Raw genomic sequence first — 57671 nt, 5'->3', positions numbered from 1 at the left:
TGGCGGATTCGAGCACGATCGTCGTCGTCTCGGACGTTACCTCCGAATTGGCGCCGCCCATGACGCCGGCCAAAGCGATCGGCTTTGCGCCATCGGCAATGACGAGCATTTGCGGCGACAACGTCCGTTCGGCGTCGTCGAGCGTGACGAGCTTCTCGCCTTCGCGGGCGAGCCGGACTTCGATGCGGCCGCCTTCCAGCCGATCGGCGTCGAACGCGTGCAGAGGCTGTCCGTATTCGAGCATGACGTAATTCGTCACGTCCACGATATTGTTGATCGGGCGCACGCCGGCGGCCATCAGCCTGCTCTGCAGCCAGAGCGGGGACGTACCGACTTTCACCCCGGATATGATTCTGGCCGAATAACGGCTGCATTGCTCGACGGCGCTAATATCGACGCGCAGCCGCTCCGCCGTTTTGGATTGCGACGGGTGCAGGCCGACTTCGTCGGTCGGCAGCAGCACGTCGCGGCCCAGGATGGCTGCGATCTCGTAAGCTACGCCGATCATGCTCAAGCAATCCGAACGATTCGGGGTCAAGTCGAGCTCCATGACCTCATCGCCTATACCGAGCACGTCGAGAATCGATGCGCCGATTTTCGCGTCCTCGGGCAGCTCGAGAATGCCCTCCTGCTGTTCTTTCGGCAGAAGCTTCTCGTTCAAGCCGAGCTCCTTCGCGGAACATATCATGCCCATCGACTCGACGCCGCGCAGCTTCGCCCGTTTGATTTGCAGACCGCCCGGCAGCTCGGCTCCCACAAGCGCTACCGGCACCTTCTGCCCGGCCGCCACGTTTTTCGCGCCGCAAACGATTTGCAGCTCTTCGCCTTGGCCCGCATCCACGGTACAAACGCTCAACTTGTCCGCGTCCGGATGCTTCTCCCGCGTTTTGACGAAGCCCACGACTACGCTCGTCACGCCTTTGTTCCGATTTTCCACGGTATCCACTTCGATGCCGCTGCGGGTCAGCTTCTCCGCCAGATCGGAGGCGGTATACCCTTTCAGGTCCACGTATTCCGACAACCATTGATAAGAGACCTTCACGTCCCGTTCACTTCCTTTCCTTTGATTAAATATGCGCGAACTGCTTCAAGAAACGAACGTCGTTCGTATAGAAATGGCGAATGTCGTCGATGCCGTACTTCAGCATGGCAATCCGTTCGACCCCCATCCCGAAGGCAAAGCCGCTATACTCGGCAGGGTCGTAACCGGACATTTCCAGCACGCGGGGATGCACCATGCCGGAGCCGAGAATTTCCAGCCATCCGGTATGCTTGCACGTCCGGCAGCCGCGTCCGCCGCACATCATACAGGAGACGTCGACCTCCGCGCTGGGCTCGGTGAAAGGGAAGAAGCTAGGACGCATGCGGATGCGCGCCTGCTTGCCGAACATTTCCTGCACGAACTGGAGCAGCGTTCCTTTCAGATCGCTCATGCGGATATGACGGTCGATAACGAGCCCCTCGATTTGCGTAAACACGTGCGAATGGGTCGCGTCGTCGTCGTCCCGGCGGTATACCCGGCCCGGGCAAATGATTTTGACCGGCACTTCGCCTTGCTTTTTCTCCATCGTCCGAACCTGCACCGGCGACGTATGCGTCCGCATCAGAAGCTCCTCGGTAATATAGAACGAATCCTGCATGTCCCGCGCCGGATGGTTTTTCGGCAAATTCAACGCTTCGAAGTTGTAGTAGTCCTTCTCCACTTCCGGTCCTTCGGCGATCGTATAACCCATGCCGATGAAAATATCTTCGATTTCCTGAATGACTTTGTTCAGCGGATGGACGGCTCCATGGGGGGCCGGGCGTCCGGGCAGCGTCACGTCGATCGTCTCCGCCTTGAGCCGGTTCTCCGTCTCGGCCTGCGCGTATCCGGCCTGCTTCGCCTCGATCACTTCTTCGATGGCGGCCCGCACGTCATTGGCGACTTGGCCTATGACCGGACGCTCTTCGGCGCTCAAGGCGCCCATGCCGCGCAATATTTCGGTAAGCGGTCCTTTTTTGCCCAAATATTTGACTCTCAGGTCGTTCAGCTGCTGGGCGTTCTCCACCCGTTCCAGCTCTTGCAGCGCCTCGTCCTTCAGCGCGAGCAATCGTTCTTGCATTTGGATTCCTCCTTTAATATATCCCCAAAAAGTGAAGAAGAGGTCCGGGGGTTATTCCTGATACTTTTCGGGGATCCCCGATGTTAGCCCCAAAAATCGAACGCAAAAAGGCACATCCATCCCTGGTAAGGGACGAATGTGCCGCGGTACCACCCTTGTTAAGACGTCCTGCCGCCAGCCGCGTCATCGCAAACGGATGAACGCGTCGATCCGCATTAGATAGGCGGACTTCGCAACAGCGAACGACGTCTTCGCTTTAACCGAGTTAACGGCTCGGACCGGTTCCCCCTACTTGCCGATTGGCGACAGGCGGGCTTGAGCCGGCTGCCGACGTTCGATCGGTTTCAAAGGACTGCTCGGGAGCGAACTTCGGCAGCCGGTTCCATTAGGAGCGCTCTCAATCTTCGGCGCTCCCTCCCTGTAAGGAGGCGCTGCGTACTCTTCTCCGTCGTCGCATTTCAATATTTAACACGTATTATATGCAATTTGGCGAAAAGTTGCAAGGACGGGCGCCGCGCCATGGCAATTGTGCGATCGCAGGGCAAGCATCGCCGTTTGGCTTAACGCTCATATGGGCGTCATGCAGCCGTTAATTAGCGCCTTCTGCAGGAAATAACGTTCAAATCGGTTATTGCTTAGGCTGGCTTGGTCCACCGAAGAGTAGCGGTAAGACAGAAATAAGGTTGAAACCGGCACTAAAGTCGGCCCGAAGTGGGGATACGACGCGGATAGTGCTGAAACCAACCTTATTTGTCGCACGGACGGATGAAATCCGGCTCGCCAAAGGAAATAAGGTTCAGATAGCATAGTCCGTGCTCATGTCCGCCCGTTCAGCAATTCGTTTTGGCGTCAAGCTCCCGACTATCCCTTCCCGGAACGCCCATATTTATCTTTACGCACGAACCGTTATCACCTAATATGAAGCTTGGCGGATTCGAAAGCGCGTACGACGCGGCGCGGCCCGCCGCGAGGGATACCCGAACAAACCGATGGATGCCATCCGGCACCGGAGTGGAGCGAACGACATGGGGAATAAATCTTTTTGGTATGTGGCCGGGCTTGTCATAGTCGCGGCGATTTGGGGTGCGAATTTCGGGATATCCCGGCTGGCGATGGATACGTTCGACCCCGCGCTTTTCACGTTTTTGCGTTTCGGACTGGCCGTGCCGTTCTTTTTCATCCTGTTGAAAATACGGGAAGGGAGCGTCGGCGTCTCGTTCAAAGCGGCGTTGCAGCTTATGGCGATCGGACTGTTCGGCATCACGGGCTTGGAAATAGCGGTCATGTATTCGATCAAGTATACGACGCTCGCCAACGCTTCGCTGTTGAATGTGGCCCCTTGGCCCATATTCGCAGCGCTGTTCGCCCCGTTGTTTTTTCGCGAAGCGATATCCAAAAGGCTGATAGCGGGCGGGATCGCCGCCATGGCCGGCGTCTCGATGGTCATTGTCGGCGGCGGCGAGGGCATCGATTTCTCGTCCCGGAATATGCTCGGCAATGTGCTTGCCTTTGCGGTCAGCATCATCGGAGCTCTGTTCAATCTCGCCTGCATGCCGCTGATGAAGCGGTATTCCGCTCTTAGGGTGAGCGCCTGGTTTATTTTGTTCGGCAGCTTGTTCCTGTTCCCGCTTACGCTCGGTTCGTGGGGAAAGGTCGATTGGACCGGCTTGACTGCGGCAAACGGGCTTGCGGTTGCTTATAATGTGGTCCTGTGCACGGTCGTCGCCTTTATCGTCTGGAATGTGTGCATGTACCGGATCGGCGCGGCCCGTTCCAATTTTTTCAGATACGTCGTTCCCGCCGCGGCGGTGGCGGCCGGTTATATGTTGTTCGACGAGCAGATCACGCTGTGGCAAGTCGTCGGTGCATTGTGCATGGCGGCAGGCTTGATCTGGATCACTCTCGAAAAGAAGCCGCACGTCTCTTGACGGAAAAGAAAAATGCCCGGTCGCTCATACGGACGCCCGGGCATTTTCATTCTGTTTAAAGAGCCTTGCGACTGTTCCTCGTCCGCTACTCGTTCATCCGCTTCAATACGTCGAAGGTAACATAGTAGCCTTGCGATGCTTCGTTTCTTTGCCGGATTACATATAGTCTTACAACGTGGTTCCCTTCCGGGAGGACGCCGGTATCGAACAGTTCCTGCTGCGCGATCGAAGTCGGGCTGTAGCCATCGACGGTAGTTCGGTATACGCCGTCCACGTAAATGTCGGCCTTTCCGTAATTGCTGCCGAGAGAGGCGTACAGCTTGGCACGGGATCCGTAGAACGGGATATCCGCATAAGCCCCGATCGCATTCGCCCGTCTCACCGTTCCGAGAAAGTAATTGCCGCCCGCAAGCTCCGTCCACGCACCCGAATACCCGACAGCGCTGTCGGTGTCGTCTATATCGTCAGGACTGACGATACGGATAACAGCCGAGCCTGCGGAAAGATTCCCCTCCGTGTCCGTCGCATATACGATATAAGTCCCGCTGGCAAAGCCGGAAGTATCCAGCATGCCGTATACGCCCGCGGTTACCGTGACGGATGACCCGTTAGCTGCGGCGGCGACCGTCTCGATCGCGAATCGGTTAGCCGGCGTAGCCGCAGGAACGAGAAAAAGCGTCCCATTCTTCGTACTCGTCGCCGTCACAGGCGCTCCTACCGATACGGGTCCGGCCGTTACATCGCTCAAGCCGGGGGACAGCTGATCCTCGCGAAGAACCTTCAGCACGTCATAGGTCGCATAGAAGCCTTGCGACGCGTCATTTCTCTGGCGAATAACTTTGACGCGAACCGTATGATTTCCCTCCGGAAGCAAACCGGTATCGAACATCATCTGCTGCGCCTGCGTCGAGGCGCTGTAATAGTCGATCGTGGACCGGTACACGCCATCGACATATATGTCCGCTTTGCCGTAGTTGCTCGCCATCGTCGCATACAGCTTCGCCTGTTTGCCATAGAACGGAATGTCCGCATAAGCGCCGCTTTCGTTGGACCTCTTCATGGTGCCGAGAAAGTAACCGCCGCCCGCAAGCTCGGTCCATGCGCCCGATACGGTCACGGCATATTCGGTATCGTCCACGACGGTTGCAAAGTCCGTTTCCGACAGCAACAGCACTTTAATTCCGGGAGAGATGTTGCCCGCTGTATCAACCGCATACAACGAGTAGATGCCTTCCGTCAGTCCTTCCGTATCCAGTCCCGCCGCGACACCGGCCTGCGCGGCCGCCATCGTTCCCCCGGGAGCGGTCCAGCCGCTCCCATAAGCCGCTTCGAATACGGTGCCGGTCATATAAGTCATGCCAGGCATCAGGTAAAGCGCCCCGTCCCGCGAGCTTGTCGCCTGGAGCGTATCTCCGATCCGGAGCGCTCTCGCAGACAGACCGGACAAAACCGGCGCCGTCAGAGGCGGTATGACCGCATATTCCATCGCGCCCGCATCCGGAGCCGTATCGCGCGCTCGGCCCTCGATATCGTCCGCAATCGATGGAAAAGCGCCGACCGCCGCATCGATCGCCGGACTATTTTCACTCAGCCTGTACAGACGGTCTGCGCCTTGAACGAGCAACGGATCCGTCACGTTGATTTCCGCAGAAGTTTTGCTTGCGCCAAGGATGGCCGACTGGTCCGCATACATGACATTTCCTTCCCAAGCTACTCCCGGTGTCGCTGCAGCCTCCTGAACGAGCCGCTTGGAGCTTCCGCTCGCAACAACCACATTATTGGCGATGACCGAATCTTCGGGAAGCTGCCGCCCCGTCTGATTCCCGTCCAAGGAAATCCACAAGCCTCTCGTATTGCCCACGAACGTATTGAAGGCGACCAGCGCCCGCTTCACCTGGTCATACGAGCCGTCCGAAGCGCCGCTGCCGACGACCAGCGCGGAACGGCTGCTGCTTCCGGCCAAATTCTCGAAATAGTTATTGAACACTTTGTGGTCCTCGCCATGGAGGCGGATGCCCCCGGTGTTCGTTTTCCCATTGCCGAGAAAATAGTTTCCGTAAGCCGAATTCCCGTTGCCCCGCCGAAATACGACGCTGCCGGCCGTTTCTGCGATGACGTTATGCCGGATCGTATTGCCTCCGCTTTTGACGGATACCATCTCCGCCTCTTCCCCGTCGCAGTTCTCGAACAGATTGTACTCCAGCGTCGCATAGGCATACGACCAATTGTTATGCGATCCGTTGCCGATCTTGACCGCTTCTCCGCCGTTGACGCCTATGACCCTCATATTCCGGAATCGGTTATGGTCGATCCGGTTGTAGACCGAGGAAGTGACGGAGCCTTTGATCGTGACGAACTGGCCGGGCTGGATTTTGTTCTCGAACAAATTATGGTCGACCCGATTGTAGCCGCCTTGATCGCCTTCGATAAGCAGCCATTCGACCGTGTTCGCCGCTTCGATCGACTCGTTCAACGAAAATACGCTGTTCGTGACGCGGCAATTGACGGTATGCAGCAAATAGACCGCTTTATTTCCCGCATTTCCGTTCGTTTGAAACTTCAAGCCGTCGATCGTCACATAACTCGAGCTTTCAATGAGAATCCACAAATCTCCGGAAATGACCGCTTTGCCTTTGTTTTGCGCCATGATCCGAATCGGCTCTGTTGCCGTTCCATGCTTGTTCAGCATATGAATGCGCTCATTCGCGGCGTAGGTTCCGTCCGCCAGAACAATCGTATCCCCAGCCGTCGCCTGAGCGATTGCATCGGCCAACTGTGCGGCGCTGCTAACATGAACGATCGTTTCCGCACGCGCTACGCTGCTCCATGGATAAGGCAGTACCGTTCCGAGAAGGATCAGAACAATTACGCCTTGGAATATTCGGCTTACCGTTGCTTTCAGGTTGGACATCGGCATACTCCTCTCGTCTATCGATCGCGTCCCAGTAACGGAATTGCTAGATCCGCAGACCGTGGCCGTATCGATACGTTTCGCTTACGTCGACCGGAAGCTTGCCCGTCGGACTATACTGCCCGAATACGGCCCGCAGCGAGCTGTCGATCGCCTCATTCGTACCGCCGTACATGCACAATCCGTTGCGCAGCGCATCCAATTCCCGAAGCACGTACGGGCTGCCGAACAACAGAACGATCATATCGGGCGCGATGCCCATAAGCTCCCGGATAAAGCCGATCTGCTCGCCTTGCAAGGTTCCGCTGCCGATCCGGTAGGACGATACCGTCGTAAACAGGCCAAGCAATACGGCATCATAGCCGCCGCGCCGAAGCGCTTCGCGCAACTCCCGCTTCTGCTCTTCGCCGGGACATTCGCACACGTCGTCGTGCAGCCGCGCCCGCACGCCGCGCCGGACCGCAGCAGCGCTTTATTTTTGCGCCTTCAGCTTCTCCTCTTCGGCCTGAATATTTTTAACGACCGTCTCTTCCGCCGTTCTCAAGAGCGAGTTAATGTCTCCGGCTCCGGTCAAATAGCCGTTGAACGCATTAAGCAGTCCGGTTCTCGCCAAATTATGGTGACGGGTAAACATGGAGGCGGCCAATTCCGCAGGATTCAGGGCAAATACAGCGCTTACATTCTTTCCTCCATAGAACGTGCTTTTCGCGGCAAAAGCTTTCGTTACTTTCTCGCTCTTCACGACAGGCTTCATCCGGGCTTGCTCGGACATCGTCAGCTGAAATTCCTCCGAGGCAAAGTAGGCGAGCGCCTGGAAAGCTTCTTCCTGATGCTTGCTGGTCGAGGTGACGAAGCCGAAGTAAGCGTACGGCATCGGACCCGTATTCGGAGCGTCGGCAAACGTCGGGTAAGGCGTCAAATCCCAATTCGCCACGGCCTCCAGACTGGACGGCGCACGCAGATTGGAGGACAGGAACATCGCCAGCGTCAAATCTTTGTTGAAGCGGGCCAATGTTTTCGCCGCGGTGGCGTCGGAGGCCGTCTTGATCTCGGAGCCGGGAAAATCGTAAAACCGTTTAAACGACTGCAGGTACGCTTTCCAACGGTCGTCGGTATTGAACGCCGGCTTCAGACCGGAAGCGTCGAGCAAAGGCAGCGATCTTTGGTTCATATGGATGAGCACCGCCGTATCGGGCAGAAACCCGTAATATTGCACGCCTCCTTCCTGCCGGGTCAGCTTCTGCGACAAGGCGTATACTTCGTCCCAGGTCAGCTGCTTGGACGGATAAGGCACCCCGAACTTGTCGAACAAGTCTTTGTTGTAGTAGATCGGAGCGCCCCCGGCGTACAACGGCAGCCCGTAGAGCTTGCCGTCTGACACCGTTTTGGCCAGCTTCTCGTAAGCCGGCTGCAGTTGGGACAGGTCGTATTTGGTTTTCACGGCCAAAGGCGTGACGTCCAGCTGCAAGTTGTACTGGGTCAGCTGCGTATTGGCATCCCCGTTCGAACCGACGAGAATATCGGGGATGTTATTGCTCGCTACCATCTGATCCAGCTTCTCGGTTGCCGGCACGACTTTGATCGTAATATGCGGGTGCTTGGCCTTGAGCGGCTTGAAGAAAAACTCCTCGAACTCCTCCGGGCTGAAAATTCCGCTTATATTGTACAGCTTCAGCTCCACCGGCGTTTTCGGCTCGTCCTTCTGCACTGGCGGCTCCTCCGCTTTGTTCGTCGTCCCCATTGCGCAGCCTGCAAGAAGAACCATAGCCGCGACCAGCCCATAAGTCGCAAACCTTTTGCTCCGAACTTCCATATTCATGCCCCCTGATTGATTATATGAAATCGCTTACAATCATCGATTAGTCGGACTCGCCCAGCCGCATGTAGTATCGAACGGATGGAACGACCTTGTCGAATCCCGCTTTCTCGTAAGCCCTGCGAGCCGGGATATGAGCCTCGTCCCCGCCCGTCACGACCGCAGCTACCGTCATTCCCCGCTCCTTCATCTTCTCCAGAACGAAACGGTACATGGCCGATGCAATTCCCCTGCCCTGGTAAGCCGGGTCCACCGCATTGTCCCAAATCACCCCGCACTTCTGCTCCGTATCTACACGATAGCCGATAAAGGCCGCGACGTCTCCCCCGATTTCCACCACGTATACGGATACTCCGTTTCCATTGCGGCAAGAGCTGAGGATGGAACGCTTCTTGCGCTCCTGCCAGCCCTCATGGACCGTATGAAAAATGTCGGGACCCATCGCCTGCAAATATCCATTATATACAGGTGTCCATGCGGCGACCGTTATCGCCATCACCCGCTCCAAATCGTTCTCGGTCCATTCCCTGATCCGCATAAGCACTCCCCCGTCGTTGTTTGCTATAACCGGAACGCCGCATCCGGGCGAGTCGCCCGGAGGACCGTACGCATACCGGCTCTCCGACGCCCTGCAGCCCTGCGGCAATCCGCGCTTCATTCGGCATACTCCCGAAACCCGAAGGAAGCATGCTCGACACGGCCTTTCTGGAAAACGACAGCTATGTTGCCGGGATCCCGCAGCAATTCGATGCGCTCCGACGGATCGCCCGCCAGGCAGACGATATCCGCCTGCTTGCCAGCCTCCAGCGATCCGACGCGATGATCGATCGCGTACGCCCTCGCCGTATGCAGCGTGCCGACGGCTATCGCCGCAAGCGGAGTCAACCCGCATTCGACTAGTTCGGCGAGCTCGACCGCAGTCGATTCTCCGAGCTTCCAGATCGCCCCGGGACCCGGACCGTGGCTGCCCAAAGCGATAGGAACGCCTTTCGCGATGGCGCTGCGCACGCCTGCACGGTGAACATCGTGGGAAGCTTCTTTTTTGTCCAGCACCCCCGCCCGGAACGCCGCCATATTAAGCCGGCTCGTAATTCTTAATGTAGGAATATACCACGTACCCCGCTCGGCCATTTTCGCGACAGCGGCATCGTCCATAAAGCAGCCGTGCATAATCCGGTCCGCTCCGGCTTCGATGGCCCGATCGAGCCCGGGCTGACTATGGGCGTGGATGTTCACCTTCAATCCCCAGGCATGCGCTTCGTCGACGAGCGCATTCAGCTCTTCGGCGGTATAGCTCAGCGTATGGACGCCTTCGCCGTCCGCCGTGTCGACGAACCCGCCCGTCGCCGCTGTCTTGATGAAATCGGCTCCCGCCTCGGCCGTCTCGCGCACGGCCCGGCGAATCTCCCATGGTCCGTCGGCGGTACGCCCGCGATTGTGTCCGTTCGTCGCGTTCACGACATGGCCGACGAGAAGGCGCGAGCAGCCTCGCAAAATTCCTTTCTCCACCGCATCCCGCAGACCGGCGGCCGGCGGTTTACCCGGCGAGATGCCATTGAACGTCGCAATCGTCGTTACACCGTACCGAAGATACGCCTGCAGCGCCTGTACGGTGCCCAACGCACCGGAGAAGCCGGAATCCCCGTCGATCAAGCCCGGCATGACCGTCAGCTTCGACGCGTCGATGACGATCGCGTCGTCGTGCGCGGGCAATCCGCCTCCGGCTCCGACATACCGAATGACTCCTTCGCGGATCAGCACCGCCGCATTGTTAAGCGGCTCTCTCCCCGTGCCGTCGATTACTTTGCCGGCATGAATGACATAGTCCGGACGCCGCCTGCTCATAACGGCTTGATCTCGTCCTCGTCGCGAATGGAGAAATAATCGCGGTATGCGTTGCCGGCATACTCCACCTTCCCTTTCAGGAACACGAGCGAGACGCGGTTCTGATCCTGCAGTTGCTCGATATCTTCAAGAGGATTGCCCTGCACGCACAGTATATCCGCCTGCTTGCCCGCTTCCAGGGAACCGACGCGATGATCGATGCGGTACGCCTTCGCCGTCTGCAGCGTGCTGGCGCAAATCGCTTGCAGCGGGGTCATGCCGCAGTTGACCAATTCAGCCACCTCGAATACGGAATTTTCTCCGTACAGCCACGTGTAGCGGGTACCGGGACCGTCCGAGCCCATCGCCACCTTCCCGCCCAGCTTGACGGCCAGCTTTACCCCCTCGCGATGAACGTCCGTGCACGCCTCCATCTCCGCGCGCATCCATGGACGATCTACCCAAGCGGCGATGTTCCGCGGATGGGTCACTTTCAAAGTCGGGATGTACCAGATTCCTTTCTCGACCATTTTCTCGACTGCCGCCGCATCGATCTGACAACCGTGATAGATGATGTCCGCTCCCGCCTTGATGGCCCGATCCAGACCCGGCTGCGTATGCACGTGCACCCCGACGATTTTGCCCCAGGCGTGCGTCTCATCTACTAAAGCGTTCATTTCCTCCTGGGTGTAGTTCGGCGAGCTCATCGATTCATTCTCGTACCAGAAGCCTCCGGACGCCGCCGTCTTAATAAACTCCGCGCCCTGCTCCAGCATCTCGCGGACCGCCTTGCGAACTTCCCACGGACCGTCGGCGAGCCGCCCCTTGTTATGGCCGTGCGTGCAATTGACCGCATGCCCGACGACAAGCTGCGCGCATCCGCGCAATTCGCCTCTTTCGATCATATCGCGCGTCGGCAGCGTCGGATTTCCTTGTCTGTTGCCGTGAAACGAAATAGCCGTCGTAATGCCGTACTGCACATAACAGCGCAGTTTCTTGACAGCGCCCAACGAACCGCTGATGCCGTTATGTCCGTCGATCAAGCCCGGCATCACGGTCAGATCGGGCGCGTCGATGATTTGTACGCCCTCCGGCGCCGGAGCCCGCTCTTTGGGGCCGACATATACAATCTTTCCTTCGCTGATCAGAACCGATGCTTTCTCCATGGGAGCTTTCCCTGTGCCGTCGATTACTCTTGCCGCGTGAATCAAATAAGTTGGCGCTTTTGCCATTTGTTTCCCCTCCGTTTATAGGTTCGTTATCTGAAGCAACTGCCGTCGCCCGCCTGGGAAGACGCCGGTTGCGATCATTTGCGGTACGCGCCGCGGACCGGTTCGCGAAAGTACTGCGGCTCTGATTATTGCAGACGTCCGCGGAAAGTACCTCCCACGTATTCGAGCCGGCCGTGGCGGAACACGAGCGCCACCCGCTCCTGCTCCCGCAGCAGCTCGATCCGTTGCAGCGGATTGCCGCGAATGCAGAGCACGTCGGCCTGCTTGCCCGGGGACAGCGACCCTAGCCGGCCGTCCAGACGGAAGGCGCGGGCGGTTTGCAGCGTGCCCGCGGAGATCGCCTGCAGCGGCGACAGCCCGCAGCGTACAAGCTCGGCCAGCTCGAAGGCGGTCGTCTCTCCGCTGTGCGGCCAAACGCTTTTCAAGCCCGGACCATGGCTGCCCAGCGCTATTCCGACGCCATTCCGTATCGCCCGGCGAACGGCTGCGCGATGCGCGGGCTGAGCTTCCGACATGCTTGCATATACGGAAGGCTCGTCGGAGAAGCCGGATACGTTGCGCGCGCTCGTGACGCGCAGCGTAGGCATATACGTCGCGCCCCGCCGGGCCATGCGATCGATGGCCGCCGGATCCGCGAAGCAGCCGTGAACGATCAGATCGGCCCCGGCTTCGATCGAGCGGTCCAGACCGGGCTGCGTATGCGCATGGATGACGACGGGAAGCCCCCAACTGTGCGCTTCGTCTGCGAGCGCCTCCAGCTCCTCCCGGGTATAGGTCCGGTGCCGGACATCCGTGAAGCTTCCCGTAGCGGCGGCTTTGATAAAATCCGCTCCCGCCTCGGCAGCCCTGTGAACCGCGCGCCGGATCTCCCAAGGACCATCCGCCGTCTCTCCGCGCTGGAAGGCGTTCGAGCCGTTCACGATATAGCCGACGACGAGGCTCGCACATCCCGGCAGTTCCCCTCTGCGGATAGCTTCACGAAGCGGAATGGCCGGGGCTCTGCCCGCCGCATTGCCGAGAAAGGTGGCAACCGTCGTTACTCCGTGTTCCAGGTAACCTTTAAGCGCAGACACCGAGCTCATCTCGCCCGTCAGTCCGTTGTGCCCGTCGATCAAGCCGGGAAGCGCAGTCATCTCCTCCGCGTCCATGACGACCGCATCCCCGGCGGGCGGCGCCTCCCGCCGGGGACCCGCATAGCGGATGCGGCCCTGCTCGATCAGAATGGAGGCGTCGGCTATCTCCGCCCTTCCGGTACCGTCTATGAGCCGTCCTACTTGGAGCAGATAGGACGTCATCCCCCGACTCATGGGTCGCATCTCCAGTTAAGCGCCATTTCGCTTACCGTGGCGTCGCCCATATGCCGCAGCGCGGACATCAGCTCCCGAACCCGCCGTTCGGATTCCGGATAATGCTTATGAATGCGGACCGCGACGGCCGCAAGCTCGTCAGACGTACATGCGTCCATATCGAGCAGCCAGTCCCCGATGCCGTAATCGTGGAGCATTTCTTTCTTGCGGCCGGATTCGGACAGAGGATGATGGATGACCGGAGTTCCGGCAGTCAGAGCAAGCAAGGCCGAGTGAAGCTCCATGCTGACGAGCATGCGCATCCTCCTATACATGGAACGGGCTTGCCCGGCATTCCAGAAATCGTCCATGTAGACGCAGTGCTCCCGGATTTCCTCGGACAGGATGCCCCATAACGCTTCCCGCGACATGTTGATCGAAGCCGTGGTCTCGTGACAGATCAGCACCTTCATGCCGGTCTCCGCTATCCATCGTTCCAAAAACTCTTTATTCTTGCGCATATGTCCGGCAATCCGTCCGGCACTTACCGAGCTTGTCAGCGGATCGCCGGAGCCCGGCGCCGGGTCGGGGATGCGCAGCATCAGACCGATGAAGCCTTTATCCTTCAATCCGTGCGCCTCCATGAAGCTCTCCGCCCAAGGCTCGTCATCGCCTTCGAAGTACAGGCAATTGTCGGGCCGCACTCCGGAGCTCCGGTTCAATAGGCCATGCTGCTGCAAATGCCGCAGAGAATCGGAATCCCGGCAGTACAGGAATCGGGCATCTCCGAACAACGGCCTGTATAGAAGCGGAATCGGCCAATCCAGCGCTTCGAACGACAAGGGACTGAATCCGTACGGCACATTGGCCGCGCGGGCTATGAGCATCGGCATCATCATCGGAAGTATGGCTTTCCATAGATTGCGTACTCCGAGGCGACCGTAGCTGAGCGACGTTGAGGAGTTGTATACCGCGAAGCCGGCATCGGCGATCGCCATCGCAATCTCCGGCTTGTTCCGCCGCAATTCTTCCAACAGTTCCAAAGGCAATCGCTCAAGCAGATCATGGGCGATATAGGCGCTTTCCCGCTCGCCAAGACGGCCCTTCTCAAAATTTTCCAGTGCGAGCCTTCCCCATCGCTGTACAAAAGACCGCCAGGCGTCGCATCCCGCTTCGTTGTCTTGAAGCATCCGGCGAAATACGTTCGGATGAACCGTGCTGTTCGGCGAAAACTGCCGCAAATACGTCCCGACTTGAGGATAATCGCGATGCGACTCGACCTGATAGGCCATAACGTGTACGGGCACTCCGGGCTTTTGCCGATGAACGGTGCTCAGAAGTCCGGGCATAATGCTCGTATCTCCGACATGGTGAAAGCTCCAGGCATACGCCGCGAACAAATGCTTCTCCATCCACATGCTCCTTATATCAATATCCGGCTATGGCGCTTGCGCATCGACAGCCCGAAGATAACGGCCGCCGCCAAGCTGCATGCGCCCAATGCCGCGAAGACGGTGCCATACCCGAAATATTCGGCGCCCGCGCCGCCCAGCAAAGCGCCGATGATCCGTCCCGCCCCGTTCAGGACGATAAAGTTCATCATTTGGCCGCTCACCTTCAGCTCGGCGCGGATATGCTCATGCACATAACGAGCGATGCACATATAGACGAGGATAAACGTTCCCCCGTGAAGCAGAGAAAGGAACAACAGCGTGTAAGGATTGAGCCAGCATGCGTACAGCAGCCAGCGCAGGGCATGGAGCATGCCGGCAATCAGGAGCAGCCGGTTCATACCGAGCCGCGCGTGCAGCTTGTCGAAATAGATCGTGACCGGAAGCTGGCTTAACGAGCCCGCCGTAATCGTCAATCCGAGCCATTCCATGGAAATCCCTTGTCTGACGGTGTATATCGCATGAAATGAAATGTAGAAGCCGAGCGCCGTACCGAGCACGAGTACGTAAGCGTACAGGCGGCGCAAGGACCGACTGCGCAGCACCTCCCAGAACGGGATGATCCGTCTGTCGCGCTGGCGGCCTTCCACCTCAGTCAGGCGAGTGCAGCATAACCAGGCTGCGACCGTCAGCAAGCTGTACAAAAGAAACATGGCGGTCGTACTGCGGGCAATCAGACTGCCGGCCACCACCGACATAACCGCGAATCCGAACACTCCCCCCGTCCGAACGACAGAGAACCGGAACCGGTGTCTGGCGGCCAATTCCAGCGTTATAGCGTCGCTGAGCGGATTGATAGCCGATTGAAACGAAAAGAATAGGCACAGGACGATGGCCAGCAGCCAGAACCGGCTTCCCGACAGCGGAATCAACCAAACCGCAGCAGCGGTCGCCAATAGGCATATGTACAAAATCCGATTTTTCACCTTCGCCCTGTCGCCGATGGTGCCCCATAGCGGAGTAGCAGCGACTCCGACCAAAGAGGACAGCGCCGTCAACATACCGATTCCTGCAGCCCCGATGCCCAACTCCGCATAAAACAAAGGCAAATACGAGATGAACGCGGCCGTCGCCATAAAAATCAGCGCATAATAGGCCGAAGTGAAGCAGAGCGGCTTATCGGCTTTTGTACCCCAATCTTTTATCCGCTCATACAAGCGAGAGCAGCCCCCCTCAAAAACATATTTAAAGCAAAAGTTGAACCCCCGTATTATATTGCTTTGTTTTGATTTTTTTCAGTTGTAGTATATCCCCGTTCGTCAAACGGTGTCAATGGTTTTTTTCGAGCGGGATTGAGAGGTTTCGGACTAAAATCAAGTGATTTTATTACGAATATCACGCCTTCAAGCTCGCACACCCACATTTCGCGCAATGTTTCAATCATGCTCTTTAAAATCAAAACAAAGTAGAATGAGGTATATTACTGTTTTCGAATTTGTTGCATGTCGACAAGCCAACTAAAGTACGGTAAAATGAGAAAAACGTCTGAATCGTTAATAAAGCACTCTGCTTTAAAACGATGCCGCTATTTTGCCGCATCCGCATTCATCGTCATGGAGGTTCTTCTCGTTGATTACCAAACAAAAACGCACGGTATCCCGCAGCAAGCTCGAGCAGATGATCGATACGTTACGCAAAGAAATCGTGTCGGGCCTTCGGAAATCGGGCGACTTCCTGCCTTCCGAGCTGGCTTTGTGCGAACACTACAATCTAAGCAACTTCACGGTACGCAAGGGACTCGATGTGCTGGTTGCCGAGGGGCTGATCGAGAAAGTGCCCCGCATCGGCACCAGAGTCGCCGCTTCCGCCGGGACCGAGACGGCTACGATCCGTTTGGGCTATTATCCGACGGTAAGAAACACGATGCATTTGCCCGAGCTGGTCGAACAATTTGCCCGAAGCCATCCGGGCATTCAGGTGCAGCCCGTGGAGATGCGGCTGCCTTACTCTCTAGATAAGCACGAAGTCGAGCTGCTTACGGAGAGCTACGATATTATGATGTTGAATCTGCCTCATTTCGAACGATTGATGAAAGGGGCCGGCGAAGGCGGGGAAGGTGGCATATTGGAGCCCATCGAGCCGGTTGAAGAGGTTTTTCCATTTTTGCACGCTCCGTTCGCGCATGGTGGGAAGCAGTACGCGCAGCCGGTCGTTTATTCTCCGGTCATCCTGTGCTACAACAAGGACCATTTCCGCGAGCTGAACGTGGCGGAGCCCGACAGCGGCTGGACCTGGCATGACATCAAGGAAGCCGCCATCCGTCTGTCGCAAGGCAAGGACCGGCTCGGTCTCTATTTCCATGTGACCTCGGACAATCGGTGGCCGCTGTTTCTGGTGCAAAACGGAGTTTCCTTCGAACGGAACGAACAGGGGCGCTACCATTTCCGCGACCCGAAATTCATCGAAAGCATGCGGGGCATGATGGAAATTATCGGGGATCAAAGCTTCTTCCCGTCCTTTCTGGCCGACGATGAACGGGACGAATGCCGGCTGCTGTTGAATCAAAAAGTATCGATGGTGCTTACCACCTATGATCGTCTGCACCTGCTGAGCGATTCGCCCTTTGCCTACGACATCGCTCCGATTCCTTATCTGAAGGAGCCGCGAACGCTGCTCCACGTCATATCGCTCGGCATCAGCGCGAAGTCGAGGCACAAGGAGGCCGCACAGGCTTTTATCCGCCATATGCTTTCCTATGAGGCGCAGCGCAGCATCCGCAACCATACGCTGCGCATCCCCGCGCTGAAGCAAGCTGCGACGGACGAACCGGCGGAGGAGGGACTTTTCCCCGGACGTCCTCCGCATTATGCGATGCATCGGGATATTATCCCTACCTACCGCTACTACACGGATTTGAACATGCCGTATGACGACATGGCCGTAGTCTGCAACGAAATGAAGTTTTACTGGTCCCGAATGGACGATCTGGAGACCGTCCTGCAGCGGCTCGAGGAGAAGCTGTAAGGCGGGGCGCAATTGTTCGCAAAACAAAAAAACGGCTGTTCCCGAGGCGCCAAGCCTGGGAGCAGCCGTTTCACATGTTTTAATAAAGCGACAAGGCGAGCGAATCTTCTTCCCTGAAGCTGTGCAGGATCGCTTCCCCGCCGTCGATCTCGATGCTGATGAGCGATGCCAAACATTTTTTCATCGCCGATTTGCCGGTTGCGAATTTCGTCTCCAACGTTTCCAGCAATAACTTGAACGATTTTTGGGACGTTGCGTTTATGACGTACACCGGTACCAGCTTGTTCTGAAAATGGATCAATGTTTTCATGCGAAATCCCCCCTCGTGTAACGTTCCGGAAAAGCCAAGCCTCGCGAGCAAGCCTGCGACGGGACCCTTTCCGGCCGAAAGTCCGCTTTCAACCGCGTATATCGCATTATGCGAAAAGACTGTATTCAATATTCCATTGATTTTGGAAATATTTTATACCACGAATATTAAAGTTACCTTAAAAAAGTGTAACACAAATGTGAAAATGTGAAAATAATAAAAATTTCGATTTACGACTCCCGGCTTGACAGCCCCCAACCCCCGATATCGTGAAAGTACATCGAAGCAAGGGACGACGATTCATTGCCCGCGAACAGAATTCGGCCAGGCGACGATCGACGCGATCATAAGCCGTTTGAACGAGGGGTCGCCCGTTCCGGCTTCACGGCCGACCATGAACTGATCCTCCGGCAATCGACCGGAGCAGCGCCTGATTGGCTTCTGCATTGAAATTTATACTTGAAATTATTTTTTACGCGAGTAAAATAATAGCTGTACTCATCATGAAGGAGAGGTCGAACGATGGCCCTCCACTTATTTTGCACTAATTATTACTCGAGTAAATAAAGGGGAGGAATGAAACATGAACGACATGCCGCTGGACATTCCGGCACTGACCGAGCAATTCGAGGAGGATGGCTATTTGCTGCTGCGGGGCGCACTGTCCGAGGCGAAGGTTGCGGAGCTGAACGCCGCCATCGACCGCATTATCGCCGGGGAGCCGAAATCGCTCGCCTACAACGTATACAACAGCGTCGAACGCGATCCGTCCATTTTGTCGCTGATCGATCATCCGTCGCTGCTGCCTCTCATGGTCAACCTGGTGGGCTACAACATCCAGCTGCACATTTCCCATCTGACCGTTCGCGAGCCGAATCCCGACGACGCGAAGACGGAGACGAGCAGCTTCATCAATTGGCACCAGGACGGTCCTCACCCGCAGTTTCCGAAGATCGGCGGGCTGACCGCCCCATATTACGTGAAAATTTGCTACATTTTGAGCGACATGTCGGAGCCGGACCGCGGCAATACGAAGATCATTCCGGGCAGCCACCGGAAGCCCGGTTTCCACCCGGTGCAAACCGATGTTAGCGTCCCGCTCGAAGGCGAGCTGCAAATATGCGGCAAGCCGGGCGACGCGTTCATATTCCCGCAAAATCTATGGCATGCGGGCTCCCGCAACCGTTCCTCGTTCACGCGCCGCCAGCTGTTCATCGGCTACAGTCCGCTCTGGATTCGCCCGATCGATTACCACCGAACTTCGCAGGCTCTGCTCGAAGGAGCCGACCCGATCCGCCGGCAGCTGCTCGGCGATATCAGCGACAATTGCTTCAAATATTACGTGCCGGAATCGTCCATGGTTCCTCTGAAAAAATTTTGGCTCGGCGGAAGCGCGGCGCAGACCGCATATGCTCACTAACGGACGTGAACCGCTCCAAATAGCGCCCGCCTGCGCGATCCATCGTGTATAATACTTCTATTGCCCGCTCACGCGTCAGGGATGGTGCCCATGTCCGATTTGCCGCTTCCGTATGCTCAAGGTTTCCTGCTCTCGCTCTCCCTCTGCTTCGATTTGGGGATGGTCAATGCGGCCATCATCAAAACCGGCATCGAAAAAGGGCTGAAGCCGTCGTTCGCGATCGGCTTCGGCTCCTGCTTCGGCGACCTGCTGTATATGTCGCTGGCCCTGCTCGGCGTCGGCGCCGTATTCGAGCTCGCCGCGGCAAAATGGGTGTTGTGGATTGCCGGTACGGTGACACTGCTCTTCCTCGCGTTCAAAATGATCCGCGAAACGTGGCGGCTCAAAGCCCTCGTTGGCGGACCCGCGGCAGCCACGGCAGCCGGTATAAGTTTGCCGCGCCATTTTCTGATCGGACTCGGACTGTCCATGGCGTCGCCTACCGCCATCGCCTGGTTCGCGCTCGTCGCCGGACCGATCGTCGCCGGCATGAACATCGGGCACGATGTTCCCGGTCTCCTCGTCTTCGCCGCCGGCTTCTTCTCCGCCGGCTTGCTCTGGTCGTTCGGCGCGGCCTGGATCAGCAGCGTGTCCGGCTCGTGGGCCGGACCGCAGCTCGTCCGCGCGCTCTCGTTCTGCTCCGCGCTGCTGTTTCTTTATTTTGCCGCCAAGGTGTTTTGGGACGGGTGGAACGAACTATTCCGCAGCGGCGCCATGTGAGCGGATAATCCATGTTTTTTGCGGGTGATGTCCATATGTTTCGGCCGTTGCCGGGAGTACACTTACTTATGATACGCCTCTCCCGCCCGACCATCCGTCGGCAAACGCCCGAGCAAGCGGAAAGGACAAACCCGACATGAAGGCGACGACCCGCATTTATTTGGACGCACTGCTGCAAAACATCAAAAGCGTAACGTTCTTCACCTTCCTGGGTGTGCTAATAGCCAGACTCGGCGCCAGCGACTTCGAAATCGCCCTGTCCAACTCGCTTCCAGCCCTTTTCTGCGCGCTCTCGCTCGCTTTCCTCACCCGGCAGTTGCCGGTGACCCGGGGCGTGTTCCTGACAAGCGGCTACGTACGCCAGTTCGCCTTTATTTGCATGGCGCTGTCCGTCCTGCTGCCCAATCCGATCCCCGTGCTGCTCGTATTCTGGTCGATCAACGCCGTTTCCGTAATCGTCACGTCGGCCCAGCAGCCGGCCATTTTGCGCCGCGTCATCGAGCCTCAGCAGTTTCCCGCCCTGTTCAGCCGGAACAAAATTATCGCCCTGTTCGTCACGACGGCGGGCGGGCTGCTGATCGGCTATGCGCTCGACGCGACCGATTCTTATTTTCCATATAATTACGTGGGCTCGATGCTGATCGGCTGCTTGTCCACCTTCGCCGGGATGTCGCTGATCGCGAGCCTTGCGCCCAGGGAGAAGACGAAGATCCGCTTCCAAGGGGTTCGGCCTTTCCGGGAATGCGACGGCAAAATTTGGTGGATGGCGCTGAACAACGCAGGCATTTATATGACCCCGTCCCTCTTTACGATTTATCATGTCAAGACGCTGCACCTGAGCAATACGCAGATCGGCTATTTCGTCGTCACCGCCGGGATCGTCTCCGCGCTGGCGCTGCCGCTCGTCCGCAAGCTGATGGAACGGTACGGCACGATGCGAATTTATTCCGCAGCTCTGATCGGCATGCTGCTGTGCGCATTCCCGTACGGCTTCATCGAAGCGTATTGGCTGCTTGTCGTCGCTCAGGGCTGGACGGGCTTCATGCTCGCAGTGTGCGAAGTGTCCACGCAAACGATGATGATGGAGGAAGCCGGCAAGCATAAGGCGGAAATGGCCTACTTCTCCGACTTCCAGCTGGTCATGCAGCTCGGCATGGCGATCGGACCGCTTATCGCCGGCGCACTCGTAACGGTATTGCCCCTGTGGGCCTGCTTCAGCGCAGTCGCGCTGCTCCGGCTGGCCTTCTTCCTGTCGCGTTCGGTTATGTCGGAGCGGGGCAGAAGGGCGGCCGGGAGCGAAACGGCTCCTGCGTCGGCGCGCTGACCGGAGCTCCGCACGCCTTTGGCAAAGTAAAATGGATAAAAGCCGCTCCCATTCGAGCGGCTGCTTGATTTAGACGTGTTTGCACCTATGATTCCAACGACCCGAACAACTCTCGCAAATAATCTCGACGTCCATGCAAAATGCGATGGATGACTACGGCATGATCTATAATCCTGTAAAAAACCAAATAGGGATGAACGACAATAAATCTATAACCGCGCTGTACGAGCGTGTATTCCTCATCCGATAGCACCGAACCCATATTTGGAAAATCGGCCAAATTTGCAATTTGACGATCCAACTTTTCCAACAAGCTTTCTGCTGCTGAAACATTGTCTTGCGATATAAACGAGAAAATCTCGTCCATATCATCGACTGCTGCAGGAGTATATTTGACCTTACTCTTTTGCGGCATTGATCTTCCTCCGCATGCCTGCTATAACTTGGTCGTGTTCAATTAACTGCTCTCCCTCGGCAACCTGCTTCTCTGCAACCAACAACTTCGATTGCAGCTTGATCCTGGCTTCCATGCGTCGAAATGCTTCATGACTCATCACAACCAAATCAGCTTCACCATTACGTGTAAGGATAACCGGCTCATCTATTTCATGGCAGTATTTTGAAAAGCCATTATAATCTTGTCGAATTGTAGTAGACGGCTTTATATTCATCTTCTCCAACTCCTTTTTAAATATCATTATTATGACGATATTATATCATCAAATCAACTGCGATTGCTACCTTTCGCTTACCGCTATTTGTGATGCGGCTCAGCATTTGCCCTCCGTAAACGAATAGAGGGGCTGTCCCAGTCTTCACAGACTCCGGGAAAGCCCCTTTATTGCAATCTCTTGCTTTTGCTTTATCCGAACAGGACATCAAGCGATCACTGCGCTCCCCATCCTCCGTCAATCACAAATTCCGATCCGGTCGAATGCTCGGCGTGATCAAGTATTGGATCCGATCCGATTTTAAGTACTCGTCCACTTCTATGTGCGAGCAGATGACGATGATCAATTTGAACAGGCCTGCCGACATGATCATTATTAAAAGCTCTAATTAACCGGGCCAACAGGATTAATGCCCAGACGACGGCTTGGCGCTGGCCGCCCTGACCGATTACTCCGCCGCCGTATGCGCGGGAATCGTATCTTTCCTCCGATAAATGCCGAGCAGCAGCCCCGCCGCGGCAAATTCCATCATCAGATGACTGCCGTAGCCGAGAAACGGGAACGGGAGACTGACCAGCATCACCCGCCCGCTCATCATCGCCAGTCCGTACACAAGCTGAAGCGCGAGCACGATCGACAAGACAAGGAAGAGCGCCTTACCGTATGGCTCGCGAACGACCCGTACTGCATGCGCGAGCCGCGCCAGCAGCCAGACGACCGCCCCGATCAAGAGCAAACCCGCGACCCAGCCGAAGCTGTATATCAAATAAGGGAGCAGCATGTCGGAATGAATGAGCGGCAGCCGCTCCGGCATGGCGCCGAAGCCGTGCCCGAGCCAGCCGGCCGAGCGGATCGCGGCAAGCTGCTGCATATACATATACCCGTTGCCGAGAGGGTCCTGCGACGGAAACAGGGCCGCCCCGATTCTCTTCAGCAAATACGGATCGTTCCATACGAACAGCATTCCGGCTCCGGCGGCGCCCAATGCGGCCAACCCGCTCCGCAGCCATTTGCCGGTAAGCCAACCCGCCACAACGAGCATAACCGCCGAGTACATACCAAGCTCGGGCAAAGCGCGGATCAGGACAAAAAGGACGCATGGCCCGCCCAGAACCAGCAGCTTCAGCGATAATCGCACGCTTCGCCGTCTTGCCTTGTCAAGACTGCCGTTCATCAGAATGCCCGTAATTGCAATAACGAGCAGATAAGGGCCTAGGGCGATCCCATTCAGCGATATAGGACCGAAAACGATGTACTCTCTGACTCCGTTTACGCTGAACCCGAATATCGTTGTCGCGACTATGCCACCGAGCGTCGCAGCGTATAGAATCCAAGAGCCCTTCCTTAATTTGCGGTAATCCCAAAAGTATAGGACGAGCATGATCAGCACGCCCAGTACGACATACAGAGCCTGCCGTTGAGCGAATTGTACGCCGCCGAACAGCGCCGAATCCCGATAGCTGGTATCGACGGACCACATGGCCAGCAAGCCCATGACGGACAGCAGCGCAATCGTGACGAGCAATCCCCAATAGGTGCGCGGCTTATGTATGGAATGCAGTCTTTTGCCCAGCATAACGGGATCGCCCATCTGCGCGATCGCCCAAGCCGCGGCCTCCTCGCGTGAACGGCCCTCCGCTTGCTTATCGCTTATTCTTTCTTCCAGATGGGCGCCGAGCTCTTGGCGAATATCCCGATGCATGTCGCGCGACCGGATATGGGCGCATACCCGGTTCAGAAACGTATCGATTTCATCGTGTTCCCGCATGGATGGCTCCCCCCTCTCCAAGAACCGAATCGACCGCTCGGCGAAAGACGAGCCATTCGGCCTTTTTCTCCTGCAGCCTCTTGACCCCCTCGTCGAGAATGCGGTAATATTTCCGCTTGCGCCCGTCCGCCTCCGTCCAGTAGGCTTCCACCAGCCTCTCGCTCTCCATCGCGTGGAGAATCGGGTACAGCGTCCCCTCCTTGAGCGAAAAAATCCCTTCCGATCTCCGCTCCAGCTCCTTGATCAGCTCGTAGCCGTACATCGGCTTGCCCATCAGCACGGTGAGAATCAAAGTGCCGGTAGTCCCTTTCATCAACTCTTTGCTCGGCTTCAATGGCGTGCTCCTTCCGTCGCTTTGCTTCTCCGCGTTCGACGCGACCGGTGATCATGCAATCATGCAACGATTCCTTCGCGTCAACGCAGAAGAGGACGATACATAGGATTACTATACATAGATTTACTATGTATAATATACACGGATGCACTCCTTATGTCGATCGTAAGCTTGCACAGGTCACCGCCTGAGGGCCGCGCAAATTACAAAAGGCATGACCGACCTATACAAAGCCGTGTTAAGCCTATATATGCAAATTTGCAGTTGTGTAACATGTTAATTGAAGTGAAAACGCTAACAAAGGAGTTGTGAATGATGGACAAGGTCAAAAAAAGGATCGCTCTGCTGCTCTCCGCCGTCTTCGCGGTGACGCTGCTCCAACCGGCCGCTTACTCGGCGGAACCGGCTGCGGCCGGCTTGCTGCCCGCGTTCCCGGGGCCGAGGGCGGCGGCATGTACACGACCGGGGGAAGGGGCGGCGAGGTGTACGAGGTAACCAATTTGAACGATTCCGGCCCCGGCTCCTTGCGGGACGCCGTCAGCCAAGGAAATCATCTTTAATGATTTTGAGGGCCGAGAGATTCGTGTCGTTACAGATCTGATGCAGATTACCGCCGAACAAATTACCCAAATCTATAAAGCCCGCTGGCAAATAGAAGTGTTTTTCCGTTGGATTAAACAACACTTGAATGTGCCCACGTTGTTTGGCACCACCGAAAATGCCGTATACGGTCAACTATTTGGAGCTTTGATCGTTTATGTGTTGTTGAAGTGGTTGTACGATGGCGCGAACTCACGCTTGCCTCGGCATGTTGTTCTTTCGTTTGTTCCGTTTTCGCGTTTCCTTGTACTTGGCCTGCTTCCTGTTGAGTGGCAAATTCGCCTCAAACTATTGATTCCAGATACACCACTCATTACTTGAAAATGCATTACATATTCTGGTTAATCAACAGCTCTGTAGACGTATACCTTTAATGGAGTATCTATCTATAAGTTCTTGAATAATCTCAATAATAAGGTCCTTATTTGAACGGGAAGAGGGACACACCCAATTCGCAAGAAATTCTTCGTAGTATAAAAACTGACAAAAATTAAGTTTTCTTCGAGTAGGAGTACCTATGGTATGTCCAAACCCAATAATTGGAAAAACATTGATATTATCCTGAATTTCGAAAGCCTATAGAGTCAGGGTTATTCTTCTTTCTTACTAGTTTTTAACTGGACTTAAAGACACCAATTACTGTTTTGCCGTCCACGTCGTACAATGGGATTTGCCGCGGGCCTTCCGCTTGGCGCTTTTTGTTAAAGGCGAGAGCCTCTTCAGGTGTTTTTGGCAGTTCGACTTCTAAGTCTTTTTTCCGAATGTAGCCCCTTACTCCGCCTTCTCCAGTCGCTTCAATTAATTCCGGTCGATCTTCAACCGTGCGGGCATATAAGGCCGAACCATATGTTTCTCCGTTCTCATTTTTCGGATAGATTGTTACAGGTGTCGGCTTTTGATTTGTTTTGGCACTGGTTGTATTTATGGCAAATGTCCCAAAGATAACACCTAGTGCTAAGACACCACCAACAATAATGATTCGTCTTACTCTCACTGAAAGATTCTTCATGTGTTTACCTCCTAAATTAATAATAATAATGTTCTCGGAGTTAGGTTGTTCGAAGTAATTCAGTATAAATGCTTTGCAAGGTAAATAATTATTTTTACAGATTAACCTCGGAAAAACGTCCACATAATCAAAAAAACTCGCTTCATAATCCAATTATACTATATTTTTTCCTTAAAAAGGATGATAAATTCCTAATAAATTCATGATAACTGTTCGTTAACACCGCCATGCCGATGCTAAATCTAGACGTCGCCCTTCCGATATATACTGTGCCTTAGAGTGTTCCGATCGCGTCACAGCGTCTCGGATGAACTGGACGAACGCCGCTGTAGTTGCTCGAGACGAAAGAGACTCCAATCTTATCCGATCAGTTGTCATCTAAAAAAAATCACACAACAAAACCGGGATGATAACCCTTTAAAAATTGTGGTTGATCACTCAGCAAGACCCACGGTTGCGTAAAATTTCTTTATCATCTTAAGTCTTTTCATTGTATTTATTCTCATTGGATATCTAAAAATAAAATAAACCCGTCGAGGCTTCCCCCAACAGGCTGAAACAAATCTTGCTCTCTCAATTAATGTTATTCTTGCTCGCTAGTTTTAACTTCACTGAACTTAAACACACCAATCACTGTTTTGCCGTCCACGTCATACAATGGGACTTGCCCTGGTCCTTCCGTTTGACGCTTTTTCGTTAAGGCGATAGCTTCATCAGGTGTTTTTGGAATATCACCTATAAGGTCTTTTTTTCGAACGTAAGCATCCTTCCGGGCTCCCGGTTCGTGTTTACCTTACGGTAGCGTAGCCGCCACCTTTAACAAATGCTCATAGCGATTGACTCGCTAAAGTTACGACTGCCCGTCGCACATAAAGCCCTCGGCTTTTGCCGAGGGCTTAGATAAATGACCAATAGGTTACTCTGTTATGTCGAATTCATTCGAAAGTTTCCAAAGGGGCCCTAGTTTTTCATCGGTGTATTTGACTAGTTCGGCCACATGTGTAGCACCGGTATTCCGTTCCCAAATCATTTTGGCACTTTTTTCGTTACTGCTAATCAGGATTCCATAGGCTTTATCGCCTTTTTGATAAGATTTTTTGGCCTGATTCACAGCCATATGAAACGATTGCTGTTCAGTATTGCTCAGATATTGTGTATAGTGCTGAAGAATATCAAAGCCGAAATATAGCTTAAAATCGTCTTTGTTAAAGGTCGCAGCTTCCTTATTGGATAGTCTGTTTATTCCTTTATGCCATGACGCGTAGAGTTGTTCCACTACTTCTTTCTTTTCACTTTGCTCCCATGTCGTTGTCAAGCGTGTGCCTTCTCTTTCAATTTTCTCACTCGTAATGGGCTGAAATTGACTAGCATATACCGGACTAAGCGCGGCAAGACAAAGAATAGTGCCAGCAATACTCAATTTCAGTACTTTATTTTTCATAATGTCGATTCTCCTCTACCAATTATATGTTTGTTCAAGATAAGCGTTTTGGCTAGCATATGCTGAATCGGGAAACCAATAGTTTTGCCACGTAACCAACTCGTAGTCTTCTGTAGCCGGGTGAAAACACGCATCTAGCTTGTCATAAGCATCAACTTCCCCACTTTCGCCATGATCACCGGCGCTGACACGCTTCAAACCGGTATTCGTTCCTAATCCGTAAAGAGCAAGTATGAGACGCTTTTGCAGCGTTTCCCGGCTCAATATCTCCCTGTGGGCAACCGTCTTAAACTTGTCCGTAAATGAAATGCGCAGATCGGTTTCCTTCAAAATATCCAATAAACTCGTCATTGGCCATCGCCGCACAATTTCCCCCTTGATCCGGACTAGTTCCGGGGAGCCAAAATCGAGCGAAAATCGTCCATCATTCATGCTCCTCCTTCAAGAGTACATATGTATACATATGTTTACATATCATTACTCCTGTCGCTTGAAAAAGTTGCAATGATTGAATTTCCACGTTTTCGGCCAATCCGGTCTATCATTCGATAAAATAAAAGAGGAGTCGCCTTTCAGCGTACTCCTCTAATATCCCCCTCAGTGTAACCGGTCCGGTCGATAACCTCCCTTTGCCCGGCCAATACTATTTCAGGTTCATCCTATTAAATTTTATATAAATGAATATCCCGGTAAGGACTATAATAATACCGGACCAGAAACAAAGAGAAAGCCGCCATAACCGATCTGCGCGTAAGCTTACGAATCCGGTGATACGAACTTATGCCGCACCGTACATCGCTGCGCTTCACAGTCCGATCTCCTCCGGAGATACCTTCAACTGTCCGGAAGGGACGGCCGGCACCGCCCGGATCAGCGGAACGGCCTCTCCGGCCTCGATCATCCGGGCGGCGAGTCGCTCGCGAAGCCGTACACGTACCGGCTCGTGCGACAGCTTGTCGACGAGATTGGTCAGCTCGTACGGGTCGGCTTCCAAATCGTACAAATATTGCTCTACGTATTCCGGGGAGCCGCTGTCGCGGATCGGATCGCGATCCGGCGCCGTGACGCCGTATTTCCAACGGCGGGTGCGAATCGCCCGTCCGACCTGGGATTCGCTGATCTGCACGAACGCCTCCTGCGGCCAGTCGTCAGCCCGCCGGCCGTTCAGCAGCGGCAGCATCGATCGGCCCTGCATGACGTCCGGCACCGGGATTCCCGCCGCGTCGAGCAGCGTCGGAGGCAGGTCGATCAGGCTGACGAGCTCGCGCAGCGTCCCCCCGCCGTCGAAGCCGGGGCCGCTGAACGCCATCGGCACCCGAATCGAGCTTTCGTGGCAAGAACGTTTGTACTCGTTGTTGCGCGTCTTGAAATGGCACGCGTGATCGGAGGTGAAGGCGATGACGGTGTCCTGATCCATTCCCAAGCTTTTCAGCGCGTCGTTCAGTCGCCCGAGCGCTTCGTCCAGCCGTTTCACCATCCCGTAATAGCCGTCCAGATGCTGGTGAGCGTTGCCGCCGAGCGCCGCCAGATCGGGCGGGACGTATTTCCCCGTATAGCGGCCCCGGCTTATGTCCGGCGACGGGTAGTCGTCGCGGTGGTTTTGGTGATGCGGCTCCAAGTAGGACAGGAATAAGAAAAACGGCTTGCCGGATCGGCGCCGGTCCGCGATGTACCGGATAGCCGCGTCCGTAAGCGCATCGACCCGATAGCCGGGAAGCTCGACCGGCTCGTTGTCGTTGTTGAACAGCACCGTCCGGTAAGCGTCGGACGTGTGCTCCAACGCATCGGCGGCGAGCCAATAGTCGTAGCCGCCCCGGAGATGCTCCGGCACCGGCTTCGTTCGCGTCCCGGCCAAATGCCACTTCCCGATGTAGCCGGTGTCGTACCCCGCATCGCGGAAATAATGCGCGATCGTCCTCGCCTCCTCGCGCAGCGGGATGCCGTTCGTATAGCTGCCGCAGGCGGTCGCGTATTGCCCGGTTTGCAGACTGGCCCGGGCCGGGCCGCATACCGGCTGGCAGGTGAAGGCCAATGCCGCGTGCGTCCCCAGCTTGGCCATCCGGTCGAAATGGGGCGTCAACTCAAGCGGATTACCGTGCACGCCCGTCGTGTCCCATCGCTGCTGGTCGGTAAAAAACACGATCACATTCGGTTGTTCCGCGTTAGCTCCCATATATGCTCAGCTCCTTCCGAATCGCTATCTATCTCCTATTTATACTAGCGCAATGTCCGAGGAATAAGAAACCGAATTTGCTCATTAACGAACTTTGGTGTTACTGCTTAGACCGACTTGATCCGCCGATGAAGCGGGAAAACAGAAATAAGGTTGAAATGGTGAAATGGGCACTAAAGCCGGCGCAAAGCGGGAAAACGATGGCGAACTGTCCGTCATCCTTTGATCCCGGTCGTGGCGATGCCTTCGACGAAATACTTCTGCGAGAAGAAGAAGACGAGCACCGGAGGCACGATCGCCAGCACCGACATGGCCATGATCTGGTTCCACTCCACTGTGCCGCCCGTCGAGTCGATCGACATCCTGAGCGCCAGCGACAGCGGAAATTTCTTTACGCTGTTAATGAAGATAAGCTGGTTGAAAAAATCGTTCCAGGTCCAGATAAACTGGAAGATCGCCGCGGAGATGAGCGCGGGCGCGCATAACGGCAGCAAAATCCGGAACAGGATCGCGGGCGGACTGCAGCCGTCCATGACCGCCGATTCGTCCAGCTCCTTCGGCAAGCCGCGGAAAAACTGCACGAGCATGAAGATGAAAAACGGGAAGCAGCCGAAGGCCGCCGGCACGATGAACGGCCAGTAGCTGTCCAGCCATCCCAGGTTGCGGAAGATCAAATACCGCGGAATGACGATGACCGTATGCGGCAGCATCAGCGTCGAGATCATCAGAATAAACATCACGTTGCGCAGCGGAAAGCGGAAGCGGGCGAAGCCGTACGCAACCAGAATGCTGGACAGCACGGTCAGCAAGACCGTCGGGATCACGAGCAGGAACGTATTGAAGAAAAACGTTCCGTAGTCGTATTGCCCCGTACCCGCCCAGCCTTTCGCATACGAGTCCCAAACGAACTTGTCCGGCAGCAGGCTGAGCGAGCCGAACAGATCGGCATTCGTCTTGAACGAGCTGAAGAACAGCCATATTAACGGATAAATCATAAGCCAGCCGAACGCGACAAGCGCGATATGCTTGAGCACATTGCGGACTCGGGCGGCGCGTGCTCTGGCGGCGGTTTTCGGACGGACTTGGGCGGCAAGCGGCGTCGGCATCAGGATTTCCCCCCGTCTTCATAATGGACCCACGATCTGGACCAACGGAAGATGAACAGCGTCAGCAGCAGGATCATCGCGAACAAAAACCACGACAGCGCCGAAGCATACCCCATCTTCATATTTTGGAACGCTTCATCGTATATTTTCAGACCGAACAAGTAGGTCGATTTCAACGGTCCCCCGTTCGTGACGACGAAGGCGGCCGTAAATTCCTGCAAAGCGTTAATCGTCTGCATGACGAGATTGAAGAAAATAATCGGCGTAAGCAGAGGCAGCGTAATTTGCAGCAGCATTCTGAACTTGCCGGCCCCATCCACCATCGCGGCCTCGTACAGCTCGCCGGGAATTTGCTTCAATCCGGCCAGAAACAGCACCATCGACGAGCCGAACTGCCAGACGACGAGCAGGCTGATCGTGCCGAGCGCGACATTCGGGCTGCCCAGCCAGTTGACCGGCGGAATGTGGAGGACGGCCAGCGCCTGATTAATGACGCCTTCCTTCATGAACAGAAACCTCCATAAGATGGAGATCGCGACGCTGCCTCCAAGAATGGACGGCAAATAATAGACGGTCCGGTACAGATTGACCGCCCGGCTCTTCATATTCAGAATGATGGCGACGAACAGCGCGAAAGCGAGCTTGGCCGGCACGGCGATAAGCGAATATAGGATCGTGACTTTGATTGAGGGGAAGAAGTCTTTATCGGCCGTCATCATCTTCACGTAATTGTCGAGTCCAATGAACTTGCCCATCTTCACTACGGTCGAGTCCGTAAACGAATAATAAAACGACAAGGCGAGCGGATAAAGCTGGAATGCCAGGAAGCCTATAATCCAGGGGGATACGAATACGAGTCCCCATAGGGCCATGGAAATATTCATTTTTCTCACATGGGGTTGTTCCTTTCCGTATGCAAGTCGGTTGCCCGCGAAAGAGCCGGACGGCGGTCCGGGTGCGAACCGCCGCCGAGTGCCGTCGGCGTTCCCCGTGAACTGCCGCGTTATTGCCTGCATGGCAGGCTGCGCAATTGCGGCAAGGGGATCGCGCCGGTCGCCAGTCCTCTTTCGTATGTTTCTTTCTCTTCGGCTTTTATTTCGCTTTCATCTCGTTCAGCTTGGCAGTGAAATCTTTCAAAATTTGATCGGCCGCCTTCTCCGGAGTCACTTTGTCGTAAATGAGCTGCTGGATCGAATCTTTGACGACCTGCGCCAGCTCCGCGTTCGTGCTGACCACGTTAGGGGCGATCGTCTTCTTGGCGACGGCCATGTCGAGCCCCTTCGATATATCGGCGTTCAGGTTGCCGGATTGCTGAAGCTCTTCCCTCGCCACGGTCGAGGCCGGTATGCCGCGCTGGGTCGTCAGCAATTGGGCCGCATCCTTATCATTGATCATATAGTTGATGAATTTGGCGGCTTCTTCCTTGTACTTCGTCTTCTGCCAGATGGAGTACCCGGTTCCGGCAATGACCGCGTTGCCGGATTGCTTCGCGCCCGGACTTTCCGGAAAAGCGCTTACTCCGAGCTTCGCATTCGGAATCGCCTGCTTGTATTTGTCGTAAGACTGGACGTAGTCGACCAGCATGCCGATTTCGCCCTTCACCCACTTCGGATTTTGCTCCATCTTGCCTACGAACGCCGTGCTGTCGCCGAACGGCTCGATCGCTCCGCTCTTGTACAGATTGGACAAATAGGTCAAGCCGTCCTGAAGCTGAGCTTTGTCGAACCCGGGCGTGAAATCGTCGTTCACCCAGCCCTTGCCGGTCTTCTGCATAATATACGGCTGCAGGATGAGCTTGTTGATGACGTCGATATCGGCCGACAGCAGGTAAGCGCTTTTCTCCTTATCGTGAATTTTCTTTCCTTCCTCGATCAGCTTCTCCCAAGTCCATACCGTATCGGCGGCTATGCCGAACTTCTGCATGAAATCCTGATTGACGAACGTGGTGGCCGCGAACATCCCGGACGGAGCCATAATTTGCTTGCCTTTATAGGAGCCGAAGTCTTTCAGCGCGGATTCCGGAAGCTTGGTCAGATCGAGCGTATTTTTCACGGTGCCGAGATCGAGCATGAATTCGTTCATATCGACGGTCCACTCGTACGTGAATTGGAAAATGTCCGGTGCGATGTTGCCGGCGAGCTGCGTGGCGAGCTTCTTGTTGTAGCCGTCGAAGCCCATATATTCCGCTTCGATCTTGACGTTCGGATTTTTCTTCATGTAGTCGTCGATCGCGGCAAGCGTCGCCTTGTGACGCGCATCGTTGCCCCACCAGGCGAAGCGCAGCGTAACCTGCTTGTCGGACGACCCGGTGCCGCCGCCGGAAGACGGGTTCGTGCCCGCGGCGGAATCGCCGCCGTTTCCCGAGCTGCAAGCGGATACAAGCAGCATGGCATTAAGAGCGGCTACGGCCGATATATAACGGAATTTGCGTTTCAAGGTAAATCCCCCTTATGGACTGAATGGTTTGGCGCCTATTTCAACTTAACATGAATCCGCTTTCACTAAAAGGCACCCCGCATTGGGTATTGCCGGCCGTTTAGTCTCCCCTCATTGGATCGGGTATCATTTCTTTGGATAATGCGCTTAGCATTGCCAATTCATTGGGATTGTATCCGTTTACGGAAGAGGGCTATAATGTGGGGGGAGGGTGAAGCGATGTATAAACTTGCGGTAATCGACGACGAGGCGGATACGCGCAGCACGCTGTGCAGCTGTTTTCCGTGGGAGCAAGCCGGCTTTCATATCGAGACCCAGCTCGACAACGGTGAGAAAGCGCTTAAATACTTGCTGCATCACCCCATTCACGCGATTCTGTGCGACATCAAGATGCCGCGGATGAGCGGGATCGAGCTGGCCAAAGAAATCCATCAGCGCAAGCTTCCCGTGCAGGTCGTCCTGCTGAGCGGATTGCGGGACTTCGAGCTGGCGAGACAGGCGATCGGCTACGGCGTGCGCCATTATTTGGTCAAGCCTGCGAAATATAACGACCTTCATACCGTTCTGAGCGAATTGAAGCAAGAGCTGGACGAGGCTTCCCATATTACGACAGGCGAGCCGTTAACGACGGATTCGAACGACGGCGCGACCGTCCCGGATCACCCGGTCATTCAGCGGATACTCGCCTACGCCGAGACCGATTTCGCTACGGCCACGCTGGAGGACGCCGCGTTAATGGTCCATATGAATCCGAGCTATGTCAGTTCGCTGTTCCGGAAAGTGACGGGCGGCAACTTCTCCGAGCACGTGCATGCGACCCGCATGAAGAAAGCCGCCGAGCTGCTTCGGGAAGGACGTTGGAAAGCGGCAGAGGTCAGTGAAATGGTGGGATACGCCAATGCGAAAAATTTTATCCGCGCTTTTAAGCAATATTACGGGAAGACGCCCGGGCAGTACAAGCACGAGCATTAAATACGTCAAGCAAAGCGATGCCGCGCTGGCGCGCAAGTTTTTTCTGGACAATTTCCGGCGCGTCATCGTGCTGTCCCTCATCCCGCTTGCGGTGCTGGGCTCCTTGACCATATTTATTACCGATCGGTATATCCGTTATTCCGTCGAGCAAAACAACGAAAGCCAGCTCAATCAGATGAACCAGCTCGTTCAGGTTATTCCGGCAGAGCTCGATTCGCTCAGTCTGTCGTTCGACAAAGATCCGAAGATCAAAATTCGACTCGAGGCCATATTGAATTCGGAGTCGTTTTCGTTCGAGGAGTTGGAAGCGCTTTTTTACCTGCGCAACGTCATCGACGTTCCGGCCAACTCCAAGCCGTATATTCATTCGATTTACATTTATTACGATAACCCGTACGGCCGATTTTTAAGCACCCGCGACGGCTTGGAGCAGTTCGCCGTTTCTTTGGACAGCGACTGGTTCTCCTATTATCGGAGTCATTCGTTCCGGGAGGAAGAATTCGCCACCCAACTGCGGGAGCTGCATACGAGCTCCGGGAAGGAGCATGCCACCGAGGTCATTTCCGTCTACAAGCCATTCGCGGCATCGGGCTCGGGGCAGTATCGCGGACTGATCGTCATGAACGTGCTGCCCTCCTATTTCGAGACGGCGCTCGGTCAATGGAATCAATGGTCGGATAGCCGTTATTACTTGACGGACCGCAACGGGACTCCGCTTGTCCGTTCCCATTTTGCCGGGTCGGACGAACCGCTGCCGCTGAACGCCGCAATCGACCGGACCGACGAGCTGGCGCGCGGAGATGTGATCCGGATTCCTTACCGCGACGCCTGGGTCAGCCTCAAGCAAGTTCCGCGGCTCGAATGGAATACGGTGTCCGTCATCCCGAAAGGGGCTTTGTATAGCTTGCCCCGCACGATCGTTTACATTACCGTGGCGCTGTCGCTGGCATCGCTGCTGCTGAGCGTCCTGTATGCTTTATGGATTACGCGCAAAAACTACAGGCAAATTTTCCGCATCGTGGACGTGCTCGATTCCGCCGACCAGAATGACCCGCAGCCGTTGCCGAGCGCTCGGGCAGGGTACATCAGCGACGTGTACGAGCTGATCGTGAGCAACATTCTCGATACGTTTCTGGAGCAAAAATATTTGCGCATGCAGCTGTCCGAGCGCCAAGCCAAAATGGAGCTGCTCGAGCTCAAAGCGCTGCAATCCCAAATGAACCCCCATTTCATGTCCAACACGCTTCACTCGATTTACTGGAAAACGTTTCAGCTCACGCGTTCTCCGAACGAAGCGTGCCGGATGATCGAGCAGCTCAGCGATTTGCTGGAATACGGACTTAGGGGGCCTGACGATTCGGTAAAGCTGCGGGACGAATTGGCCAATGTACGCGGCTATGTGGCGTTGCAGCGCACCCGCTTCGCCGAGCGGCTGCAGGTGCTGTGGGATATCGACGAAGAAACGGAGGATTGCGGCGTCGTCAAAATAAGCCTCCAGCCTTTGGTGGAAAACAGCATCCACATCGGGCTCGAGGCGAATAAGACATTGTCCGTCAAAATCAAATGCCGTCTGATCGGAAACGCGTTGAAGGTAACGGTTATCGACAACGGGCCGGGGATGTCCGAAGAACGGCTCGGGCAAGTCCGCGGCGCGCTGCGTTCGGATTCCCCGGACGGCAAGCGCGTCGGGCTGTTCAATACGAGCAAGCGGCTCTCGCTGCATTACGGGCAAGGCGACCTGCTGCGGATTGTGAGCAAGCAGGGATTCGGTACGGCCGTGACGCTCACGTTCCCGCAGCCGAATAAGACGGAGTAACAGTCGTTAGCCCCCGCTGCGCCGATCCTTCGGCAGCAGAAACGCGACGACCCCGAGCAAGGGCAAGAAGGCGCTTAGCCGGATCACAACCGACACGCTCGTCACGTCCGCCAGCCAGCCGAGCGCGACGGAGCCGATGCCGCCCATGCCGAACGAGAGGCCGAAGAACAGGCCGGCTACCGTTCCGACTTTGCCCGGGAGCAGCTCTTGGGCGTAGACGATAATGACCGAGAAGCCGGACATGAGAATGAGGCCGATCGGAATGCACAGCAGCATCGAGGCGGTAGGTCCCGCATAAGGCAGCAGCAGAGCGAAAGGCGCCGTCCCGAAGATGGAAAACCAGATTACGCGTTTTCTGCCGATGCGATCGGCCAACGGTCCGCCCAGCAGCGTTCCGAGCATACCGGCAAACTGCAGGACGAATAAGCATATTTGCGCTTTGGCGAGCGGCAGCCCGAACCGGTCCATGTAATAGAACGAATAATACCCGTTCATCCCGGCCAAGTAGACGAATTTGGAGAACAGCAGCAGGATAAGCACCCCGATCACGAAAACGATCGTCTTCCGATCGGCTTGTCCGGCCGCGTTCGATTGTTTTGCAGCGCCCGCCTTCGCGGCTAGGCCTGCGCGTTCTCCGATCACTCTCGGGCCGTACCAGCGGCCGACCCCGAATTGGATCAGGATGCCCGCCAAGGCGAGCACCGTAAACCACAAAAAACCGTGCTGACCTTGCGGGGCGAGGATGAGGGCAACCATAAGCGGCCCCAGCGCCTGCCCCGTATTCCCTCCCACCTGAAAGACGGATTGGGCAAGTCCTTTGCCTTTGCCCGCGGCCATATGGGCGACGCGCGAAGATTCCGGATGAAGCACGGACGAACCGATGCCGACCGCCGTCACGGACAGCAGCAATGCGGTCAAGCTGGCCGAATAAGCGAGGCCGATCATGCCGATGAGCGAGAATACCATCCCTGCCGGGAGAAGGGAAGGCATCGGTCTTTTATCCGTATAATAGCCGATAAGCGGCTGGAGGATGGAAGCCGTGACGTTCAGCACGAACGCCACCCACCCGATCTGGCTGAAGCTCAAATTCATTTGCTGCTGGAACAGCGGGAAGCCGGCCGGAATGACCGTCTGCATCGCATCGTTGAACAGATGCGCCAAGCTGACACCGACAAGGGCGTACATCGAGTACGTCCGGGTTCGTTGCGCCGTTTTCTCCAGCGGCGATTGTGATTGCGTTTGCGGCTGCACTGCTTCTCTCTCCTCTCTCTATGTATCCATAGTAGGGAAAAGAGGCATTGCCGTCGCCGCGATTGTTGCTCCGAAAACGCGCAATTTTTGCTATACTGGCATCAGGTGAACGAACATGAACATACGCATAGAAACTCCGAAAATGGAGCTGTGGAGAATCGAGAACGAGTTTAGCAACGTCCCTCATTCTCACGAAGGACAAGTCCAGCTCACCGTGCCGATTCACGGTACGTGCCATTTCACTCATGAACGCCGGGAGTACAGGCTGGGCGAAGGCTGCGCGGTCGTCCAGCACCCCCGGGAGGAGCATCATTTCCGGCTCGGGGACAACGCGGGCGTCATTATTATCCAGCTGCAGGCGGGCAGCCTGGCCGAAGAAGTCCGGCAGGAGGAATTGTCGTTTCGGCAATATGTGAATCCGAGAGAAATCCAATCCCGCTTCCGGGATTGGATCGGTCTGCTTCTATCCCGCGATCCGTCCGACCAGCTGTCCCTGCAGGAGACCGAGGCGATGGTCGTCGGCTACTTGCACGGCGCGCTGAAAGGAAGCTTCCAGCCGGACGGCGGCGGGCCGATGCGCAGGCCCGCCATCGCGGACGTTCATCTTTCACGCGTAATCGACTATATTCACGCCAACTTCCGATCCCCGCTCACCATAGACGAGATGGCGGCCATGGCTTTGCAAAGCCGGTACCATTTTATCCGCTCCTTCAAATCGGCGACCGGCATGTCTCCTTACCAGTACGTGCTGCATACCCGGATCGAGGAAGCAAAGCGCAAGCTTCGCACGACCCGCATGTCGGTGACGGATATAAGCCTGGAGCTCGGGTTCTCGAGCACGAGCCAGCTCCACCGCGCATTTATGAATGCCGTAGGCACGAGCCCGGAACAGTATCGGAAATAGGCGTCAGTCCGCAGCGCCGTACCGGTCGATTACATCGTCCCAGTATTGCTGGCCGTAGTAGTCGGGTGCGAGATCCAGCGCTCCGATCCATTCTCTGGCGCCGGAGCCGTCCGCCCCGCCGATCCATGCCGATGCGGCCGTTCCGTCCGTCCGGATCCAGGTGAGCTGCCGCGAGGCGGGGATGTAAGCGGGGCTGTAATCGCCGAATGCTCCCTCCGGCGACGTAATGGCTGCCGACGATTCATCCTGCACGGATACGCTTGCGAGAAACGGCGGCGTTCTCTGTGGAGGCGGCGTATCGCCCGCGCCGGAGCTCTCCTTCACCCGCGATACGATGATCGTACGGCCGTCCACCCAAGCCGGGTCTCGGTCTGCGAGGCCTTGCGGCGTATAGACAGTCGGCTTGCGGAACGGCGGCCGCTTCATGGTCAGCTTCTTGTTCGCCGTCGCGTCTCTGCCTCCGCCTCCGATATAGGCGAGCATGTCCCCTTCCGGCGACCAGACCGCCCAGTCGTCGCGATTCAGCGTTTCGCCCGCCGGCATTATTTTTTTCTTGCCCCAGTACATGACGCACAGCGTGTCGCTGTCCGCCGATAAAGAGGCGGTCGGCTTGGCGATAAAGCGGACCCATTTCCGGTCCGCGGACCATTGGAAGTCGCCGGTCGTTACGGCGAAGAACGATTTTGTCATGCTCGGAAAGCTCGTAATCAGCCTGCCCTTCTGCGGATCCTGTCCATAGGCGAACGGCACTTCATACAGCGATATGTCCGACCACCCGTCCGGCTGCAGACGGGATAATGTAGAGACGAGAAAGCCGCTGCCGTCGGGCAGCCACGAATAATTGCCCACGCCGAGCGAAGCATTTTGAAACTTCTCGGACTCCGCCTTGGCCGCATCCGTCACCTGAAGCACCTCGCCGTCCTGGAAGGCGAGCATAGCGGCGGTCGGAGACCACTGTGCGTTCGTTCCGGTGCCGATTTCCACATTGCGGCCCGTAGCCGGATGATGCAGCTTGATCGTATTGTCGCCCGAGGTGTAGGCGATCCATTGGCCATCTGCCGACCATAGCGGTTTATGCGCCTTGTCCCCCTCGGTCAGCTGCCGCTCCTGCCCGCCCGACTTGACCCACAAATTTTGGTTGCGGATAAAAGCCGCTTTAGTCGAGCCGTCGCCAGCGCCATTCGGATTGCCGCCGCCCGGCTGCTCCGGACCGGCCGCTCCCGTGACGGCGGCGGTCATGCCCGCTAGAAGCAGCGACGAAGCGAGCGCGAGACGGATCGTCCACCTTCCAATCGTTCGTTTCCTCTTCATGCCATAACCTCCATTTGCTGAAAATGTTTCCAGCACAGCGCTTTTATGTTCCGCTGCGGATCGTGAAATTATGCGCGGCGAGGGTGGCTGACGAGGTGAGAAAAAGCCCCGTAGCCTAAATCGCTTCGAGGCTTCGGGGCTTGGCCGCATAAGGCGTCCATTCGAATGTCGCAGGCTAACCGATCCTTCACATGTTAAGGGACCAGCTTCAGCGCGTTGCCTGAGTAAATTTTGCGCATGCAATCGTCGGGAAGACCCAATTCGTTCAAAAAAATTTGAAGGCGATTGTCGTATATATCCCTCCCGTACAGACATCGATCTTGAAATTCCAGCAAAAATTCCTTTGCAAATGAACGGTTGCGCTGCAAGGCATTCAGACCCGAGCCTGCGGACAAATCGCAATACAGGTTGGAATAGGTCCGCATCAGCTTTACCACTTTGCCTCCCGGAACGATATCCCCTTTCGGGTAGCTCGCGGTCCGATACAGGTCGTCATCGGAAATATGCGCCCAAAACCCCGGCCCATGCCCGAGAAATAGCGTTTCGGAACATGCGCGGATTGCACGCTCCAAAGCATCGATTCCACCGCCGTACCAATAATTGGGCCACGCATGCCCGCTTGACTCAACGCCGTAATTGACCTCCACGATGACAGGAAGTCCTTTCTTGCCGCAAAATTGGAACAAACGCAATGCATCCGGGTTGTCGTACGTTATGCGCAGCATGATTTCTCCGCATACGCGTACGCCGTACAAGTCGATGGCGGCTTCCAGCCGGCTGATCGATGTCGGTATTCTGGGGTCGGGCGCATAGCCGAGCACGAATTTGTCCGGGTGCGCTCTGGCGCATTCCAGACAGGCCGTGAACGGAATCGCGCCATTTTCATTCGGCCAGCCATGCTTATAGTAGCTCGGATGATATTCGGATTCCGGCGTTTCCAGCGACAGCAGCCAGGTTCGGCTGATTCCGTATTGCTCCATGTTCCGTAAAATATCGTTGCAGGTATAACCCAAGTAATGAGGGTGATTATGTGCATCAATGATCATTCAGGAGCCTCCGTTCGGAAACATACCGACCACCGCGCGCTTGCGGAACTGCTCGGGCGATAGCCCCGTAATCTGTTTAAAGCAAGCGGAGAAATGCGACAGCTGCTTGAAGCCGACATCCAAGCCTATGTCCGTTACCGATTTATGCTTATCGAACAGGAGCAGCCGTTTCGCTTCGAGAACACGCCGCTTTCGAATATAGTCGAATACGGTCATTCCTATCGTTTCTTTGAACAGCTTGGCGACGTAATACTTGTTCAGGTTGATCCATCCCGCCAGATGATCAAGCGTCAAATCATCTCCGTAATGGTCTCCGATATAGGAAATAATTCGCCGTACATGGGATTCCTTCACCTTGGATAGCTCGGCATGATCGCTCGGCGCCTCATCCCTGATCTCGCAAATCAGCAGCAAAAGGTCCACAAAGGCGTTATGGAAGCGATTGACGGATACCGGATTCGTACGATGGCGGCAATCGAGCATCTTCGAAAAAATCGATTCGATTTCTTTCATTCGGTCGCCCCCCAGCTTCCACCTGCAGTTTTTCAGCTTGCGGAAGGGAGCCATCACATCCACGGAAAGGGAAGAAGGCAGCATCGTATGAATGTTCGAATCGATAAACTGGATATTCGTTCGCGTGCAAGGGTTCCTCATCATCGTTCCGTGCATGGCCTTGCCGTTGCTGATAAGCAGATCGCCCGGCTCCAGATCGTACAATTCCGCGCCGATATAATAGCAGCAGCTTCCCGTATGCACGTAATAAATTTCGAAGCCGTCATGCTCGTGCAAATAATGCGTAGTCCGGCAATCGTTTCGATAATAGAAGCTTTTGATCACTGCGGGTGAATGCATGAATCGGTCACCCCTCATTGTTCGGGCGCTGCGGCCGGATCGATCGAGTTAGATCGCGATCAGACCGTACGATCCCAGATTCGCTTCATATTCCCGCCGAAAACCGCCTTCTTGTCTTCGAGCGACAAATGGGCATAGGCTAACCAACCGACCTGCGGGCGGGGATCTCTCATCGGAGAATCCGTACCGAATAAAACTTTCCCCGCCCCCACCTCGCGGACCAAATATTCGATCGAACCGAGCGGAACCGTCGTATAGGTCAATTGCAAATATATATTGGTATGTTTTTTGGCCGCTTTCGCATATAACTCGGCAATTTCAAAGCTTCTGGCGGCATGGTCCATAAAAATCGCCACGTTCGGATACCGCTCCGCCAGCTCTTCGATTTGCGCGATATAGGCGCCGTCGCTCTGCCCCGCGGGATCGACCAAGGCGTATAACCGCTTTGCATCGCCTATTTTCCACCAAGGCTCGTATATCGGATCGGTATAAGGGATTCTGGACAAGTAGAAGTAAGGCTTCATTCCTTTAAACCCTTTCTCGACATGCCATTTCCGCGCTTCCCGCTCGACGTCGTCGGTATAGTTCGGATCAATGACGACATATCCTTCCACTTCGGAAGGGTACTTGAGTATCGCCTTCTCCGCGATCTCATTGCCGGCTTCCGAATCGCCTCCGTTGATTCCGGCCCAAGGCGCAATGGACATTTTGCGGATCCCGATCGTCCGGTAAAGCGCAATCATCGAATCGATATCTCCCTGCAGCATCGGGAAGCCGCTTCCCGTCCCTCCTCCGTCCTCGATCAGATGCGTGTGCGAATCGTATACGGGGATCGGAATGGGTAGACCGCGCGAAGCGTGCGCCGTTACTTCATCTTGATCCGGTATCGCGGCTTCCGGCGGACTCACGCCGAGCAATTCGGCCAGATTGCCGCCGGCAATGCGCCGCTTCGCTTCGTCGGGTATGCGCGCGTAGTCGATCAGCGCCCTTGCCGCGCCGGGGCTTTTGAACGGCATCCCGCTGCCGAACAACAGTCGTTCGGCGCCGAACCGTTCGTAAGCGGCTTCGATAATCGCATTGCTCTGCAGGGCGGAAAATTCGATCCGCACGTTCGCATGCTCCTGCAGCAGCGGGAACAATCGCCGTTCCTGACTCCAACCGAGCCCTTGCAGCACGATCGCCAGATCGGGATTGTTGCCTGCCATGCCGGCAATTGCGGACAACGATGCTTCCGAAGCATCCACCAACAGCGGAATACGTTCCCGCTCCAACGCGTCCAGCAGCTTCCCGATCGTCCGTCGGTCGGGATCGTACTGATGGCTTTTCGGGAACAGCTTCACCGCGCGGAACCCGCCCCGCTTCATCTCGGCGATGAAAGCCGACGGGGACGGAAAATCTCCCAACTGATCGGGAAGCGCCGCCAAACATCCGAACAGTCTCGGGCTTTTGCTAAGCTCCTCTGCCAGCCGACCGTTGCCGTACACCGGGGAATGGGATTTCGCCATTCCGTGGTAGACGAGCGCTCCGGCGATCCCGTTCCGGTCCATTTCAGCCAATAGATCTTCCGTCCGCCACATTTGCAAACGATGCTTGTAGCCGATTTTGCCGACATTCGCATTGGAATCGAAAAATTGCAGTCTTTCTACCGTCATCGTATCTCCGCCTCCATGTTCGGTTCTTTCCTAATGGGATTGCCTTGCAGCTTCAGACAGCTTGTGTTGAGGTTGCACTCGGTACTCTCATGGCTTTGAGATATACATATCCGCCGCCGCTTCGAGCGCCGCTGCAGCCGCACCCGAGATCAACCCTTGCAGCCGTACCGACGGGTCCCCGATATACGCCAAGAAATCGCGCATGTAAGCGATCGCCGTCGCCGAAGCGCCCTGACCGGCCAGAAGCCCGATCACATTCAATCTGTACAGCAATTGGTCCGCGAACACGCCGGACATATGTCCGGACGACGCCTCGTTCCCGATACGCTCCCGCATTCCATCCAGCAGAAGGGCCGGGGAAATCCACGTTGCGGTCAGCGGTATGCGGAACGAAGCTCCTTCGGCTATATCGTAGACATAACCGGACGACAGTTCCGCATCGTTCGCGTATTGCCGGATAAGCGTCTTGTCCCCGATCGACAACGCATATACGCCGCCCTCCCCCGGACGGACTTGCTTAATTTCGTATACGGCGTTGCGCGCCCCGTCATTCTCGACATAAATGTGCGCCCGCTCCTGAAGCTCCCCCTCCCGAATCGGCTCATCGACTTCAACGGCAATTTCGTTCTCGAAGGAAAGCGGCTTGGTGAAGTCGGCGACTTCGCCTTCCACGTATGCTCTGTCGCTTTGAATCAGCGCCTCATGACTCGCCCGCAGAAGAGTCCCGCCGTGCATATAGCCGTACTCCGGTTCGCCTTCGCGTTCGGACAGTACGCCGAAAAAGCCCCGGAACGTCAATTTGTCGTCCACCGTATACTCGATACCCGGATTCAAGGCGTTCACGATATAGTCGGTTCGCCCGTTCGTCAGCGTCACCTTGACGGCTGCAACCTCGGTGCCCGTCGCAAGGACGCCGTTCGCCTTTACTTGCGCCGGAGAAATCGACTGGATGTAGCGCGTTCCCTTGTAAGGCTCGATGACGGAGGCGAATAAGGAATCGAGATTTTGCCCGTTCCGGTGTGCGATCAAATACCGAAGGGTTTCCGGGTTGCCCGGCTTGTTCTGCGGCGGCACGCCGTCCGCGAGCGCGACGTCGTCGTATTGTCCCAGCATCGTCAGCCGCAGGCGGACATCCGTGGGAGCGCCCGCGCCTTGCCCGTACACGTTCCACGTATCGTATACGCTCCACTCGACGCTGAACTTGCCGGCCGGCGCCTCGTCCCGCTCCACCCGTTTCAGGTAGTGGAAGCCGCTGCCCATATAACCCGTTCCGTCCACGCTATCCACCCGCTGTCCATAAGCTACGTTCGGTCCCGCATAAGTTCCGGTCGGCTGGGCGGCAAGACTCAGTCCTTCCGCGGTTACGGGCCCTTCCGCGCCGTGAAAGCTGAAATGATGGTCGTTCCCGCCCTTTATGCGGAACAGGTCGACCGAATAAGAATGTTCGTCGTCTACCTTGATTGTGGCTGTGGTGCGCCGGTACGTTTCCGTTTGCGGATAAACGTCCGAAGCCCTCACATCGATCAGCTTCACCCGATCTCCATCGTCGAAATGCAGCGGTGTCGACACCCATTGGGGCTGCTGCTGGGAACGGTCCACGACGACCGTGTTGTGGCTGACCGTATTGCGCACCCATTGGAAACGGTGCATATCCTTGCTGTCCGTAAACTCCGGATAACCTAGATCGGGCGACAAGTCGAGACCGAACGCGTGAAGCCCGATATTCAGCGTATCCCGATGGCCATGGTATATCGTCCTCCCGTAATACATCCACAAATCGCGCAGCGTCTGCTCCGTCCCGACGCCGTCGCGGAGCGCCGTGAAGCCGTAGCCCGTCAAGTTCGTGCTGTCGGGATTCAACGTTCCGTGCGTTGCGATCGCGGCGGCGATTTCCGTCGACACGCTTTCCGGATCGGTCGAGAAAATATCCTCATGGATGCCCGCGGTGCTGTTTCCGTTCAGGAAATAAGCGGCCTGCGCGAATTCCGGATCGCCGAACGCCTTGAACGCTTTGACGAAATGCTCGATGTTCAGCCAAACCGCCGGATTTCCCGTTCGGCCCGAATCCCCGATCGTCGGCATGTACCGATCGCTAAGCACGAGCGGGAGATGGCTGCCGAACATCGTTTTGAATTTGGCATTTTCGTATAAATCGGCCCCCGGATACAGATCGTAGCCCTGCAAAATATCCGCCGTCGTACGATACTGGTCCAGCCAATACGAGTTGTATTCCGGCGAAGCCTCGTCGGCATGGCCGTCGCGATCGACCCGGTTCACGAGAGAAGGGAGAACATTGCCGCCCGTTACGCGGGCCGGATTGTACAGCGCTCCCCCGGCTTTAAACGTAAAATCCAGCCATTCCTTCGTCTCCGGAAGCGTGTCGAGCACGACGGCCGCCATCGCCAGCGCGCTTTGATGCATGCCGGTATTCCCGAGAACGGTTCCGGATCGGACCCCCGGATACGTTTGGCGCACGATGCCGTCCTCAATGTTCAGCGCAATGGCCGCCCCGTTGTTTTTCGGATTGTCGAGACCGTGCTCGGCCGCTTTTTGCTGCAAATAGATGACCAGTTGCGGATCGTTCCGCGCCGGGAAGAAGGCGTCGTAGGCACGGAGCATTTCTTTGGTCAGGAACGTTTCCCAAATGGCGCCGACCGCCTTCCCTTTCCCTTCCGCGCCGTTATGGAGGTAATCGACTTTATATACCGAGGTGTCCAGGCTCGGGTACACGTCGGCAATGCGGTCGAGCAGGACGAGACCGGCCCGCGCGTATTTCGCTTCGCCCGTATACAAATACGCGTCTCTCATCGACCGCAGCGCATCGACGACAAAGGCGTTCCCTTCCCCGTACCAGACGAACCGGTGAACATAATAAGCGATAAATGTGTACCGGTTCCCGCCGGCGTCCACCCAGCCGAAGCCGTCGTCGACACCCCAGAGAGGCCCTTTCTCGGGATACAGCGTATTGACCAGCAGGCTGCGGTCGGCCAGTTCGGGCCGGAAAATGCCGCCGTCATCCAAGCCGCTCTTGTAATAGGCGCCGAAATCGTTCGTCGGGAACGTGTATCCGCTGCTCGGATCGACGATTTTCCATGGCTGATTGATCGGGTCGCCCCGATACGGATACGCTCCGAACCGATCGATATCCTTTCCGGTAACCGGGCTGCCCATCTTCTCGTTGACCGCATAGCTGCGGGGGAGCGTCTGCGGAGGGATCGTCTTCCATAAGAAATCGTATCCTTCGGCCGCATAGCCGGGCGACTGGAAATAAGCTTCGGCTCTGGCTACTGCGGCGTCGCGCAATCCGCCCGCCCAGCCGTAAGTCGCCGCGTTGCTTCTGGCAGCCTGCACCTTATCCGGCGTATAGATCGTGCTGCGGGTTTTGCTGTTCCGTATTTCCCGCACCGTTACGGTCATGGATGCGGCGAAGCCGTTCGCGAATTCGAAGCGTACAACGTACGTTTGCGGCGTCAACGCGGTCAAATACGTTTCCTTGAAGGCGACCTCCTTGCCCGACCCCGATACGGAGTAAGCCTCTCCCTCCGTAAGCGGATTGCCGTCGAGCCGCAGTCCGGTCAACAGGGGAGCGTACGCGGACAACGTCACCGTCACGGGCTGCGGTGTCGGAACATGCTTGTAATATTGCAAGGACGGGATGCTCAAATAGGTCGAATCGATAACCGTCAGCTTCAACTGCCGATCTCCCGCTTCGTTAAACGAAAACGACAGCGCCGCCATCTCATCGGGCAATTGCGACAAGTACTCCTTCTTCAGCACGACCCGTCCGTTAGCCGTCTCATAATCGGTGGCCGGCTGCAAAACATCGCTTCCGAAGCGAATGGCTTCCAAGCTGTTGCCGTTGGCCGTCACCTGTACGGCGATATCCTCACGGCGCTGGACGTTCTTGTCGAAGACGGCCTCGGTCGGATCGATCGCGGATTGGCGAATGACCCGATGCAGCGACACGTCGTCATACAAGATCGTGCCCGCTCCGCCGCGCATATGAACGGCGACATGAGCGTACGCGGCGTTGGCGGGGGCATATTCCTGCATGACCGCCTTCGACCAATCCGCAACGGAGCGGTCCACGTCCAACAGCTTTTGCGAAATAAATCCGGAAGCGTTCGGCGCCGAATACCAGGCCAGCAAAATAAAGGCGCGACCGGTTACGTTTTGCGGCTTGTAGTAGCTGCCGAGCTCGTACAAGCGTCCCGCCTGAACCGGAATATACTGCTGGGAGAAGAAAGCGATGTCCGTACTTCCCTGTGTCGTAAGCTTCGCCGAACGGGAACCGCTGCGGCTGACGGTGCCGTCCCACTCCCAAGTACCGGCGGCGCCGCGGGACCAATCGCCCGGACCGGCGCTTCCGTTCTCGAAGCCCGGATTTTTCACCAAATTTTCCTCCCCGGCAGCCGAAGCATACACAGGGAAGCACCCGAACAATAAACAAATGACAAGCAGCGCTGCCATCGCCGGCATGGCGCCTAAAGGACCTTTTCGAATCCAACCTGTCCGTCCCAGCACGCGAATTCCTCCTCTTGGCTACCCTTTGATCGCTCCGATCAGCATACCTTTGATAAAGTACTTTTGCAGAAACGGGTAGACGAGCAAAATCGGCAGTATCGCTACGACGACCGTCGCCATCTTGATGGTCTCGGGAGGAAGCTGGGCGACCAGCATCGGGTTGCGGATTTCCAGCTCCTGGCTGACGTCCGGGGAACGGATCATGTTCTGCAGCACGACCTGGAGCGGGTAAAGTCTTTTATCGTTCAAATACATAATGCCGGCAAAATAAGCGTTCCAATGCCCGACGCCGTAAAACAGTCCCATCGTGGCGAAAATCGGCGTCGATAACGGCAGCACGATCCGGAATAGCGTGCGCAGGTCGCCGCAGCCGTCCACCTTGGCCGCCTCCTCGATTTCATGCGGCAATCCTTCGAAGTAGGTTTTCATGATCAGCATGTTGAACGTCGATACGAGCCCGGGCAGGATGAGCGCCCAAATCGTGTCCACCAGTCCTACCGCGCGTACGACCAAATAGGTCGGAATCATCCCTCCGCTGAACAGCATCGTGAATACGATTCCGAGAAGCAGCGCGCTCCGGCCCGGAACCGTCTTCTTGGACAGCGCATAAGCGAGCAGCGAAGTCGCGAACAGATTGAGAGCCGTTCCGACGAACGTAACCGTAACCGTAATTTTCAACGCCTGCGGAATGCGTCCGCTCGAGAAAATCTCTTTATATGCATCGAACGTCACCTGCCGCGGGAACATGACGAAGCCCCCGCTTCGCATCACTTCCGTATAGGGCGTAATCGACATGACGATTACATAATAAAGCGGGAACAGCGTGCTTAGGGCAAACAAGGAAAGGAACGCATAGAAGACGGCGTCGACCATCCGGTCGGCATTCGACTTCGCAATCGGCCCCGTCCTCCTTTTCGTTACCATATGCCGTCACCTCCAAGCTTTTTGGCCAACCGGTTGGCGCCGAGCACCAGCACGAAGCCGATTGCGGATTTGAAAAACCCGGTAGCGGCCGCAACGCTGTAGTCGAGCTGCTCCAATCCCCTCCGGAACACCCACGTGTCGATAATATCTCCGACTCCATAAACGCGCGAATTCAAGAAAATGTATACTTGCTCGAAGCCCGCGTCGAGAATATGGCCGAGCCGGAGAATGAGCAGCAGCACGAACACCGAACGGATGCCCGGCAGCGTAATATGCCACATCTTCCGCCATCTCCCAGCGCCGTCCGCTTCGGCGGCTTCATACAGCTCGGGATTGATGCTTGCCATGGCGGCCAAATAAATGATCGCGCCGAATCCCGTATTTTTCCACAAGTCGCTTACGAGCAATAACGGACGGAACAGCCCGGGCTCGGTCAGCACGTTCGGACTGAACCCCCACGTATCGCGAATAAACGTGGTGACGAACCCGGAACCGGGAGCGAAAAAAGCGAATACAAGCCCGTACACGATCACCCAGGACAAAAAATGCGGTCCGTATGTAATCGTCTGCACGAGACGTTTGAACCAGACGAGGCGGATCTCGTTGAACATAAGCGCCAGCGCGACGTCCGGAACCATATTGAACAAAATGCGGTAGACGCTGATGATCAGCGTATTGCGGAAAATGACCGGAAAATCCGGCGATTGGAACACCGTCCGGAAATGGTCGAACCCCGCCCACGGACTTTCCCATATGCCTTTGAACAAGTTGTAGTCTTTGAAGGCGACCAGCAGCCCGCCCATCGGCAAATAACAGAAGACTACATAATACAGCACCCCGGGCAGCATCATCGCGTAAAACCAACGGCTGCGCGCGACGCTCTTCCAGATCGCCGACGGACGCCTGTCCGCATCCGCCTTAAGGTTGTTCATCGTCAACTTCGTCTTGTTGTGCATGAGCCGAGCTCCTTTATGTAGGTGCTGTCGGAGGCACCCGTCCCCGCAACGGGAGCCGGTTGCCCGATGTCCGGCAAGCCGGTTCAATTGCCGGCGTTAAATGTTATTTTCTTTCCGCGCGCTTCGCCGATCTGGCTGGCGTACGCTTCGAAAATGTCCTTCGCTTTGTATTTGATCATGATCTCCTCGCGGTATTTCGGCCAATTGGAGCTCGATTTGTCCTCGAACAGCATCCTCGCATGATATTCCGACATTTTCGTCCGCATCTCGCCAAGATTGACGCCCGGAGGCGGGGTCGTGCTGGCGCCGACGCTCGGCACGTATTTGAAGCCGCTGCGAATAAAGGACAATATTTCCCGGTCGCGCGGCGTCTGGTCCGGGTCATAAACGGCCAGTCCGAACGTTTCCGGCGCCGGCGGGGAGAAGAAGTCGTATATCGAGAGGAAATTGCCCTTCTGGACGATCTCTTTCAAGTAGGCTTCCTTATTCAGCGTCAGCTTGGAGCCTTCCTTCGTATAATGCTTGCCGTTCAGCCCGTAGCGCGTCAGCAGAAAACCTTCCTCGCCGGCGAGCCAGTCGAGGATTTCCACCGTTTTGCGGATTTTCGCCGGATTTTGCTCCGCCGTCCTCTTGCTGAACAGGAACGGATATCCCGCTTCGTTCTCGGTCCAGAACGGCTTATCCGGGTACGGATTGAACGGCACCCAATCGGCTTTCGGATTTAACGCCTTCGTCTTGTTTTGCACGCTGTTCGGGCTGCTGTCCAGCGCAAAGTTCACGTCCGCGCTGTATACAATGCCCACTCTGCCCTGCACCGCTTTATCCGTCACTTGCTCCGCCTTGTTCAAGAACCAATCCGGATCCACCAGGCCGTCTTTGATCATCTGCAGCGTATCGTCTACGACCTTGGCCACGCGGGGATCGGTCTGGGTATCGAAAAACTGGTCGTTTTCGACGAAATAGCCTGCATAGAGACCATTTTTCCGCCATTGCGGAAATGCCAGCGCCAGCGACTTTCCATTGCCGTTCGTCGTAAAGCCATACGTATCCTTCTTGCCGTTGCCGTCCGGATCGTCGTAGCTGAACTTGCGCATCGCCTCCAGCATTTCGTCATACGTTTTCGGCACCGGCAGCGAGAACTTGTCGAGCCAATCTTTGCGGATGTAGTACGCCAGCTCTAACGTTTTCTTATACGGCAGAGGAGCGCGGTAGAAATCTCCTTCCACTTGATAAGATTTCATCTCCGACTCGTTCGTGTTCCAAAACTTGTAATAGTTTGGCATCGTCGCCTTGGATACGAACGGAGCCATCTTCGCGATCAGTCCGTCCTGAACCAGCTTCTGCGAAAGAATCCCGCTCGCGATGAACAGATCCGGACTGTTCCCGCTGGCCAGTGCCACCGTCAGCTTGTTGTCGTAATCGGCGCCCGCCGGATAGCTCTGAACTTTCAGACGGACATTGAACTTCTGCTCGATCGCTTTCTTGACGAAGTCATCCTCCGGCTTATCCGGCAACAAGCTTCCCGCATCGCCGTCAATGAACCAGGATAGCTCAAGCGCCGGTTCCGTGCCGTTTCCTTCCCCGATTCCGGATTTATCCGCCTTCGTACAACCGCCGGCGAGAAGCGCTACGGCCGTTAAGGCCGTTAACCATGCCGCTCTTTGTTTTCTCATGCCGAACATTCAACCTCCCTTTCAATCTGTTTCTCCGTTATCGAACGGATGATGTGTCGAATACGCTTACATCATAATCCGGGCTAGCGAACGGGAAAACTGCAAAAAACGGAATCGGAGTGCAAAAATAAGCTTTTGCAACTGTAAAATCGGACTGTACTACCCGCATAGACCGAGGAATGCGGCCGGCAAAAGCGAATAGACGCGCTTTCGCGCCGCGAGCGACCCGATTGCGCGCCTATTCGTTTTTGCCGGTGTATTGCATCTTGTACTCGTTCGGGGTAAGGCTGAACTGCTGCTTGAACAGCTTGAAAAAATAGCTTTGATTGACGATGCCGACCTTCTCCATCACCGTATTGATGCTCGAATCCGTCCGTTCGAGCAGATGCGCGGCGTGCTTCATCCGGACCGCGGTAATATATTTGGCGACGGACATCGCCTCCTCGTCCCGGAACTGCTTGCCTACGTAGGAAGAAGACAAATTCACCATGTCGGCGATGCTTTGCAGACATAAGGACGGGTCCGTATATCGCGCTTCCACGATATGCTTGATCGTACCGATAAGCAATTGCCGCTTCGTGCCGTCCGTGGTCCCATGCGAGTCGTATGGAGCGCTTGTGTGAAACAGCGAAATAAACAATTCGTACACTTCCCCGAGCGTCTCCTTCTCGAGAATAAGCTTGTATACCGAGCGCAAATCGGTCGAATCCGCATCGCCCGAAGCCGAGCGTTTCGCGTGAGTGGCGCTTGCCGCCAAAGCAAGCAAGGCATTGATCATTTGATCGTATCGGCATCGGGCGATATATTCGAACAGCTCCGTTAAGCATCTAGCGCTGTCGCCATCGTTCCCGTCCTGTGCCCGAATCGCGGCGATCCAGCTCTTCTCCGGCTCGGGAGGAACGCCGTCCGACTCCTTCTCTTCGCTCAGGCGAAGAAGCGCCGGTGTGATGACCGATTGTTTGCCGTAGACGAATCTGTACTTCGCATAATCTTCCACGGTCTTGTACAGCCGGGAAATTTGCCGGCAATCCGACACGGGATCGCCGTATACGGCCGTAAGGGAAAGCTTGTAGTACCTCATTACCGTTTCCTGCACATCCGTGGACAGTCGGCTAATTTGCGCGTCGAGATCGTCGTCCGCACGATCACCGTACAGAAGTGCTACGAAATGATCTCCTCCCGCATCGATCACATCGCCGGACATCGACTTCGAGACGATCTCCTGCATAATATTGCCGATGGAGAACGTATACAGACGCCGGTCTTCCGGACTGTTGTCCCGCAAAAAATCGGCGTAGTCATCCAGCTTGAACATGCAAATCGCATAACTTAGACCGCGTTCGGCACCGACGTTCAGCTTGTCGGCCGCATCGAGGGGCGAGACGTGGGGACTGTCGAGCAGCAGCTGACGAACGTAATATCCGCGCAAAATGCCGCTTTGCGAATCCTGCTTCTGCTTGAGCGATCGCATCTCGCTCATCGTCCGCTCCAATACCGTCGAGATGACGCCGAACTCGTCGCGATTGCCGGACACAGGCGTTCCGTCCAGCTCGGGATCTTTGCGGATCAGGCGAAGAATGCCGGATACCGGATTGTACAGCCGCGATGCGAGCAGCGCCGAGCTTGCGGCGGTGAGCAGCAGAACGACCGCTACCGCTACCATTGCAAACGCCTTCATTTCGCGGATTACTTGAAATACCGCATCGTAGGGCTGAACGCTGACGATCGTCCAGTCGTTGTTTGGCGAGGGCACATAGGTAACAAGACTGGAAAGGCCGTCGCTATTGTCGATAAATGAACGCGAGCCCCCGTCGCTCTGCCTCCTCGCTTCGATCCGATCCCGCAGCCTGTTCCATGAACCGCTCCCGGACAAGTCGTTCACGATGTTGCCGCTGCCGTCGATAATGAGCAGATGACTGTCCGAATACTCGGTCAACCGGTTGATCTCGGACACGTTGGCGAACAGCCATTCCGGTTTAATATTGAAGATGAGCGCGCTGCTGCCCGAGCCGAATAACGTACCTGCTGCGTTGCTGTACATAAAAAACGAAAAATGGCTGATCCGGCGATCGGATTCGCCATAATAAATCGGCACCAACTGCAGCTTGGGCACGCTGTCCGCCCCCATCAAGTAACGGTCCAGCTTGCCGTCCACGCCATCGTCCCTGCAGTTGAGCACCTTCGCTTCGGAATAGTAATAATAGCAGCCGTTGCGGGAATTGTAGACGGTAATCGACTGCAGCAGCGGGACCGAGCTCTGCAGCTTCTCGAACGACATGATGCTGGCATACAGCTTGAACTCCTCCGGCTGCGCCGTTTCGAGCAGATAGGCGGTACGCGCATCGAAGTAAGTCGAAGTAATCAGATTCGTCAGCATCCGATCGGTGAAATCGACGTTGTAGCTGACCTGCTCCAGCATCTTCCGGTTGGACTCATGCTGCATATTCAGCAGCGTATTCCGCGATTTGTAAAATAACGCCGTCGAGGAAAGGACTACTACGACAATCGACAGCAGAGCGATCGAAATGAGCATCTTAAACCAGTATTTTTTGCCGGTGTACATGCGGAGCCATTTCATAGGCTGCTTCATCCGTTTCCATACCGAAATAGAAGTAAGTGTATCTCTTATTATAACGCATTCCATTTATTTGAGAAGGCGACCGCAAGGCAGCAATTCGCCTTGTCGGTCGCCTTCTTCCGTATCGGCGCAACCTGCATGCAGGTAGAGGTACGTGGGATTACGCAACGATATTACGCAGCGGCGACTTACTTGGCCTTGTCTTCGGCAACCTTCTTCTCGACGGCTTCCGCCGCCTGTCTCATCGCCGCGTTCACATCGATCTGCCCCTGAAGCACTTTATCCAACTGCTCCAGCATAGCTGCGTTCGCGACCGGCGTATACTTCGTCCATACACTGGCTGCGGCCGGCTTGGCCGGCATCAGCGCCTTGACGTTTCGCCCTTTCAGAAAAGGCATGTTCGAGCCGAACGCGGTGCGAATTTCCGGGCTTTTGACCATCGGCAGCACGCCTTCTTTCGATTTCGCCAATTGATATTCGTCGCTGGTCAGCCAGGCAATGACCTGGAAGGCGGTATCCCGGGCCGTGCCCTTGGCCATGTTCGTAATGTTGAAGTATGTCGGGTACGGCTGCGAACCGATGCCTCGCAAATCGCCGTACTCGGGCAAGCTCGCCAAATCCCAGTTCACCAGGTTGAGCGGATCGGACGGCGACAACCATACCTGTGTCGCATACATTGCGGCAATCCGCTCCTCAATGAACCATTTGTTCATCTGCGCAAGATTCGTGCCTTTCACCTCGTTGCCCGGGATCTGGAAAAACCGGACCAGGTTGTCCGCATGCTTTTTCCATTTGTCATCCGTGGACAATAGCGGCTTGAACGTAGCGCGATCGACGAAATTGGCCGACAGCTGGTTCATTAGAGCGATATGGCTGAAAGATGTGACGAAGCCGCGGTAGTTCACGCCGCCATCCGTTCTGGTCATCTTCTTGGCGATATCGTAGGTCTCATCCCAAGTCATCCCGTCCCTCGGATACGGCACCCCGAACTTGTCGAACAAGTCCCGGTTGTAGACGAGCACACCGGGATTATTCGTAACCGGGAGGCCATATATGCCGCCGCCCGCGATCTCCCTCATAAGCCCGACTGCCGTATCATCGAGACGGGATAAGTCGTACTTGTATTTCGTAATCAGATCGGTAATGTCCGATTGCAGCTGGTAATCGATGAATCGGCTGTGGATCGCCCCGATGGAAGAGAAGACGACATCGATATGCGTTCCGGAGGCCAATAAGTCCGGCAGCAGAATATATCCGCCCCCGTCTTTTGGCGTAATATGAACAAAATTCGTATTCACATGCGGAAACTTCTTCTCGATCGCGTTTCCATACTGTTCCATGAACAATTCCCGCGATTGGCCGGTGGAAGGCTCGAAAAACGTCAGCATAACCGGCTCCGATTTCGCGGCAGTCCCTGCCGGCAGCGACGGTTCCCCTTCTTTTTTTCCGTCGCTGCCGGCTTCTTGCTTCTCGCCGCCATTGCCGGTGCAGGCAGCCAGCAAGGCGACAATAGCGAGCGCCAGAAACGTCTTCATCCCGCCTTCCCCCGAACATTTCCTGATGAAACCCATTCGACCTCATCTCCCTTTATCCTCATATCGCTCCTTATAAATGCGCTTACATTTCCATTGTCGCGATACTTTATATGTTACAGGACGTCAGCTCCAAATTCTTATGTGCTATTGACTCCTTGCACGTAATTTTATGAGCCGAATAGGAGCCTTTTCTGCTTGTTGACCAAGAAACGACAACCGGTTTATTCGTGATTGGTTTTTGGCGTCAAAACAAAAGAAACGTCCCCCGGAAGCATTCGCTTCCGAAAGACGTTTCCTGCCTATGCCGACCTTATGCTCTTACTTCGCTTTCTTCAGCAGCGACACGATCAACGCCAACGCGCCCAATACGACAGCCGCGATCGAGAGATAGAGCGGCGTCTTGGACTCGCCGGTATGGGAGTCGTCGGCCGGCGCTGCCGCGCCGGTATCGTGACCGTGCGAATCCGCGCCCTTCGGCGCCGCTTTTATTTTCGTCACCGAGGCCGGTTTGTCTGAGCCTTCCGCGCCTACCCATTCGACCACGCTGCCGTCCTTGTACGTTTGGTAAGATTTCCACGACAAATCCTTGGCGTCATTTTCCACTTTGCCGGACATTTTGAATTCGCCGAACTCCGTCGCGCCGAAGCCTTCGCCCGTCGCCGTCCAGACAACGCTCGTAATTTTCCCCGAGCCGTCCTTCGTTACGTCGTATTTCCAGCCGAATTTCGGCTCGAAGCGCGATACGGTTACGCCTGCCGGGAATTTCACTTCCACCTTCACGGTGGCGATTTCTTTCTCCGTCGGCACGCGCAGCGTAAATACTTCGTATTTGCCTTGCGTCGATTCGTTCGGAAGCACGGTTACGTGAGCACTCGCGATGCCTGCGAACATCATCATCGCGATCAGGCAGACGGCGAGCAGCGTTCCTGTTTTTCTCATTTCGGTTCAGCCCCTTTTGTCGAGTTTGTCTCCACGTATCACTGTAACGAAAAAGCCGGGCTGTGAGAATGACTCGACCGGGCTATTTTTCCCCGCGTTTTTGACCGATATGTGTCAAGCCTTGCCTTACGGCGTAAGCGGTCAGCTGGACCCGGTTTTCCAAATTCAGCTTGTCCAAAATATTTTTGATATGATTTTTCACCGTGTTCTCGGCGATCACGAGACGCTCGGCGATTTGCCGGTTCGTATCCCCGGCGGCCACGCAGGCGATCAGCTCCCGTTCACGGGGCGTAAGCACGCTGGAATCCGGCTCGGAGGGAGACGCTCCGGTACCGCCGCCGCGGAAATGCTGGAACAGCTTGTCCGCCATTTGCCGGGACACGGCCGAATTGTCGTCGAGCAGCGCGCGCAAATAGTGCATCCAGTCGTCGGGATCCATATTTTTAAGCAAATAGCCTTGGGCCCCGAATTGGATCGCGGTGAACAAATCCGCCACATGGTCGGATACGGTAAGCATGACGATGCGAATATGGGGGTGCAGCTGCTTGATGCGCCGGGTCGCCTCGAGCCCGCTAATGTCCGGCATGTTGATGTCCATCAGCACGAGATCCGGCTGCAGATTGCCGCATAAAGCGACGGCCTCCTCGCCGCGCGACGCTTCCCCGATCGTCTCGAACAGCGCATCCTCATCCAGCAAGCTGCGAATCGCTTTGCGGGCGAGCGGATGGTCGTCGGCTATCAATACGCGATACGGCGTCATGGTTTTCCTTCCTTTCGGCCTTCGATTCTGAGTTCCGTTCCGCCGTCCTCGATCGGACGTACATGCAGTACCGCCCCAAGCTCGGCGGCGCGCTTCCGCATCATGGAAATGCCGTATTTGCTCGCGCCCGTAGCAGGAGGCCGGATGCCCGTGCCGTTGTCTCTGACGGTGAGCGCCCAATCTCCCGCCGCCCCGCATTCCCAGTCCAGCACGGCGCGGTCCGCCTGCGAATGCTTGCGAATGTTCGTGAACGCTTCCTGCACGATGGCGAACAGCTGGACCTCTTCGGACGAATCGAATATTCCGTCCGCCCACTCTCCCCGCCGCTCCACCTCGACGCCGGAGATGACGCTCCATTCGCGCAGCCAGCGATCCAACCGTTCGGGAAACGATACGCCGTCCTCCGGCAGCGATCGCAAGTTGAAAATCGCCTGGCGCAGATGATGATCGATTTCCGATACGACCGACCGCGCCTCCTCCGTCTTCCCCTGCTTCAGCTGGACGTTCAGGAAAAACAGCATTTGCGCGATATTGTCGTGCAGTTCGCGAGCCAGCCGTTCGCGCTCCTCGTAAACGGCGGTCCGCGACTGCTCCTCGGCGATCGTCTGGTTCATGCTCTGAATTTTGCGGAACATCCACGTCGAGAACCAGTACGACAGCAGCAGCGTCAAAATGATGATATAGAAATTCCCGACTTCCATCGACAAATAATGGAGCAGCAGCTCATGCCGGATTAGCTCGAAGCCGCCGATCACGACCGCCGGCAGAAGAATGGTAAGCAGCTTATATCGCCGGAGCGACATCACGACACCTCCTCGTTTGTTCCCCCTAAAGTGAAGCAACCCTCTCTCCAAAAAAAGCTCCCTTGCCGGAGCGCGTCGTTCGCGTATCCGGCAGGGAGCCCGTCTTCGTCGGCTCTCGCGGTAAAAAGGAATGCTTCGTTTTCGTTGAACCGGCGCCCCGTCCCGCCGTTACCTAATACACTCGCGTCTCCTCGGTGTACACCGTCTCGTCGTCGTTTTTGTCTAGGACGCGGAATTCGAGCTTCCACTTCCCGGGGAACGGTATGAACGGACCGTCGGATTTGTAGCTGAATTGCCCGAACGTCTCGTC

Annotated in this window: 48 protein-coding genes and 1 pseudogene (2 of these 49 cut by a window edge); 10 read left to right on the top strand and 39 right to left on the bottom strand. The window is 55.9% G+C overall.

The window, feature by feature from the left end; genetic code table 11:
• A protein-coding gene (gene pheT / locus FE784_RS17705; protein WP_139603556.1) for a phenylalanine--tRNA ligase subunit beta crosses the window boundary here: on the bottom strand, window positions 1-1042 show its 5' portion. It extends 1391 nt beyond the left edge of the window; the window shows 1042 of its 2433 coding nt (coding positions 1-1042); its start codon is at window positions 1040-1042; its stop codon lies off the left edge, out of view.
• A gap of 25 nt (window positions 1043-1067) precedes the next feature.
• The gene (pheS, locus tag FE784_RS17700; RefSeq protein WP_139603555.1) at window positions 1068-2102 is read right to left on the bottom strand and encodes a phenylalanine--tRNA ligase subunit alpha; all 1035 of its coding nucleotides are present in this window, start codon (window positions 2100-2102) and stop codon (window positions 1068-1070) included.
• Window positions 2103-3127: 1025 nt separating this feature from the next.
• On the opposite strand from pheS, the gene FE784_RS17695 reads away from it, so the two are divergent.
• The gene (locus FE784_RS17695; protein WP_139603554.1) at window positions 3128-4030 is read left to right on the top strand and encodes a DMT family transporter; all 903 of its coding nucleotides are present in this window, start codon (window positions 3128-3130) and stop codon (window positions 4028-4030) included.
• Window positions 4031-4115: 85 nt separating this feature from the next.
• Here the strand turns inward: FE784_RS17695 and FE784_RS17690 are convergent, their stop codons facing one another.
• The 9 genes from FE784_RS17690 to FE784_RS17650 form a co-directional block, all read right to left on the bottom strand.
• Entirely contained in the window at window positions 4116-6941 is a 2826-nt protein-coding gene (locus tag FE784_RS17690; protein ID WP_176706313.1) for a polysaccharide lyase 6 family protein, read from the bottom strand.
• A gap of 46 nt (window positions 6942-6987) precedes the next feature.
• Window positions 6988-7389 (bottom strand): glycoside hydrolase family 3 protein, encoded by a 402-nt coding sequence (locus FE784_RS17685; RefSeq protein WP_139603552.1) that lies wholly within the window; start codon window positions 7387-7389, stop codon window positions 6988-6990.
• Window positions 7390-7413: 24 nt separating this feature from the next.
• Complete coding sequence (locus FE784_RS17680; protein WP_176706312.1) at window positions 7414-8754, bottom strand: ABC transporter substrate-binding protein; 1341 nt, start codon at window positions 8752-8754, stop codon at window positions 7414-7416.
• Between the two features lie 46 nt (window positions 8755-8800).
• Window positions 8801-9415, bottom strand: coding sequence for a GNAT family N-acetyltransferase (locus FE784_RS17675; protein WP_139603550.1), 615 nt, complete (start codon window positions 9413-9415; stop codon window positions 8801-8803).
• Window positions 9412-10602, bottom strand: a complete 1191-nt coding sequence (locus FE784_RS17670) for an amidohydrolase family protein (protein WP_139603549.1) — start codon at window positions 10600-10602, stop codon at window positions 9412-9414. Before FE784_RS17670 ends, FE784_RS17675 begins: the two co-directional genes overlap by 4 nt.
• The gene (locus tag FE784_RS17665) at window positions 10599-11813 is read right to left on the bottom strand and encodes an amidohydrolase family protein (RefSeq protein ID WP_139603548.1); all 1215 of its coding nucleotides are present in this window, start codon (window positions 11811-11813) and stop codon (window positions 10599-10601) included. The genes FE784_RS17670 and FE784_RS17665 overlap by 4 nt, the downstream gene beginning before the upstream one ends.
• 125 nt (window positions 11814-11938) lie before the next feature.
• Complete coding sequence (locus tag FE784_RS17660; RefSeq protein ID WP_176706311.1) at window positions 11939-13120, bottom strand: amidohydrolase family protein; 1182 nt, start codon at window positions 13118-13120, stop codon at window positions 11939-11941.
• Window positions 13117-14511, bottom strand: a complete 1395-nt coding sequence (locus tag FE784_RS17655) for a polysaccharide pyruvyl transferase family protein (protein WP_176706310.1) — start codon at window positions 14509-14511, stop codon at window positions 13117-13119. The genes FE784_RS17660 and FE784_RS17655 overlap by 4 nt, the downstream gene beginning before the upstream one ends.
• Before the next feature lie 11 nt (window positions 14512-14522).
• Window positions 14523-15707: an MFS transporter gene (locus FE784_RS17650; RefSeq protein ID WP_139603545.1), complete on the bottom strand. Its 1185-nt coding sequence runs from the start codon at window positions 15705-15707 to the stop codon at window positions 14523-14525.
• 412 nt (window positions 15708-16119) lie between these two features.
• On the opposite strand from FE784_RS17650, the gene FE784_RS17645 reads away from it, so the two are divergent.
• Window positions 16120-17514, top strand: a complete 1395-nt coding sequence (locus FE784_RS17645; protein ID WP_139603544.1) for an extracellular solute-binding protein — start codon at window positions 16120-16122, stop codon at window positions 17512-17514.
• Window positions 17515-17593: 79 nt separating this feature from the next.
• On the opposite strand, the gene FE784_RS17640 is transcribed toward FE784_RS17645, so the two are convergent.
• Window positions 17594-17824, bottom strand: a complete 231-nt coding sequence (locus FE784_RS17640; protein WP_139603543.1) for a hypothetical protein — start codon at window positions 17822-17824, stop codon at window positions 17594-17596.
• Between the two features lie 583 nt (window positions 17825-18407).
• Here FE784_RS17640 and FE784_RS17635 point away from each other — a divergent pair.
• The 3 genes from FE784_RS17635 to FE784_RS17625 all read left to right on the top strand — a co-directional run bounded on the left by FE784_RS17635 (window position 18408) and on the right by FE784_RS17625 (window position 21327).
• Window positions 18408-19244: a phytanoyl-CoA dioxygenase family protein gene (locus FE784_RS17635; RefSeq protein WP_139603542.1), complete on the top strand. Its 837-nt coding sequence runs from the start codon at window positions 18408-18410 to the stop codon at window positions 19242-19244.
• A 90-nt stretch (window positions 19245-19334) separates the two neighbouring features.
• Window positions 19335-20003: a LysE family translocator gene (locus FE784_RS17630; RefSeq protein WP_139603541.1), complete on the top strand. Its 669-nt coding sequence runs from the start codon at window positions 19335-19337 to the stop codon at window positions 20001-20003.
• Window positions 20004-20139: 136 nt separating this feature from the next.
• A complete protein-coding gene (locus FE784_RS17625; protein WP_139603540.1) occupies window positions 20140-21327 on the top strand; it encodes an MFS transporter in 1188 nt (395 codons plus the stop codon).
• An 85-nt stretch (window positions 21328-21412) separates the two neighbouring features.
• Here the strand turns inward: FE784_RS17625 and FE784_RS17620 are convergent, their stop codons facing one another.
• The 5 genes from FE784_RS17620 to FE784_RS17605 all read right to left on the bottom strand — a co-directional run bounded on the left by FE784_RS17620 (window position 21413) and on the right by FE784_RS17605 (window position 24100).
• Window positions 21413-21742 carry a type II toxin-antitoxin system RelE/ParE family toxin gene (locus tag FE784_RS17620; RefSeq protein WP_139603539.1) on the bottom strand — a complete coding sequence of 110 codons (330 nt, stop codon included), beginning with the start codon at window positions 21740-21742 and terminating at the stop codon, window positions 21413-21415.
• Window positions 21726-21998, bottom strand: coding sequence for a type II toxin-antitoxin system Phd/YefM family antitoxin (locus FE784_RS17615; RefSeq protein WP_139603538.1), 273 nt, complete (start codon window positions 21996-21998; stop codon window positions 21726-21728). Before FE784_RS17615 ends, FE784_RS17620 begins: the two co-directional genes overlap by 17 nt.
• Window positions 21999-22239: 241 nt before the next feature.
• Window positions 22240-22371, bottom strand: a complete 132-nt coding sequence (locus FE784_RS42430) for a hypothetical protein (RefSeq protein WP_281287115.1) — start codon at window positions 22369-22371, stop codon at window positions 22240-22242.
• 75 nt (window positions 22372-22446) lie between these two features.
• Window positions 22447-23766: an FtsW/RodA/SpoVE family cell cycle protein gene (locus FE784_RS17610; RefSeq protein ID WP_139603537.1), complete on the bottom strand. Its 1320-nt coding sequence runs from the start codon at window positions 23764-23766 to the stop codon at window positions 22447-22449.
• The gene (locus tag FE784_RS17605) at window positions 23750-24100 is read right to left on the bottom strand and encodes a PadR family transcriptional regulator (RefSeq protein ID WP_176706309.1); all 351 of its coding nucleotides are present in this window, start codon (window positions 24098-24100) and stop codon (window positions 23750-23752) included. Before FE784_RS17605 ends, FE784_RS17610 begins: the two co-directional genes overlap by 17 nt.
• A gap of 315 nt (window positions 24101-24415) precedes the next feature.
• Here FE784_RS17605 and FE784_RS17600 point away from each other — a divergent pair, with 315 nt between their 5' ends.
• Together FE784_RS17600 and FE784_RS17595 are read left to right on the top strand one after the other, a co-directional pair.
• Window positions 24416-24595, top strand: coding sequence for a hypothetical protein (locus FE784_RS17600; RefSeq protein ID WP_218103786.1), 180 nt, complete (start codon window positions 24416-24418; stop codon window positions 24593-24595).
• 12 nt (window positions 24596-24607) lie between these two features.
• Window positions 24608-25021 carry a transposase gene (locus FE784_RS17595; RefSeq protein ID WP_342779114.1) on the top strand — a complete coding sequence of 138 codons (414 nt, stop codon included), beginning with the start codon at window positions 24608-24610 and terminating at the stop codon, window positions 25019-25021.
• A gap of 292 nt (window positions 25022-25313) precedes the next feature.
• On the opposite strand, the gene FE784_RS17590 is transcribed toward FE784_RS17595, so the two are convergent.
• From FE784_RS17590 to FE784_RS17560, 7 genes and pseudogenes are all read right to left on the bottom strand, one after another.
• The gene (locus FE784_RS17590; RefSeq protein ID WP_139603535.1) at window positions 25314-25709 is read right to left on the bottom strand and encodes a peptidase M56 BlaR1; all 396 of its coding nucleotides are present in this window, start codon (window positions 25707-25709) and stop codon (window positions 25314-25316) included.
• Window positions 25710-26625: 916 nt separating this feature from the next.
• Complete coding sequence (locus FE784_RS17585) at window positions 26626-27150, bottom strand: hypothetical protein (protein ID WP_139603534.1); 525 nt, start codon at window positions 27148-27150, stop codon at window positions 26626-26628.
• A gap of 162 nt (window positions 27151-27312) precedes the next feature.
• Window positions 27313-27540: pseudogene (locus FE784_RS17580) on the bottom strand (Tn3 family transposase); the annotation flags it as partial.
• 415 nt (window positions 27541-27955) lie between these two features.
• Entirely contained in the window at window positions 27956-29323 is a 1368-nt protein-coding gene (locus FE784_RS17575; RefSeq protein WP_139603533.1) for a sulfatase family protein, read from the bottom strand.
• A 215-nt stretch (window positions 29324-29538) separates the two neighbouring features.
• Complete coding sequence (locus FE784_RS17570) at window positions 29539-30429, bottom strand: carbohydrate ABC transporter permease (RefSeq protein WP_139603532.1); 891 nt, start codon at window positions 30427-30429, stop codon at window positions 29539-29541.
• Window positions 30429-31313, bottom strand: coding sequence for a carbohydrate ABC transporter permease (locus tag FE784_RS17565; protein WP_139603562.1), 885 nt, complete (start codon window positions 31311-31313; stop codon window positions 30429-30431). Before FE784_RS17565 ends, FE784_RS17570 begins: the two co-directional genes overlap by 1 nt.
• Before the next feature lie 208 nt (window positions 31314-31521).
• Window positions 31522-32865, bottom strand: a complete 1344-nt coding sequence (locus FE784_RS17560; RefSeq protein ID WP_139603531.1) for an ABC transporter substrate-binding protein — start codon at window positions 32863-32865, stop codon at window positions 31522-31524.
• 219 nt (window positions 32866-33084) lie between these two features.
• Between FE784_RS17560 and FE784_RS17555 the strand changes: the two genes are divergently transcribed.
• Entirely contained in the window at window positions 33085-33837 is a 753-nt protein-coding gene (locus FE784_RS17555; protein WP_176706307.1) for a response regulator transcription factor, read from the top strand.
• On the top strand, window positions 33764-35653 hold the full coding sequence (locus FE784_RS17550; RefSeq protein ID WP_139603529.1) for a sensor histidine kinase: 1890 nt from the start codon (window positions 33764-33766) through the stop codon (window positions 35651-35653). The genes FE784_RS17555 and FE784_RS17550 overlap by 74 nt, the downstream gene beginning before the upstream one ends.
• Window positions 35654-35659: 6 nt before the next feature.
• Here the strand turns inward: FE784_RS17550 and FE784_RS17545 are convergent, their stop codons facing one another.
• Window positions 35660-36838, bottom strand: a complete 1179-nt coding sequence (locus tag FE784_RS17545; protein ID WP_139603561.1) for an MFS transporter — start codon at window positions 36836-36838, stop codon at window positions 35660-35662.
• A 181-nt stretch (window positions 36839-37019) separates the two neighbouring features.
• Between FE784_RS17545 and FE784_RS17540 the strand changes: the two genes are divergently transcribed.
• Window positions 37020-37808, top strand: a complete 789-nt coding sequence (locus FE784_RS17540; RefSeq protein ID WP_139603528.1) for an AraC family transcriptional regulator — start codon at window positions 37020-37022, stop codon at window positions 37806-37808.
• 3 nt (window positions 37809-37811) lie between these two features.
• On the opposite strand, the gene FE784_RS17535 is transcribed toward FE784_RS17540, so the two are convergent.
• The 14 genes from FE784_RS17535 to FE784_RS17470 all read right to left on the bottom strand — a co-directional run.
• Complete coding sequence (locus FE784_RS17535) at window positions 37812-39119, bottom strand: WD40 repeat domain-containing protein (RefSeq protein ID WP_176706306.1); 1308 nt, start codon at window positions 39117-39119, stop codon at window positions 37812-37814.
• 194 nt (window positions 39120-39313) lie between these two features.
• Complete coding sequence (locus FE784_RS17530) at window positions 39314-40165, bottom strand: amidohydrolase family protein (RefSeq protein WP_139603526.1); 852 nt, start codon at window positions 40163-40165, stop codon at window positions 39314-39316.
• Window positions 40166-41017 (bottom strand): helix-turn-helix domain-containing protein, encoded by an 852-nt coding sequence (locus FE784_RS17525; RefSeq protein WP_176706305.1) that lies wholly within the window; start codon window positions 41015-41017, stop codon window positions 40166-40168.
• Window positions 41018-41076: 59 nt separating this feature from the next.
• The gene (locus tag FE784_RS17520; RefSeq protein WP_139603524.1) at window positions 41077-42669 is read right to left on the bottom strand and encodes an amidohydrolase family protein; all 1593 of its coding nucleotides are present in this window, start codon (window positions 42667-42669) and stop codon (window positions 41077-41079) included.
• Between the two features lie 87 nt (window positions 42670-42756).
• A complete protein-coding gene (locus FE784_RS17515; protein ID WP_139603523.1) occupies window positions 42757-47193 on the bottom strand; it encodes a X2-like carbohydrate binding domain-containing protein in 4437 nt (1478 codons plus the stop codon).
• A gap of 18 nt (window positions 47194-47211) precedes the next feature.
• Complete coding sequence (locus FE784_RS17510; protein ID WP_139603522.1) at window positions 47212-48117, bottom strand: carbohydrate ABC transporter permease; 906 nt, start codon at window positions 48115-48117, stop codon at window positions 47212-47214.
• Window positions 48111-49073 (bottom strand): ABC transporter permease, encoded by a 963-nt coding sequence (locus tag FE784_RS17505; RefSeq protein WP_246132074.1) that lies wholly within the window; start codon window positions 49071-49073, stop codon window positions 48111-48113. The genes FE784_RS17510 and FE784_RS17505 overlap by 7 nt, the downstream gene beginning before the upstream one ends.
• An 83-nt stretch (window positions 49074-49156) precedes the next feature.
• Window positions 49157-50746, bottom strand: coding sequence for a type 2 periplasmic-binding domain-containing protein (locus FE784_RS17500; RefSeq protein WP_176706304.1), 1590 nt, complete (start codon window positions 50744-50746; stop codon window positions 49157-49159).
• A gap of 238 nt (window positions 50747-50984) precedes the next feature.
• Window positions 50985-53324, bottom strand: coding sequence for an AraC family transcriptional regulator (locus tag FE784_RS17495; protein ID WP_176706303.1), 2340 nt, complete (start codon window positions 53322-53324; stop codon window positions 50985-50987).
• Window positions 53325-53512: 188 nt separating this feature from the next.
• Entirely contained in the window at window positions 53513-54895 is a 1383-nt protein-coding gene (locus tag FE784_RS17490) for an ABC transporter substrate-binding protein (RefSeq protein ID WP_139603519.1), read from the bottom strand.
• Between the two features lie 282 nt (window positions 54896-55177).
• Complete coding sequence (locus tag FE784_RS17485; RefSeq protein ID WP_139603518.1) at window positions 55178-55798, bottom strand: YcnI family copper-binding membrane protein; 621 nt, start codon at window positions 55796-55798, stop codon at window positions 55178-55180.
• An 82-nt stretch (window positions 55799-55880) separates the two neighbouring features.
• Window positions 55881-56558 carry a response regulator gene (locus FE784_RS17480; RefSeq protein WP_139603517.1) on the bottom strand — a complete coding sequence of 226 codons (678 nt, stop codon included), beginning with the start codon at window positions 56556-56558 and terminating at the stop codon, window positions 55881-55883.
• Window positions 56555-57361 carry a sensor histidine kinase gene (locus FE784_RS17475; RefSeq protein WP_139603516.1) on the bottom strand — a complete coding sequence of 269 codons (807 nt, stop codon included), beginning with the start codon at window positions 57359-57361 and terminating at the stop codon, window positions 56555-56557. Before FE784_RS17475 ends, FE784_RS17480 begins: the two co-directional genes overlap by 4 nt.
• A gap of 172 nt (window positions 57362-57533) precedes the next feature.
• On the bottom strand, window positions 57534-57671 hold the end of the coding sequence (locus tag FE784_RS17470) for a copper resistance CopC/CopD family protein (RefSeq protein ID WP_176706302.1). Its footprint extends 1497 nt past the window's final position; 138 of the gene's 1635 nt are visible here — the last part of the coding sequence; its start codon lies off the right edge, out of view — the gene reads right to left on this strand; it ends in the stop codon at window positions 57534-57536.

The organism is Paenibacillus hemerocallicola, from assembly GCF_006265175.1.
GTDB classification, from domain to species: Bacteria; Bacillota; Bacilli; order Paenibacillales; family NBRC-103111; genus Paenibacillus_AB; species Paenibacillus_AB hemerocallicola.
This window is presented reverse-complemented; position numbering and strand designations above follow the sequence as displayed.

Coding starts and splice junctions, on each gene's coding strand:
- FE784_RS17555 (WP_176706307.1), top strand. CDS start 33,085: ATGTATAAACTTGCGGTAATCGACGACGAGGCGGATACGCGCAGCACG.
- FE784_RS17590 (WP_139603535.1), bottom strand. CDS start 25,709: ATGAAGAATCTTTCAGTGAGAGTAAGACGAATCATTATTGTTGGTGGT.
- FE784_RS17510 (WP_139603522.1), bottom strand. CDS start 48,117: ATGGTAACGAAAAGGAGGACGGGGCCGATTGCGAAGTCGAATGCCGAC.
- FE784_RS17610 (WP_139603537.1), bottom strand. CDS start 23,766: ATGCGGGAACACGATGAAATCGATACGTTTCTGAACCGGGTATGCGCC.
- FE784_RS17630 (WP_139603541.1), top strand. CDS start 19,335: ATGTCCGATTTGCCGCTTCCGTATGCTCAAGGTTTCCTGCTCTCGCTC.
- FE784_RS17615 (WP_139603538.1), bottom strand. CDS start 21,998: ATGAATATAAAGCCGTCTACTACAATTCGACAAGATTATAATGGCTTT.
- FE784_RS17505 (WP_246132074.1), bottom strand. CDS start 49,073: ATGCACAACAAGACGAAGTTGACGATGAACAACCTTAAGGCGGATGCG.
- FE784_RS17575 (WP_139603533.1), bottom strand. CDS start 29,323: ATGGGAGCTAACGCGGAACAACCGAATGTGATCGTGTTTTTTACCGAC.
- FE784_RS17520 (WP_139603524.1), bottom strand. CDS start 42,669: ATGACGGTAGAAAGACTGCAATTTTTCGATTCCAATGCGAATGTCGGC.
- FE784_RS17525 (WP_176706305.1), bottom strand. CDS start 41,017: ATGCATTCACCCGCAGTGATCAAAAGCTTCTATTATCGAAACGATTGC.
- FE784_RS17670 (WP_139603549.1), bottom strand. CDS start 10,602: ATGAGCAGGCGGCGTCCGGACTATGTCATTCATGCCGGCAAAGTAATC.
- FE784_RS17680 (WP_176706312.1), bottom strand. CDS start 8,754: ATGGAAGTTCGGAGCAAAAGGTTTGCGACTTATGGGCTGGTCGCGGCT.
- FE784_RS17655 (WP_176706310.1), bottom strand. CDS start 14,511: ATGGAGAAGCATTTGTTCGCGGCGTATGCCTGGAGCTTTCACCATGTC.
- FE784_RS17480 (WP_139603517.1), bottom strand. CDS start 56,558: ATGACGCCGTATCGCGTATTGATAGCCGACGACCATCCGCTCGCCCGC.
- FE784_RS17490 (WP_139603519.1), bottom strand. CDS start 54,895: ATGGGTTTCATCAGGAAATGTTCGGGGGAAGGCGGGATGAAGACGTTT.
- FE784_RS17635 (WP_139603542.1), top strand. CDS start 18,408: ATGAACGACATGCCGCTGGACATTCCGGCACTGACCGAGCAATTCGAG.
- FE784_RS17495 (WP_176706303.1), bottom strand. CDS start 53,324: ATGAAATGGCTCCGCATGTACACCGGCAAAAAATACTGGTTTAAGATG.
- FE784_RS17695 (WP_139603554.1), top strand. CDS start 3,128: ATGGGGAATAAATCTTTTTGGTATGTGGCCGGGCTTGTCATAGTCGCG.
- FE784_RS17500 (WP_176706304.1), bottom strand. CDS start 50,746: ATGAGAAAACAAAGAGCGGCATGGTTAACGGCCTTAACGGCCGTAGCG.
- FE784_RS17665 (WP_139603548.1), bottom strand. CDS start 11,813: ATGGCAAAAGCGCCAACTTATTTGATTCACGCGGCAAGAGTAATCGAC.
- FE784_RS17690 (WP_176706313.1), bottom strand. CDS start 6,941: ATGTCCAACCTGAAAGCAACGGTAAGCCGAATATTCCAAGGCGTAATT.
- FE784_RS17540 (WP_139603528.1), top strand. CDS start 37,020: ATGAACATACGCATAGAAACTCCGAAAATGGAGCTGTGGAGAATCGAG.
- FE784_RS17485 (WP_139603518.1), bottom strand. CDS start 55,798: ATGAGAAAAACAGGAACGCTGCTCGCCGTCTGCCTGATCGCGATGATG.
- FE784_RS17640 (WP_139603543.1), bottom strand. CDS start 17,824: ATGAAAACATTGATCCATTTTCAGAACAAGCTGGTACCGGTGTACGTC.
- FE784_RS17620 (WP_139603539.1), bottom strand. CDS start 21,742: ATGCCGCAAAAGAGTAAGGTCAAATATACTCCTGCAGCAGTCGATGAT.
- FE784_RS17565 (WP_139603562.1), bottom strand. CDS start 31,313: ATGAATATTTCCATGGCCCTATGGGGACTCGTATTCGTATCCCCCTGG.
- FE784_RS17530 (WP_139603526.1), bottom strand. CDS start 40,165: ATGATCATTGATGCACATAATCACCCTCATTACTTGGGTTATACCTGC.
- FE784_RS17660 (WP_176706311.1), bottom strand. CDS start 13,120: ATGAGTCGGGGGATGACGTCCTATCTGCTCCAAGTAGGACGGCTCATA.
- FE784_RS17570 (WP_139603532.1), bottom strand. CDS start 30,429: ATGCCGACGCCGCTTGCCGCCCAAGTCCGTCCGAAAACCGCCGCCAGA.
- FE784_RS42430 (WP_281287115.1), bottom strand. CDS start 22,371: ATGATCATGTCGGCAGGCCTGTTCAAATTGATCATCGTCATCTGCTCG.
- FE784_RS17675 (WP_139603550.1), bottom strand. CDS start 9,415: ATGAAGCGCGGATTGCCGCAGGGCTGCAGGGCGTCGGAGAGCCGGTAT.
- FE784_RS17545 (WP_139603561.1), bottom strand. CDS start 36,838: ATGTACGCCCTTGTCGGTGTCAGCTTGGCGCATCTGTTCAACGATGCG.
- FE784_RS17535 (WP_176706306.1), bottom strand. CDS start 39,119: ATGAAGAGGAAACGAACGATTGGAAGGTGGACGATCCGTCTCGCGCTC.
- pheS (WP_139603555.1), bottom strand. CDS start 2,102: ATGCAAGAACGATTGCTCGCGCTGAAGGACGAGGCGCTGCAAGAGCTG.
- FE784_RS17600 (WP_218103786.1), top strand. CDS start 24,416: ATGGACAAGGTCAAAAAAAGGATCGCTCTGCTGCTCTCCGCCGTCTTC.
- FE784_RS17585 (WP_139603534.1), bottom strand. CDS start 27,150: ATGAAAAATAAAGTACTGAAATTGAGTATTGCTGGCACTATTCTTTGT.
- FE784_RS17625 (WP_139603540.1), top strand. CDS start 20,140: ATGAAGGCGACGACCCGCATTTATTTGGACGCACTGCTGCAAAACATC.
- FE784_RS17475 (WP_139603516.1), bottom strand. CDS start 57,361: ATGTCGCTCCGGCGATATAAGCTGCTTACCATTCTTCTGCCGGCGGTC.
- FE784_RS17550 (WP_139603529.1), top strand. CDS start 33,764: ATGCGAAAAATTTTATCCGCGCTTTTAAGCAATATTACGGGAAGACGC.